General features: G+C 38.9%; 51 protein-coding genes and 1 pseudogene (1 of these 52 only partly in view). 39 read left to right on the forward strand and 13 right to left on the reverse strand.

What is annotated here, in order from left to right; genetic code table 11:
* The 11 genes from xseA to ACOMCU_RS09390 form a co-directional block, all read left to right on the forward strand.
* Positions 1–1276: the 3' portion of an exodeoxyribonuclease VII large subunit gene (gene xseA, locus ACOMCU_RS09340; RefSeq protein ID WP_421050020.1), read on the forward strand. The gene continues 77 nt to the left of window position 1, outside the view; only the last 1276 of its 1353 coding nucleotides appear in the window; its start codon lies beyond the left edge, outside the window; its stop codon occupies positions 1274–1276.
* 2 nt (positions 1277–1278) lie between these two features.
* A complete protein-coding gene (gene xseB, locus ACOMCU_RS09345; protein WP_010859743.1) occupies positions 1279–1512 on the forward strand; it encodes an exodeoxyribonuclease VII small subunit in 234 nt (77 codons plus the stop codon).
* A 3-nt stretch (positions 1513–1515) separates the two neighbouring features.
* Entirely contained in the window at positions 1516–2397 is an 882-nt protein-coding gene (locus ACOMCU_RS09350) for a polyprenyl synthetase family protein (protein WP_010859742.1), read from the forward strand.
* Between the two features lie 164 nt (positions 2398–2561).
* Positions 2562–4463: a 1-deoxy-D-xylulose-5-phosphate synthase gene (gene dxs, locus ACOMCU_RS09355; protein ID WP_010859741.1), complete on the forward strand. Its 1902-nt coding sequence runs from the start codon at positions 2562–2564 to the stop codon at positions 4461–4463.
* The gene (locus tag ACOMCU_RS09360) at positions 4463–5281 is read left to right on the forward strand and encodes a TlyA family RNA methyltransferase (RefSeq protein WP_010859740.1); all 819 of its coding nucleotides are present in this window, start codon (positions 4463–4465) and stop codon (positions 5279–5281) included. The genes dxs and ACOMCU_RS09360 overlap by 1 nt, the downstream gene beginning before the upstream one ends.
* Before the next feature lie 100 nt (positions 5282–5381).
* The gene (gene ahrC, locus ACOMCU_RS09365; RefSeq protein ID WP_010859739.1) at positions 5382–5831 is read left to right on the forward strand and encodes a transcriptional regulator AhrC/ArgR; all 450 of its coding nucleotides are present in this window, start codon (positions 5382–5384) and stop codon (positions 5829–5831) included.
* 153 nt (positions 5832–5984) lie between these two features.
* A complete protein-coding gene (gene recN / locus ACOMCU_RS09370; protein WP_010859738.1) occupies positions 5985–7676 on the forward strand; it encodes a DNA repair protein RecN in 1692 nt (563 codons plus the stop codon).
* Positions 7677–7808: 132 nt separating this feature from the next.
* The gene (locus tag ACOMCU_RS09375) at positions 7809–8759 is read left to right on the forward strand and encodes a SpoIVB peptidase S55 domain-containing protein (RefSeq protein ID WP_010859737.1); all 951 of its coding nucleotides are present in this window, start codon (positions 7809–7811) and stop codon (positions 8757–8759) included.
* 353 nt (positions 8760–9112) lie between these two features.
* Positions 9113–9904 carry a sporulation transcription factor Spo0A gene (gene spo0A / locus ACOMCU_RS09380; RefSeq protein WP_421050021.1) on the forward strand — a complete coding sequence of 264 codons (792 nt, stop codon included), beginning with the start codon at positions 9113–9115 and terminating at the stop codon, positions 9902–9904.
* Positions 9905–10370: 466 nt separating this feature from the next.
* Complete coding sequence (locus ACOMCU_RS09385) at positions 10371–11942, forward strand: DUF342 domain-containing protein (protein WP_010859735.1); 1572 nt, start codon at positions 10371–10373, stop codon at positions 11940–11942.
* Positions 11935–12663 carry a glycerophosphodiester phosphodiesterase gene (locus ACOMCU_RS09390; protein WP_010859734.1) on the forward strand — a complete coding sequence of 243 codons (729 nt, stop codon included), beginning with the start codon at positions 11935–11937 and terminating at the stop codon, positions 12661–12663. Before ACOMCU_RS09385 ends, ACOMCU_RS09390 begins: the two co-directional genes overlap by 8 nt.
* Before the next feature lie 46 nt (positions 12664–12709).
* Here ACOMCU_RS09390 and ACOMCU_RS09395 read toward each other — a convergent pair whose 3' ends face one another.
* Positions 12710–12946: a DUF2627 family protein gene (locus ACOMCU_RS09395; RefSeq protein ID WP_010859733.1), complete on the reverse strand. Its 237-nt coding sequence runs from the start codon at positions 12944–12946 to the stop codon at positions 12710–12712.
* 307 nt (positions 12947–13253) lie between these two features.
* Here ACOMCU_RS09395 and ACOMCU_RS09400 point away from each other — a divergent pair, with 307 nt between their 5' ends.
* The 10 genes from ACOMCU_RS09400 to ACOMCU_RS09445 all read left to right on the forward strand — a co-directional run bounded on the left by ACOMCU_RS09400 (position 13254) and on the right by ACOMCU_RS09445 (position 26455).
* Complete coding sequence (locus tag ACOMCU_RS09400) at positions 13254–14348, forward strand: Leu/Phe/Val dehydrogenase (protein ID WP_010859732.1); 1095 nt, start codon at positions 13254–13256, stop codon at positions 14346–14348.
* A 279-nt stretch (positions 14349–14627) separates the two neighbouring features.
* A complete protein-coding gene (gene lpdA / locus ACOMCU_RS09405) occupies positions 14628–16055 on the forward strand; it encodes a dihydrolipoyl dehydrogenase (RefSeq protein ID WP_421050022.1) in 1428 nt (475 codons plus the stop codon).
* A 76-nt stretch (positions 16056–16131) separates the two neighbouring features.
* Entirely contained in the window at positions 16132–17148 is a 1017-nt protein-coding gene (locus ACOMCU_RS09410; RefSeq protein ID WP_010859730.1) for a thiamine pyrophosphate-dependent dehydrogenase E1 component subunit alpha, read from the forward strand.
* Complete coding sequence (locus ACOMCU_RS09415) at positions 17148–18131, forward strand: alpha-ketoacid dehydrogenase subunit beta (RefSeq protein WP_010859729.1); 984 nt, start codon at positions 17148–17150, stop codon at positions 18129–18131. Before ACOMCU_RS09410 ends, ACOMCU_RS09415 begins: the two co-directional genes overlap by 1 nt.
* A gap of 199 nt (positions 18132–18330) precedes the next feature.
* Positions 18331–19665: a dihydrolipoamide acetyltransferase family protein gene (locus ACOMCU_RS09420; protein ID WP_421050023.1), complete on the forward strand. Its 1335-nt coding sequence runs from the start codon at positions 18331–18333 to the stop codon at positions 19663–19665.
* Between the two features lie 132 nt (positions 19666–19797).
* On the forward strand, positions 19798–21489 hold the full coding sequence (locus tag ACOMCU_RS09425; protein WP_421050024.1) for a methylmalonyl-CoA mutase family protein: 1692 nt from the start codon (positions 19798–19800) through the stop codon (positions 21487–21489).
* The gene (gene scpA / locus ACOMCU_RS09430) at positions 21486–23639 is read left to right on the forward strand and encodes a methylmalonyl-CoA mutase (RefSeq protein ID WP_421050025.1); all 2154 of its coding nucleotides are present in this window, start codon (positions 21486–21488) and stop codon (positions 23637–23639) included. The genes ACOMCU_RS09425 and scpA overlap by 4 nt, the downstream gene beginning before the upstream one ends.
* Complete coding sequence (gene meaB / locus ACOMCU_RS09435) at positions 23639–24736, forward strand: methylmalonyl Co-A mutase-associated GTPase MeaB (protein ID WP_010859725.1); 1098 nt, start codon at positions 23639–23641, stop codon at positions 24734–24736. The genes scpA and meaB overlap by 1 nt, the downstream gene beginning before the upstream one ends.
* 130 nt (positions 24737–24866) lie before the next feature.
* On the forward strand, positions 24867–25307 hold the full coding sequence (locus ACOMCU_RS09440) for a BrxA/BrxB family bacilliredoxin (protein ID WP_010859724.1): 441 nt from the start codon (positions 24867–24869) through the stop codon (positions 25305–25307).
* A 140-nt stretch (positions 25308–25447) separates the two neighbouring features.
* Positions 25448–26455, forward strand: a complete 1008-nt coding sequence (locus ACOMCU_RS09445) for an aromatic acid exporter family protein (protein ID WP_080647670.1) — start codon at positions 25448–25450, stop codon at positions 26453–26455.
* 20 nt (positions 26456–26475) lie between these two features.
* Here ACOMCU_RS09445 and prli42 read toward each other — a convergent pair whose 3' ends face one another.
* Positions 26476–26571: a stressosome-associated protein Prli42 gene (gene prli42, locus ACOMCU_RS09450; RefSeq protein WP_155242458.1), complete on the reverse strand. Its 96-nt coding sequence runs from the start codon at positions 26569–26571 to the stop codon at positions 26476–26478.
* Positions 26572–26696: 125 nt separating this feature from the next.
* Here prli42 and mce point away from each other — a divergent pair, with 125 nt between their 5' ends.
* From mce to ACOMCU_RS09475, 5 genes are all read left to right on the forward strand, one after another.
* Positions 26697–27110: a methylmalonyl-CoA epimerase gene (gene mce, locus ACOMCU_RS09455; RefSeq protein ID WP_010859722.1), complete on the forward strand. Its 414-nt coding sequence runs from the start codon at positions 26697–26699 to the stop codon at positions 27108–27110.
* Between the two features lie 5 nt (positions 27111–27115).
* Positions 27116–28663, forward strand: a complete 1548-nt coding sequence (locus ACOMCU_RS09460) for an acyl-CoA carboxylase subunit beta (RefSeq protein WP_421050026.1) — start codon at positions 27116–27118, stop codon at positions 28661–28663.
* A gap of 210 nt (positions 28664–28873) precedes the next feature.
* Positions 28874–29827, forward strand: coding sequence for a hypothetical protein (locus ACOMCU_RS09465; protein ID WP_010859720.1), 954 nt, complete (start codon positions 28874–28876; stop codon positions 29825–29827).
* A 170-nt stretch (positions 29828–29997) separates the two neighbouring features.
* The gene (locus ACOMCU_RS09470; protein ID WP_010859719.1) at positions 29998–31113 is read left to right on the forward strand and encodes a M20/M25/M40 family metallo-hydrolase; all 1116 of its coding nucleotides are present in this window, start codon (positions 29998–30000) and stop codon (positions 31111–31113) included.
* 24 nt (positions 31114–31137) lie between these two features.
* A complete protein-coding gene (locus ACOMCU_RS09475; protein ID WP_010859718.1) occupies positions 31138–31626 on the forward strand; it encodes a chemotaxis protein CheW in 489 nt (162 codons plus the stop codon).
* Positions 31627–31918: 292 nt separating this feature from the next.
* Here ACOMCU_RS09475 and nspC read toward each other — a convergent pair whose 3' ends face one another.
* The 3 genes from nspC to ACOMCU_RS09490 all read right to left on the reverse strand — a co-directional run bounded on the left by nspC (position 31919) and on the right by ACOMCU_RS09490 (position 34897).
* Entirely contained in the window at positions 31919–33058 is a 1140-nt protein-coding gene (nspC, locus tag ACOMCU_RS09480; protein ID WP_010859717.1) for a carboxynorspermidine decarboxylase, read from the reverse strand.
* Positions 33055–34284: a saccharopine dehydrogenase family protein gene (locus ACOMCU_RS09485; protein ID WP_010859716.1), complete on the reverse strand. Its 1230-nt coding sequence runs from the start codon at positions 34282–34284 to the stop codon at positions 33055–33057. Before ACOMCU_RS09485 ends, nspC begins: the two co-directional genes overlap by 4 nt.
* A 406-nt stretch (positions 34285–34690) precedes the next feature.
* A complete protein-coding gene (locus ACOMCU_RS09490) occupies positions 34691–34897 on the reverse strand; it encodes a hypothetical protein (RefSeq protein WP_010859715.1) in 207 nt (68 codons plus the stop codon).
* Between the two features lie 199 nt (positions 34898–35096).
* Between ACOMCU_RS09490 and ACOMCU_RS09495 the strand changes: the two genes are divergently transcribed.
* The 3 genes from ACOMCU_RS09495 to ACOMCU_RS09505 all read left to right on the forward strand — a co-directional run bounded on the left by ACOMCU_RS09495 (position 35097) and on the right by ACOMCU_RS09505 (position 38701).
* Complete coding sequence (locus tag ACOMCU_RS09495; protein ID WP_421050027.1) at positions 35097–36809, forward strand: methyl-accepting chemotaxis protein; 1713 nt, start codon at positions 35097–35099, stop codon at positions 36807–36809.
* Between the two features lie 105 nt (positions 36810–36914).
* Positions 36915–37655: a hypothetical protein gene (locus ACOMCU_RS09500; protein ID WP_421050028.1), complete on the forward strand. Its 741-nt coding sequence runs from the start codon at positions 36915–36917 to the stop codon at positions 37653–37655.
* 413 nt (positions 37656–38068) lie between these two features.
* Positions 38069–38701 (forward strand): LysE family transporter, encoded by a 633-nt coding sequence (locus ACOMCU_RS09505; RefSeq protein ID WP_421050029.1) that lies wholly within the window; start codon positions 38069–38071, stop codon positions 38699–38701.
* A gap of 132 nt (positions 38702–38833) precedes the next feature.
* Here ACOMCU_RS09505 and ACOMCU_RS09510 read toward each other — a convergent pair.
* From ACOMCU_RS09510 to ACOMCU_RS09520, 3 genes and pseudogenes are all read right to left on the reverse strand, one after another.
* Positions 38834–39081, reverse strand: a pseudogene (locus ACOMCU_RS09510) (transposase); the annotation flags it as partial.
* Between the two features lie 197 nt (positions 39082–39278).
* Entirely contained in the window at positions 39279–40325 is a 1047-nt protein-coding gene (locus ACOMCU_RS09515) for a Cj0069 family protein (protein WP_010859710.1), read from the reverse strand.
* A gap of 191 nt (positions 40326–40516) precedes the next feature.
* A complete protein-coding gene (locus ACOMCU_RS09520) occupies positions 40517–41431 on the reverse strand; it encodes an EamA family transporter (protein ID WP_421050030.1) in 915 nt (304 codons plus the stop codon).
* A gap of 106 nt (positions 41432–41537) precedes the next feature.
* On the opposite strand from ACOMCU_RS09520, the gene ACOMCU_RS09525 reads away from it, so the two are divergent.
* On the forward strand, positions 41538–42434 hold the full coding sequence (locus ACOMCU_RS09525) for an AraC family transcriptional regulator (RefSeq protein ID WP_010859708.1): 897 nt from the start codon (positions 41538–41540) through the stop codon (positions 42432–42434).
* A 229-nt stretch (positions 42435–42663) separates the two neighbouring features.
* Positions 42664–43710: a beta-carotene 15,15'-monooxygenase gene (locus tag ACOMCU_RS09530; RefSeq protein WP_421050031.1), complete on the forward strand. Its 1047-nt coding sequence runs from the start codon at positions 42664–42666 to the stop codon at positions 43708–43710.
* A 103-nt stretch (positions 43711–43813) separates the two neighbouring features.
* On the opposite strand, the gene ACOMCU_RS09535 is transcribed toward ACOMCU_RS09530, so the two are convergent.
* Together ACOMCU_RS09535 and ACOMCU_RS09540 are read right to left on the reverse strand one after the other, a co-directional pair.
* Positions 43814–44338: a hypothetical protein gene (locus ACOMCU_RS09535; RefSeq protein ID WP_421050032.1), complete on the reverse strand. Its 525-nt coding sequence runs from the start codon at positions 44336–44338 to the stop codon at positions 43814–43816.
* Between the two features lie 391 nt (positions 44339–44729).
* Complete coding sequence (locus ACOMCU_RS09540; RefSeq protein ID WP_421050033.1) at positions 44730–45194, reverse strand: hypothetical protein; 465 nt, start codon at positions 45192–45194, stop codon at positions 44730–44732.
* A 422-nt stretch (positions 45195–45616) separates the two neighbouring features.
* Between ACOMCU_RS09540 and bioD the strand changes: the two genes are divergently transcribed.
* From bioD to ACOMCU_RS09565, 5 genes are all read left to right on the forward strand, one after another.
* Positions 45617–46321: a dethiobiotin synthase gene (bioD, locus tag ACOMCU_RS09545; RefSeq protein ID WP_010859704.1), complete on the forward strand. Its 705-nt coding sequence runs from the start codon at positions 45617–45619 to the stop codon at positions 46319–46321.
* A complete protein-coding gene (bioA, locus tag ACOMCU_RS09550; RefSeq protein ID WP_010859703.1) occupies positions 46302–47669 on the forward strand; it encodes an adenosylmethionine--8-amino-7-oxononanoate transaminase in 1368 nt (455 codons plus the stop codon). Before bioD ends, bioA begins: the two co-directional genes overlap by 20 nt.
* A 3-nt stretch (positions 47670–47672) precedes the next feature.
* Positions 47673–48248 carry a biotin transporter BioY gene (locus tag ACOMCU_RS09555; RefSeq protein ID WP_421050034.1) on the forward strand — a complete coding sequence of 192 codons (576 nt, stop codon included), beginning with the start codon at positions 47673–47675 and terminating at the stop codon, positions 48246–48248.
* Positions 48249–48425: 177 nt separating this feature from the next.
* A complete protein-coding gene (gene bioB / locus ACOMCU_RS09560) occupies positions 48426–49421 on the forward strand; it encodes a biotin synthase BioB (protein ID WP_421050035.1) in 996 nt (331 codons plus the stop codon).
* Between the two features lie 410 nt (positions 49422–49831).
* Positions 49832–49954, forward strand: coding sequence for a hypothetical protein (locus ACOMCU_RS09565; protein ID WP_268891036.1), 123 nt, complete (start codon positions 49832–49834; stop codon positions 49952–49954).
* Between the two features lie 235 nt (positions 49955–50189).
* Here the strand turns inward: ACOMCU_RS09565 and ACOMCU_RS09570 are convergent, their stop codons facing one another.
* Positions 50190–50774, reverse strand: a complete 585-nt coding sequence (locus ACOMCU_RS09570; RefSeq protein ID WP_421050036.1) for a LysE family transporter — start codon at positions 50772–50774, stop codon at positions 50190–50192.
* Between the two features lie 113 nt (positions 50775–50887).
* Between ACOMCU_RS09570 and ACOMCU_RS09575 the strand changes: the two genes are divergently transcribed.
* The gene (locus ACOMCU_RS09575; protein ID WP_010859698.1) at positions 50888–51442 is read left to right on the forward strand and encodes a helix-turn-helix domain-containing protein; all 555 of its coding nucleotides are present in this window, start codon (positions 50888–50890) and stop codon (positions 51440–51442) included.
* A 135-nt stretch (positions 51443–51577) separates the two neighbouring features.
* On the opposite strand, the gene ACOMCU_RS09580 is transcribed toward ACOMCU_RS09575, so the two are convergent.
* Positions 51578–52741 (reverse strand): PLP-dependent aminotransferase family protein, encoded by a 1164-nt coding sequence (locus ACOMCU_RS09580; protein WP_010859697.1) that lies wholly within the window; start codon positions 52739–52741, stop codon positions 51578–51580.
* A 132-nt stretch (positions 52742–52873) separates the two neighbouring features.
* Between ACOMCU_RS09580 and ACOMCU_RS09585 the strand changes: the two genes are divergently transcribed.
* Together ACOMCU_RS09585 and ACOMCU_RS09590 are read left to right on the forward strand one after the other, a co-directional pair.
* Positions 52874–54277 carry a PLP-dependent aminotransferase family protein gene (locus tag ACOMCU_RS09585; protein WP_421050037.1) on the forward strand — a complete coding sequence of 468 codons (1404 nt, stop codon included), beginning with the start codon at positions 52874–52876 and terminating at the stop codon, positions 54275–54277.
* Positions 54278–54474: 197 nt separating this feature from the next.
* Positions 54475–55989 (forward strand): class I adenylate-forming enzyme family protein, encoded by a 1515-nt coding sequence (locus tag ACOMCU_RS09590; RefSeq protein ID WP_421050084.1) that lies wholly within the window; start codon positions 54475–54477, stop codon positions 55987–55989.
* A gap of 320 nt (positions 55990–56309) precedes the next feature.
* Here ACOMCU_RS09590 and ACOMCU_RS09595 read toward each other — a convergent pair whose 3' ends face one another.
* On the reverse strand, positions 56310–57245 hold the full coding sequence (locus ACOMCU_RS09595) for a bile acid:sodium symporter family protein (RefSeq protein ID WP_421050038.1): 936 nt from the start codon (positions 57243–57245) through the stop codon (positions 56310–56312).
* Positions 57246–57671 lie beyond the last annotated feature (426 nt).

Raw genomic sequence — 57671 nt, forward strand, 5'->3', positions numbered from 1 at the left:
ACGTGAGGTTTATGTCAAGGGAGAGCTATCAAATGTCAAGGTACATCAATCAGGGCATATTTACTTTACGTTAAAGGATGACGGTGCACGGATAGCGGCAACGATGTTTAAAGCAGCCGCATCGAAACTAGCATTCGAGCCAACGGATGGTATGCAGGTATTTATCCGAGGAGATGTAAACGTTTACGAAGGTTATGGTACATATCAATTATATGTGCAGGAAATGCAGCCGGATGGCATCGGCAGCTTGTTCGTTGCCTTTAACCAACTGAAGGAACAGTTACAAAAGGAAGGACTTTTTAAAGCTGAATGGAAACAGTCGTTACCGAAGTTCCCGGAAAAAATTGGTATCTTAACGTCAACCACGGGAGCGGCGATTCGCGATATTTGCACAACACTAAAACGGCGATATCCGCTTGCTGAAATTTTAATTTATCCAACACTTGTGCAGGGGGTGCAAGCAGCACCAAGCATTGTACAAAGTATTGAACGTGCTAATCGTGATGCAAGTTGTGACGTATTACTTGTTGGTCGTGGTGGAGGGTCCATTGAGGATTTATGGGCATTTAATGAGGAAGTGGTTGCACGTGCAATCTTCGAAAGCCGTATCCCCATCATTAGTGCGGTTGGTCATGAAACCGATACGACTATAGCTGATTATGTCGCAGATTTGCGGGCACCCACACCAACTGCAGCAGCAGAAATGGCCGTGCCAGATCAGCAGGAACTATTCCAGCGTGTACTCGCACAAAAGTCGCAACTTCATCAAATAGTAAGAGCGCAACTTATGGCAGAGCGACAACGTCTAAATAAGCTCCAACAGTCTTATCCACTGTCGATGCCGGAGAGATTATATCGACCATTTACGGAGAGACTCGCACAAATTGAGTCGGGGTTGCAGAAAGCAATGCAGGTAGATTTAATGAAAAAAGCAGCACAACTTCAAAAATTGCACAGTGCTGTGGAGCAACAATCACCGAAAAAAGCATTAGCATTCCATCAAAAAGAGCTGGAAGCACGCATCCATCAGCTAACACGTTCAGCAACACATTTTGTAACGAAGCAAAAGCAACAATTTGAGGCATCTGTGCGAACGCTTGAAGCATTAAATCCACTTGCTATTTTAACAAGGGGCTTTACGGTTGCTTACAAAGATGAAAAAATGTTAAAATCATCCGCTAACTTAAAGCCAAAAGATCAGCTAGTACTTTCCTTCCATGATGGGAAAGTTATTGCTGAAGTGACAAATGTCTTGCCAAATAATGAGGGGGAATAGACATGGCGAAGAACCAACAAACATTCGCAGAAGCAATGACGGCACTTGAAGAAATTGTCCGTCAGTTAGAGCAAGGCGACGTACCATTAGAAAATGCGATTGATTTATATAAGCAAGGCATGGAACTATCACAATTTTGCCATGGTAAGCTTCAACATGCAGAACAACAGTTAATCTCGATTGTCCAAGAGACAGGTGAAACAACAGCATTTGATCCGCTAAAGGGAGAGAACTAATCAATGAACGAGCAATTAAAACATTTTATTGAAAGCAATACACCACAAGTAGAAGCTGAAATGTTCGCACTTGTTGAAAAAATTGACGCACCGGCCGATTTAAAGGAATCGATGCTCTATTCTTTAAAAGCAGGAGGCAAGCGCATTCGTCCGCTTTTCGTATTAGCGGTATTAGAACTGTTTGCTAAAGACAAAAAGGATGGGCTCACTGTAGGTGCGGTTATTGAAATGATTCATACGTATTCATTAATCCATGATGACCTACCAAGTATGGATAATGATGATTTCCGTCGTGGTAAGCCGACGAATCATAAGGTATTTGGTGAGGCGCTAGCAACACTTGCGGGAGATGCATTAAATACATTAGCTTTCGGCATTTTGGCGCGCATGAATGTATCTGCGGAGAAACGAATTGAATTAGTAAATCTCTTAAGTGTGGCAGCTGGCGCAGAAGGCATGGTTGGTGGTCAAGTGCTGGATATGGAAGGTGAGAAACGTCAGTTAAGCCTAACTGAGCTTGAGCATGTTCATATCAATAAAACAGGTGCATTATTACGCTTTAGCATAGAATCAGGCGCAGTATTAGCTGATGTATCTCAAGAAGAACGTGCAGTTTTAAAGGAATACGCACATCATATAGGCCTTGCTTTCCAAATCCAAGACGATATTTTAGATATTGAGGGAACTACAGAGGAACTAGGAAAAACAGCAGGTAAAGATGTAGCGAGCGATAAAAGCACTTATCCGGCATTGTTAACGTTAAATGGAGCAAAAGAAAAACTTGACGAGCATTATCAGCTTGCTATTACAGCACTAAGCAAATTACAAGTAAATGGTAGCTTACTACAAGAGTTTGCATCATATATTGTTCATCGTAAAAACTAAGAGAAAAACAAGGCGTTAAAGGGAACAATTATGCTAGAATAGGTGAGGACGTTTGCCAATGTGTAAACAATAAAGTGTTCGTACTTTTAGCATAATGATAACACTGTTATAATGGTGGAAACACGAATGCGGTGAATAATTTATTGAAAAGGTGTGTGAAAAAGGTGGATTTAAACAAGATCTCTAGTCCATCCTTTTTAAAAAACTTAAATAAGAAGGAGCTCGAACAGCTTGCAAAAGAAATTCGTACCTTCTTAATCGAAAAATGTTCTGTCACAGGTGGTCATATCGGACCAAACCTAGGCGTTGTGGAGCTCACAATTATGCTTCATAAAATGTTTGACAGTCCAAAAGATAAGTTTTTATGGGATGTTGGCCACCAAGCTTACGTGCATAAAATTTTGACAGGTCGCGCGAGTCAATTTGATACATTACGTCAGTTCAAAGGGCTTTGTGGATTTCCAAAGCTTGTGGAGAGTGAACATGATGAATGGGAAACAGGTCATAGCTCGACTTCTTTGTCAGCAGCTATGGGTATGGCAGCAGCACGTGATATTAAAAACGAAAAAAACTTTGTGGTCCCTATTATCGGGGACGGGGCCTTAACAGGCGGTATGGCGCTAGAGGCGTTAAATCATATTGGCCATGCGAAAACAAATATGATTGTCATTTTAAATGATAATGAAATGTCGATTGCACCGAACGTTGGTGCCTTGCATAGTGTACTCGGTCGTCTGCGCACGGCCAAGGAATATTCCAAAGCCAAAGAAGAATTAGAATCATTAATAAATAAAATACCTGTTCTTGGTGGTAAACTTGCATCAACAGCAGAACGTTTAAAAGATAGTTTGAAATATATGGTTGTATCAGGTGTTTTCTTTGAAGAATTGGGCTTTAAATATTTAGGACCAATCGATGGACATGATTTTGACGCACTTGAAACGACGTTATCGTATGCTAAAAAGGTAAATGGCCCTGTCCTTGTTCATGTTATTACGAAAAAGGGTAAAGGTTACAAACCTGCTGAAGATGATACAATTGGTAATTGGCATGGGACAGGTCCTTATAAAATGGAGACTGGCGCATTTGTGAAATCAGAAACAAAAGGTCCTGCTTGGAGCAGTTTAATCGCTGAGACAGTTCGCAAAATTTCACATGAAGATGAGCGTATTGTCACAATTACTCCTGCAATGCCAGTGGGCTCAAAATTACAAGGAATTCAACAAGATTTTCCTAAACGTTTCTTTGATGTTGGGATAGCTGAGCAGCATGCTGCAACGATGGCGGCAGGTCTTGCGACACAGAAAATGAAGCCATTTCTAGCTATTTACTCAACGTTTTTACAACGTGCTTACGATCAGGTCCTTCATGATATTGCACGGCCAAATTTAAATGTCTTTATTGGTATTGACCGTGCCGGTTTAGTTGGAGCAGATGGTGAAACACACCAAGGTGTATTTGACATTGCATTCCTTCGTCATTTGCCAAATATGACCATTATGATGCCTAAGGATGAAAATGAAGGACAGCATATGGTGAAAACAGCGATCGATTATGATGGTGGACCGATTGCGCTTCGCTATCCGCGAGGCAATGGTTTAGGGGTACCGATGGATGATGAACTAATGAGTTTGCCGATTGGTAGCTGGGAAGTATTGCGAGCAGGAAAAGACGCTGCTATTTTAACATTTGGAACGACAATTCCAATGGCTATGGAAGCTGCAAATCTTTTAGCACAACAAGGTATCGACGTAGAAGTGGTCAATGCACGATTCATTAAACCGATGGATGAAGATATGCTACATCGTATTTTAACGAATCATATGCCAGTACTAACGATTGAAGAGGCGATATTACAAGGCGGTTTTGGTAGCGGTGTGCTCGAATTTGCTCATGACCACGGCTATTTAAATGCACTTATCGATCGCATGGGTATCCCAGACCAATTTATCGAGCATGGCAATGTAGACCAATTGCTTGCAGAAATCCATATGACAGCAGAAGATACAGTAGCACGAATGCATGTGTTACTACAACAAAAACAGCAAGTAGGTTTAAACAAATAATGACAAAACAACCGAAAGAACGTGTAGATATTTTACTTGTAGAGCGTGGACTGTGTGAAACACGAGAAAAGGCGAAACGCTCTATTATGGCTGGGCTTGTCTTTTCAAATGAAATTCGCATTGATAAGGCCGGAGAAAAAATTGTTATCGATGCACCACTACAAGTAAAAGGTTCAGATTTAAAGTATGTGAGCCGTGGAGGCTTGAAACTGGAAAAAGCACTACAAATTTTTGATATGTCTGTAGAAGGTAAGCTGATGTTGGACATCGGCTCCTCTACAGGTGGCTTTACAGATTGTGCCCTACAAAATGGTGCAAGACATTGTTATGCATTAGATGTAGGTTCAAATCAGCTTGCATGGAAAATACGATCCGATGAACGTGTAACCGTTATGGAAAAAACAAATTTTCGCTATACGACGGCGGCTGATTTAACAAAGGGATTGCCTGACTTTGCCACAATAGATGTCAGCTTTATTTCATTATCTTTAATTTTACCAGTTTTAAAAACAGTATTAATGCCTGGTGGGGATGTCATGGCTTTAGTAAAGCCACAGTTTGAAGCCGGAAAAGAAAATGTAGGTAAAAAGGGCATTGTTCGTGATAAAAAGGTACACCTTGATGTCTTAGAAAAGACTGCAAAAATGGCCACACAAGTTGGATTTATTGTCAAGGATGCATCTTTTTCGCCAATTACAGGTGGCGAAGGTAATATTGAATTTTTATTCCATTTAGTGAATCCAGTAGATGCGGAAAAAATTCCTGCATATACAACTTTTAATGCACTCGTTGAAGAAGCGCATAGTGCACTAAAATAACACGTGCTCGCTAGTAGAGCCGTGTTTTTTCTTGTGCTTTTATGTTCAAGATGGTAGTGTAAATATACAAATACTTAACTATTTATAAGAGGTGACGGATATGAATAAAAGTCAAAGACATATACGAATTAGGGATATTATTGCAAATCATGAAATTGAAACTCAAGATGATTTAGTCGATTTTTTAAAGGATGCAGGCTATAATGTGACGCAAGCAACAGTCTCACGAGATATTAAAGAATTGCACCTTGTCAAGGTACCATTGCAAGATGGACGTTACAAATATAGCTTACCCGCAGACCAACGATTCAATCCTGTACAAAAATTACACCGTGCATTAGCAGATGCTTTTATTAGTATTGATGGTGCTTCGCATTTTTTAGTCATGAAGGCACTTCCAGGAAATGCGAATGCCATCGCGTCGCTTCTTGACCATTTAGATTGGCCAGAAATTTTAGGAACTATTTCTGGGGACGATACAATTTTAATCATTTGTCGCGACGAAAATGAGCGTGAAAATACAAAAAATCGCTTGTTAGAAATGTTATAAAGTGAAACTTTAATCGTTGGTTCCCTGATTTTTAGTTGAACTAATAGGGGCATAACTTTTCATAGTCTGTATTTTGATGTGAAAGACTTAGTATTTGCACCAGTTAGTAACGGGAAAAATAACAGGGAGAATTTGATACAGAGGTGACATTTTGTGTTAAGAGAGCTTAGTATTCGAAACTTTGCCATCATTGAGGATTTAACAGTTAGCTTTTCAGATGGTTTAACGGTGTTAACGGGAGAAACAGGAGCAGGGAAATCGATTATTATTGATGCCGTGCATTTACTTGCTGGTGGTAGAGGAAATTCAGAATTTATTCGCCATGGCGCTAAAAAAGCAGAGTTAGGTGGATTATTCCAAATTCCAAGTCCTGTACACCTTGTTTACAAAAAATTAGAGGATGCCGGTATAGAAATAGAAGAAGATACCATCATATTGCGTCGTGATTTGAATGACACTGGTAAAAGTATCTGTCGTGTGAATGGCAAACTTGTTCCATTATCCGTATTACGGGATATCGGGGCTAGTCTGATTGACATTCATGGCCAGCATGAAAACCAAGAATTAATGGATGAAAAACAACATATTCATTTACTTGACCAATTTGCTGAGGAACAGCTTACACCCATTCAAGATATATACGGTAAGCAATATGAAGAATATCGAGCGTTGAAGAAAGAATTGGCATCGATTTCTATAGATGAGCAGATAATGGCGCAACGCATTGATTTGTACCAGTTTCAAATGAAAGAATTAGAAGACGCAAATTTAAAACTAGGTGAGGAAGACGAGCTGCTCGATGAACGTCGCCGTCTGATGAACTTCAATAAAATTTTTGAACGATCTAGTGCAGCTTATGAAGCAATCCAAGGAGAAACGAAAGGCTTGGACTGGATTGGTAGTGCCATGGGAGCTTTAGAGGATGCTGCTACCATTGATGAACAATTTAAAGATGCTTCAGAAGCTGTCACAACAGCGTTTTATGCTTTGCAGGATGCAGCCTATCAGGTGAAAAATGTACTAGACGAACTCGAATTTGATCCAGCCCGACTAAACGAAGTCGAGCAACGACTTGCTCTTTTACAAAACATGAAGCGTAAATATGGAGCAACGGTTGAAGATATTTTAACCTATTATGAAAAAATTAAAACAGAGCTGAACGAGTTATTAAATCGTGACGAAATTTTACAAGTGAAAGAACGTAAAGTTCTTGAAATGGAAGAAATTTTGAATGAATTAGCAACAGAACTATCTAATGTCCGGAAAGTAGCTGCTCATGAATTAAGTGAAGCTATTATGGCTGAGTTGCGGGAATTACATATGGAAAAAGCAAAGTTTATCGTGAATTTTGATGCTTTGCCTTATTTCGATGCAAATGGTAAAGATCAGGTCATATTCTATATTTCAACGAATGTCGGAGAACCACCGAAATCTTTACCGAAAATTGCTTCTGGCGGTGAATTATCGCGTATGATGTTAGCGTTAAAGACCATTTTCTCTTCATCGAATGGTGTAACATCCATTATTTTTGATGAGGTTGATACAGGTGTGAGTGGTCGAGTGGCACAAGCAATTGCTGAAAAAATTGCCGCAATTTCTATTAATTCTCAAGTGTTATGTATTTCACATTTACCACAAGTGGCTGCAATGGCAGATCATCATTATTTTATAAAAAAAGAAGTCGAGCATGACCGTACGTTTACGTCATTGGCTGAAATAGATACACATGCGCGCATTGAAGAAGTAAGTAGAATGATGTCAGGTGCTGAAATTACAGACTTAACTTTACAGCACGCAACAGAGCTTTTAAACATGGCCAATGAGCGAAAAAAACGCATGCGTTAACATTATTTTAAAAATATCCAGAAACAATTTCAACTGTTTCTGGGTTTTTTGCATTTTGCGCAAATATTTACCGCTTATAAGAATGATACAAAAACACATAGTAACAAGACTAAAATGAAAAGGAGGTGTCGTATGAATCGTCGTTGGCGTCAATTTGTCATTTTGCCTATGCTCATCGTGTTCTTATGTTTGCCCATTCAAGCTTTTGCGGCCAAAAAGCTTATTCCGATGGGCGAAGCAATTGGGATTCAACTTCAGTTATCTCATGTATTTGTTGCTCATGATGTGTTGTTAGCTTCCAATCAATGGATGAAGGGTGGTGCAGTCATTGAAAAAATAAATGATACCACTGTAAAAACACTTGATGATGCCAAACAAGCTATTGCACAACAGGGTCAACAGACATGGACGATGAAAAGTGAAGGAAAACAAGTAACAGTTGAATTAAAGGACAAAGAAGCAGAACATGTTATTTCTTTTTTGAAAGATGAAACAGATGGAGTAGGGACATTGACATACATTGATCCAGAGACAAAAAATTACGGTGCATTAGGCCATCAAATTGTTGACTCAACCTTACAAGAAGCCCCTGTCTTTCGAGCTGGTTCCATTTTTTTAGCTTCCATCCAACAAATCCGTAAAAGCACACCTGGGCAACCAGGCTACAAAATTTCTTCCATTGAAAAACACCAAGAACGACTAGGTAGTATTGATAAAAATACAGTTTATGGTATTTTTGGACGTTGGGAAGACAGTTATCAACAAAGGTTGCCAAAAGCAATTGAAATTATGCATGAAAAAGATATAAAAACAGGTAAAGCTCAAATCTATACGGCGATTGAGGGCAGTAAGGTGGAAACATTTTCAATAGATATCACAAAAGTTGAAAATGGACGACTTGAGTTTGTCGTGTCTGACCAAAAGCTTATCGAGAAAACAGGTGGCATCCTGCAGGGTATGAGTGGTAGCCCTATCATTCAAGACGGTCGTTTTGTAGGTGCAGTCACACATATGTTTGTGGAGGAACCTAAAAAAGGGGCAGCAATTACAGTTGCAGAAATGTTAAATAAATCACATGAATAAATAACGGGGCTGCCTTTGGTAGCTCCGTTCTCTAAAGTTTATGCAATATATTATCTCATTCACCAAGTATTTCATACCAAAATAAGAGGGATTTATCGATACTTAAAAAAAAGTGTAGTTTTATATGTAATTTTTAACTAAAATAAACCTTATGAGCGCACGATATTTCACTGGGAAATATCGTAAATTGTCGATATAAAAAGAAAGTATCGGACTACATACTCATTTTTGGAAATAGAAAAGGTTTTTAACACAAAAATGTCGAAAATTCCACAGTGTGTCAAAAAGGCATAAAGGGGAAAAAGGTTTAACGCTTTGATAATTCAAAGTGAAGTCCAGAAGGAGGAATTGAAATGACAAAAGTAAAAGTGGCGATAGCAGATGATAATCGTGAGTTATTAAAAACAATGGAACAGTATTTTCAAGGACATCCGGAGATTGAAATAATTGCAACTGCTTCAAATGGTAAAATTTGTCTTCAAATGCTTGAAGAGTTTACACCAGATATTTTATTGCTAGATATTATCATGCCACATCTTGATGGGTTAGCGGTATTAGAGGCCATGTATCAAAATGAACGTATGTCTTCTATACAAGTCATTATGTTAACTGCATTTGGACAAGAGGATGTTATGAAACAAGCAGTAGATTTAGGGGCTTCATACTTTATGTTAAAGCCATTTGAGTTCGATCAGTTGGTTCAGAAGATCTTGCATTGTGCAGGTCAAAAGGCTGCATTACCGAAAAAGACAAGTGTTTTACAACAAACAGCTCCTCAGAAATTAAATCAGCATCAATTAGACAGTACGATTACAGCCATTATTAAAGAAATCGGTGTTCCAGCCCATATTAAAGGTTACTCTTATTTACGTGAGGCGATTCAAATGGTGTATGAAGATATCGAGTTATTAGGTTCTGTGACGAAAATTCTATATCCAGAAATCGCGAAAAAATTCAATACAACGCCGTCACGTGTAGAACGTGCCATTCGTCATGCCATTGAAGTTGCCTGGAATCGTGGCAATTATGAGTCTATTTCGTCGATGTTCGGTTATACGGTGCATCACTTAAAGTCCAAGCCGACAAATAGCGAATTCATCGCTATGATTGCGGACAAGATTCGCATCGATATGATGGCGAGCTAACATAGGTAAGACTGGGGTTTATGTACGATAGCTTAGCGGAGAATAACTAGGTAAATCTATTTTAGATAACGCTGATATAGCGAAATTTATAACGCCTTTTTAGACAGTTTGCGCTGACTGTTTGAGAGGCGTATTTTTTTGCAATTTAGGAGACAAGACCCAATACTAAGTAAATAAAAAATAGTGAGGAAGACATCCCTAGTAGTTAAGTGTAGAAAAAGATAAAATATAGACTGACTTTATTTTACAGAAATTTTGTACAATTATGGCAGTACCAACCTTTTAATGACGTAAATTATGTTTTTGTATAGTATAAATAGGCTATTATTGCCGATGAAAATGCTTGGATTCTATCGTAACATTACTGATAAAGTAGGGGTATTTTCTTTGTGAGTAGTGACAATTGTCTCTAAACAAATGTAAATAGATTGTATATACTTACAGATAGAGGGAAGGAGGAGGTAACGTGATCCTAGTTCGGAATGATAACTTCGAAATATCGGAAGAAAACGGAAAGGTATTTATGCTTACATATAGTGCTGGTTTTCCATTAAAAGAATTTGACGGCATCTTACGTAGTCATCCACGATTAAAACTGTCTAATTTTTCTACATTGAAAACTGTATTAGCGACAGAAGGTACAAGTCCTGTTGAAATTGGACGTTGGCTTCCAAATGTAGAAGCTGAAATTGCACGAGATAAAATGTCTGCCTCTATATTTATATATGAAACAACAGACTACATTCATAAGAATAAAGATAAGTTAACTCAACAAATAGTTGAAACACTAGCAAACGAAGGTATTACACATGGAATTTTAGATTTTGATATTACTAAAATTGAACCAGGGAAAGCATTTTTAATTGCTCAAGGAACATCACCGGTAGCAGGAACAGATGCGCAAATTACATATTTACCAAAACCAGAGAGAAAACCCGTTATTCGTGAAGACGGAAAAGCTGATTACTATGATATGAATTTTATATCAGAAATCTCAGAGGGATCGTGGCTTGGTGAAAAAATTCCTGCAACATTAGGTCAACCAGGTCAAAATGTATGCGGTGACATTTTAGCTGCGGCGCCAGGACGTGATTTCCCTATTCGTTATGACAAAAAATCAGCCTATGAAGTAGAGGAAGATGGCAAAACTGTCATCCGGTCAAAAATAGCTGGTGTTTTAGATGATGTCAAAGGTATGATAGGCGTTAACCGTCATTTACCAATAAATGGAGATGTTGGAGTTGGAACGGGCAACTTAGAATTTAATGGGTCTTTAAGCATTAAAGGGACTGTTACTTCTGGTTATACAGTGATTGCGACAGGCGATATTTCGATTGAAGGAGCAGAAGGCGTAAGTGGAGCGAAACTCATCAAATCCATTGAGGGTGATGTGTATATTCGGGGTGGTATTTTTGGCCTTGGCTCTACGCTTGTGGAAGCGGGCGGCAACATTTTCGTAAAACATGTAAATGAAGCCAATTTAGTAGCAGCTGACAGTATCCATATAGGCTTTTATTCACTTGGCTCGCAACTTTCGGCACATTCTATTTTTGTAGATGAACGCAAGGGTAAAATTATTGGTGGTCAAGCTGTTGCAAAAAGTTCTATTGTTACCGCTATTTCTGGAAATCGTTTAGAGCGTCGAACAGATTTAATCATTGAAAGTGTCAATAAACAGGAGAGCTATTCATTGATGCAGGAAAAAGCAACAATGCTTAAACAACTGCAATCGGAAATCGCTGATCATGAAGCGAAGCTTAAGAGCTTATTACCACTTCTCAATCAAATGACTACACAACAAATTGCTACTTTTGAGCAAACCAAGCAGAGTTTGTCAAAAATGAAGGCCGAGGCAGTGACGGTAGATCGTGAAATTAAGTTAATGATGGATGAAATGCGCCATGCCGGAAAAGAAGAAATTATCGTGAAAAAGGAAGCGCATCCAGGTACGTATATTCAAATCGGCAAAAAATCATCACTATTGACTAAAGTGACAAATGGTAAATTTTTACTCGAATTCGGTGAATTAAATGTCTAACGAATCGTTTGTCCCTGTTTTTGCACATCGGGGAGCTTCGGCTTATGCACTTGAAAATAGTTTTAAAGCTTTTGAAAAAGCACTAGAGCTTGGAGCTGACGGTATTGAAATAGATATTCAGCTGTCAAAAGAAGGGGTACCAGTTGTGTACCATGATCCACAATTATCAAGACTAGTTGGCATCAATAAACTTGTGAATGCATGTACGATAGATGAGCTACAGCGGTTTAAACTTGGAAAGCCGTGGGCACGACTATTTTCATCGTATAAAATTCCAGTGTTTGATGCAGTTTTAGCGTGGGCAAATACACAACAACTCCCACTAAATGTCGAATTAAAATCGACTATCCTTGACAATAAAGGTGCACTTGTCCGTATGCTTCAAGGACTAACATTACCTGAGGGCAGTCATTTTTCATCGTTTCACTATGAGTTATTAGAAATGGTGAAACAATATACGCCACAATATGAGACAGCACTTATCGCCACCAAAAAATTGAAATGGGATTTATTATGTGATTACCAAGCAATTGACAGCGTGCATATGCATAAAAAGTATTATAAACCACGCTATTTAGAGGCATGTGTAGCAAGCGCTAAAGCATGTCGTTTTTATGCGATTGATGGAAATGAAAAATTTTTGACGAATCCACATCCAGCTGTTGTTGGCTGGATTACAGATTTCCCTGATAAGGTGATCGCAATACAACAACGTCAATAAAAATAGCTATCCAGTAAGTCAAAACGACTTATTTGGATAGCTATTTCTATTTTTTTTGGAAGCGCGGAGCCACTTTTCCTTTTTTTCGATCGCGGTGAAGTAAAAAGCCTGCGAAAAAGCCAAAGCCGACAACAAAGAATATGATGCCAACAACAAATTGTAGCCATAAAAATGGGAAAGGTGAGATGAGCTTACCGAATAATGTATCACGCATAAATTTAATGCCACCTGCAGCCATAAGACCAGGAATAAGCATTACAATGAATGCAGCAAAACGAGCCATGCGTATCCCTCCTCATACCTAGTTTAATTGTACCTGTGGATGATGGAATGTCAAGAAAGCCTATGTGCCAGTCATAGTTTGCGAGCGCTGTAGTGAGTTATAGAAAACTAGTGATAGGAACTGAATTTTTAGAAAATTCTTTCTTAATAGAGAAAGTGTAATAATAGTTGCGAAATTGTGAAATTGTCAGTATTGTAAAATTAAATGGTGCAATATTATCCATTACAAAATAGTTTTATTACTATTAATAACTTGATTGGAATGGGCATTTGGGGATGCACTTTTCAAAGCAAAGGGGCGAGTTTTCATGGAAATCTTCAAGTATATGGAAAAGTATGATTATGAACAATTGGTATTTTGCCAAGATGAAGCATCAGGGTTAAAAGCGATTATCGCTATCCATGACACAACACTTGGACCAGCACTAGGCGGTGCACGTATGTGGACATACGCAACAGAAGAAAATGCGATTGAGGACGCATTGCGCTTGGCACGCGGCATGACATATAAAAATGCAGCAGCTGGTCTAAACCTCGGCGGTGGAAAAACGGTCATTATCGGTGACCCATTTACAGATAAAAATGAAGAAATGTTTCGTGCATTAGGACGATTCATTCAAGGACTGAACGGTCGCTATATTACGGCCGAAGATGTTGGTACAACAGTGACAGATATGGATTTAATTCATGAGGAGACAAATTATGTAACAGGAATCTCTCCAGCATTTGGCTCATCAGGAAATCCGTCGCCAGTAACTGCTTATGGTGTATATCGTGGTATGAAAGCCGCAGCAAAGGAAGCGTTTGGTTCGGAAATGCTAGAGGGCCGTACAATTGCTGTACAGGGGCTAGGAAATGTAGCATACAAGCTTTGCGAGTATTTACATAATGAAGGTGCAAAACTTGTTGTAACAGATATTAACCAAGCAGCCATTGACCGTGTTGTGAATGACTTTGGTGCAATAGCAGTGGCACCAGAGGAAATCTACTCACAAGACGCTGATATTTTCTCACCATGTGCACTTGGAGCCATTTTAAATGACGACACGATTCCACAGTTAAAAGCGAAGGTCATTGCTGGTTCGGCAAACAACCAATTACAGGACTCACGCCATGGAGATTACTTACATGAATTAGGTATAGTGTATGCACCTGATTATGTTATTAACGCAGGTGGCGTTATCAATGTTGCAGATGAATTATACGGTTATAATCGTGAACGTGCGATGAAACGTGTGGATGGTATTTACGATAGTATTGAAAGAATCTTTGCCATTTCAAAACGTGATGGTGTGCCAACCTATGTGGCAGCCAATCGTTTAGCAGAAGAACGTATTGCTCGTGTAGCTAAGTCACGTAGTCAATTTTTAAAAAATGAAAAAAATATTTTGCACGGTCGTTAATAAATAATTATCTAGTAGCTAAAAGAAGTCGCTTTGTCGACTTCTTCTATTATAAAGATTAAGAAATATAAGCTTTAAATGATGTCTGAGCTTAAGCTTCATCTTCATCCTTTCTCAAGTGAAGTGAACACTTACTTTCACGTTGGTTTCTCTGACGGGTACGATTGTACTAAATCCTTACAGTGGCTGCGCTTTCAACTGAGCAATCACCACAAGGAGGTCAGCGCTTGTCTTGGGTAAGGGATGCATTAGCACTTTTTTTATAAGGGGGAATATCGAATGGCTCAAAATTATGATGTTGTCATCTTAGGCGGTGGTACAGGTGGCTATGTAGCTGCAATTCGCGCAGCACAACTAGGCTTGAAAACAGCCATTGTTGAACGAGAGCGACTTGGAGGAACATGCTTGCATAAAGGTTGTATCCCTAGTAAAGCGTTACTTCGAAGTGCCGAAGTGTACCGTATGGCCAATAAAACAGCGAGTGAATTTGGTGTAGACATTGAAGGAGTTACATTGCAATTCGATAAGGTACAGGCCAGAAAGCAAGCCGTTGTTGAGCAATTAAGTCAAGGTGTGAATACACTGATGAAAAAAGGCAAAATCGATGTGTATGAAGGAACAGGACGAATTTTGGGTCCGTCTATTTTTTCTCCAATGCCAGGTACCATTTCGGTTGAAATGAACAATGGCGAAGAAAATGAAATGCTTGTACCGACAAATGTTGTTATCGCAACGGGGTCTAAACCTAGAGGTATGGCAGGTCTAACTGTTGACGGAAATTACGTTATGAACTCTGATCATGCGTTGCAAATGGAGAATTTACCAAGGTCGTTACTAATTGTTGGTGGCGGAGTTATCGGTATAGAGTGGGCATCCATGCTTTGTGATTTTGGCGTTTATGTAACGGTTATAGAATACGGCCCATCAATTTTACCTGCGGAAGATGCAGATATCGTCAAAGAAGTAACGAAACAACTTGAAAAAAGAGGCGTCCGCATAGTGACGAACGCTAAGTTAGATACAGCAACCTTTAAAATTGAAAATGATAACGTTTTCATTTCAGCTGCACTTAATGACAAGGAAGAATTATTTGAGGCAGATAAATTATTACTTTGTGTAGGACGTGAAGCAAATACGCAAGGTATCGGTTTAGAAAATACAGAAATTGAAATTGAAAATGGCTTTATCCAAGTACGAAATACTTATCAAACCAAAGAATCACATATGTATGCTATAGGAGATGTTATCGGTGGCTTGCAATTGGCGCATGTAGCTTCTCATGAAGGATTGTCTGCAATTGAACACATTGCCACAGGGACAACAGAAGCACTTGATGTACTGAAGGTACCAAAATGTGTTTATTCCTATCCTGAAGTTGCAAGCATTGGCTTAACAGAAAGTGCTGCACGCGAGCAGGACTATGCCATAAAAGTCGGTAAGTTCCCATTTAAAGCAATCGGTAAGGCACTTGTTAATGGGGAAACGGATGGCTTTGTGAAAATTGTTGCTGATGAGCAGACAAATGATATTTTGGGTATTCATATGGTAGGACCGCACGTGACAGATTTAATAGGAGAGGCTTCTCTTGCTAAGTTACTTGACGCTACGCCGTGGGAAATTAGTCAGGCTATCCATCCACATCCATCACTGAATGAGGTGTTGGTGGAGTCCGCGTTAGCAGTCGATGATCGGGCGCTTCACTTTTAAATGATTAGCTGAAAGCGCATTTTATGTGGGGATTTAAAGCGCTATAGAATTTTTTTAATACGAGAGGGGTGTTCGTATGCAAGATGTTCAAATAAAACATGAAGATTTGGGTTTATCAAATGAAGATGTACTTGCTATGTTCGAAACAATGTTAATGGCTAGAAGACTGGATGAACGTATGTGGCTGTTAAATCGTTCAGGAAAAATTCCATTTGTTATCTCTTGTCAGGGACAGGAGGCAGCACAAGTAGGGGCAGCCTTTGCCTTGAATAAGGAGAAAGATTATATTGCACCTTATTATCGAGATATGGGCGTTGTGTTACATTTTGGTATGACACCAAAAGAGTTAATGTTATCCGCTTTTGCTAAGGCTGAGGATCCAAATTCAGGTGGTCGCCAAATGCCTGGACATTTTGGACAAAAGAAAAATCGTATTTTGACGGGTTCCTCACCAGTTACAACGCAAGTTCCACATGCAGTGGGGGTAGCGCTTGCTGGACGTTTACAAAACGAGGACTTCGTTTCCTTTGTTACCTTAGGTGAAGGATCGTCTAACCAAGGGGACTTCCATGAAGGGGCGAACTTCGCAGGTGTGCATAAACTGCCAGTAATTATTATGGTAGAAAATAATCAATACGCAATCTCAGTACCAGTAGAGCGCCAGTTAGGCTGTGCTAAAGTATCTGATCGTGGCATTGGCTATGGCATGCCAGGTGTAACTGTTGACGGTAAATGTCCATTGCAAGTATATAAAGTTATTAAAGAGGCAGCAGATCGTGCACGTAGTGGTGGTGGTCCAAGTTTAATAGAAACAGTGACTTTCCGATTAACAGCGCACTCTTCGGATGATGATGATCGTCAATATCGAACAGCTGAAGATATTGCAGAAGGAAAGGCCAAGGACCCTATTGTATTATTTGAAAAGTACTTACAAGATGTTGGTGTTATGACAGAAACGCTTCGTGCTGAAATAGAAGACCGTGTCATGGCAGAGGTGAATGAAGCGACAGATTATGCGGAAGCAGCACCTTATGCCAAGCCGGAGGAAGCACTGAAATACGTATATGCACCAGTGGACGGAGGTGACGTGTAATGGCAGTAATGTCTTATATTGATGCGATTACATTAGCGATGAAGGAAGAGATGGAACGCGATGACCGTGTTTTCATTTTAGGAGAAGACGTTGGTCGTAAAGGCGGCGTTTTCAAAGCAACAACTGGTCTTTACGAACAATTTGGTGAGTATCGTGTACTTGATACTCCGCTTGCGGAAAGTGCAATTGCAGGAGTTGGCATTGGTGCAGCCATGTATGGCATGCGCCCAATCGCTGAAATGCAGTTTGCAGACTTCATCATGCCGGCTGTTAACCAAATCGTATCGGAGGCAGCCAAAATCCGTTATCGCTCGAACAACGACTGGACTTGTCCAATTGTAGTACGTGCACCATTTGGTGGTGGGATTCATGGAGCGCTCTATCATTCACAATCAGTAGAATCTCTTTTTGCAGGTACACCAGGTTTAAAGATTGTCATTCCATCAACACCTTATGATGCCAAGGGCTTGTTAAAAGCAGCAATTCGCGACGAAGATCCTGTTTTATTTTTCGAGCATAAGCGTGCGTATCGACTGATAAAAGGTGAGGTCCCATTAGATGACTATACACTCCCAATCGGTAAAGCCGATGTTAAGCGTGAAGGTGACGATGTTACTGTTATTACGTATGGGCTAGCTGTTCATTTTGCTCTACAAGCGGCAGAAAGATTAGCGGCAGATGGTATTTCTGCACATATTCTTGATTTACGTACAGTCTATCCACTAGATAAAGAAGCAATCATTGAAGCAGCGAGTAAAACAGGTAAAGTATTACTTGTCACTGAGGATAATAAAGAGGGAAGCATTATGAGTGAGGTTGCGGCGATTATTGCAGAGCATTGCTTGTTTGACCTTGATGCGCCAATCCAACGATTAGCAGGACCTGATGTACCTGCGATGCCATATGCACCAACAATGGAAAAGTTTTTCATGATCAATCCTGAAAAAGTAGAAAAAGCGATGCGGGAGCTAGCCGCTTTTTAACCATTCAGTTGCAGTCTTCCACCACTATAGATGGTGATAATAATACTAAATAGTTATTCACTATGCAGTGTGTGTAAGGGACGGCGCTTACTGAAAAAGTTAAAGCTTTCGGCGGATGTCACGAATTTTGCATTGCATATGCACAATTCAAAATTCGGACTCAATTATGCCGAGGCGTAATTGATGGGAGGAATAGATGATGGCGATTCAAAATATTACAATGCCACAGCTTGGTGAAAGTGTGACAGAGGGTACGATTGAAAAATGGCTCGTACAACCAGGCGATAAGGTGAAAAAATATGATTCATTAGCAGAAGTTGCAACTGATAAAGTAAATGCAGAAATCCCATCTTCCTTTGAAGGGGTCATTACAGAGCTACTAGCAGAGGAAGGGCAAACTTTACCTGTTGGAGCGGTTGTTTGTTCGATTGAAATAGCGGGTGACAGTGAGTTACCGCCTCCACCTCCAGCGAAAAAATCAGCAGTAAGCACGGCGATTTTAAATGCAGGTGTACAAAAAAAACAAGAGTCGCCTAAAGTAACAACAGCAACTATAACTGCTGAAAAGCCAGTGAAACGTGATAAAGTTCGCTACTCACCAGCCGTACTCCGACTTGCACAGGAACATGATATTGCGCTTGAGCTTGTTACAGGGACTGGTGATGGCGGACGTATCACAAGGAAAGACCTTCAACAATTGATTGAGGCTGGCAATGTGCCAACGACAGAGGTAACGTCTTCTGAGCCAGTAATTGCCACTGCTGTTGCTCAGCCAATAATATCAACTTCAGTACCTCAGGAAAAAGCAGCTATACCACAGGCTATTCAAGCAGGTGATATTGAAATTCCTGTAACAAAGATACGCCGTGCCATTGCAAATAACATGGTGCGTAGTGCACAAGAAGTGCCACATGCATGGATGATGATGGAAGTGGATGTTACAGATTTAGTTGCTTACCGAGACAGCATGAAGACAGAATTTAAACAAAAAGAAGGCTTTAATCTTACGTACTTTGCTTTCTTTGTCAAAGCTGTTGCACAGGCCTTAAAGGAATTCCCTATGATGAATTCCATGTGGGCAGATGACAAAATCATTCAAAAGCATGATATTAATATTTCCATAGCAGTTGCTACAGATGATGCATTATTCGTCCCTGTTATAAAACACGCTGACGAAAAATCAATTAAAGGTATTGCACGAGATATTCATGAACTTGCTTCGAAAGTTCGTGCAGGAAAACTAACTATGGATGATAGTAAAGGTGGCACATTTACGGTTAATAATACGGGTGCTTTCGGTTCTGTACAGTCAATGGGCATCATTAATTATCCGCAGGCAGCCATCCTGCAAGTGGAAAGTATTGTTAAAAAACCAGTAGTCTTACCAGGTGGTATGTTTGCAGCACGTGATATTGTGAATTTATGTTTATCTTTAGACCATCGGGTTTTAGATGGATTAGTTTGTGGTAAATTCCTAAATAGAGTAAAAGAAATACTCGAAAATACAAATTTATCCTCGACGTCAGTCTACTGACGACTTATCGGAAACCTGTTGTATAACGGTTTCCGATTTTTTAATGCTTTTCGAGTCGCAATTTGTCATGTAGAATAACAAATAGAAACTACTAAGGGGGGAAGCTGATTAAGCGTCCGCATGTCAAACAACATGAAAAATATAGAATTTGAAAAGCCGTCTTATTCAGAATGGCAAGATGCAGCAATCAAAGCTTTAAAAGGGAAACCATTCGAGTCTCTTTTAACGAAAACAAGTGAAGGTATTACATTAGATCCTCTTTACACACAAGAAAGTTTAGTAGCAAAACTTGGTGATGAACTTGATAAACAGGTTGCTACAATCCGTTCCCTACAAGATAGTCAAGTTTTTCGTGTGGCACAGCAAGTTTATGCTGACACAAGCGGAGCATTCTTTGCACAACTTGATGATAGCTTAGCTCGTGGTAATGAAATCGTCACAGTTGATAGCCATGTTAGTTTTGAATGGACTGAAGAAATAGTGGCACAATTAGCAACTTATTTCTCAGAATATTCGTTTAAAATTACGGTAAAAAGCGCAAAAGACCCATTATTAGCAGTATTCGACAAAATTGCAGCTGACAAACGTGAAGCTGTAAAAGGTTTCATCGTGTCTCAAAGCCCAATCGTTCTTGCGGACTTCCCTAATATACGCACATATTCGGCAAACACAGTGATTTATCACAATGAAGGTGCCAATGCCGTGCAGGAATTGGCGTATGCGCTTGCAACTGCGGCAAAATATGCAGAGCAAGGAGAAAGCTTTGAAGCATTCGCGAAGAAATTTTATGTTTCATTTGCAGTGGATACACAATTCTTTACTGAAATCGCAAAACTCCGTGCTTTTAAAGTACTTTGGAAAGCGTTCTCATCTGCGTATGGCATAGAAAAAAATGTAAAAATTCCAACGGTAGCAGAAACTTCACTTCGTAGTTTCTCTAAATTAGATGTTTATGTAAACCTACTGCGTGCTGCAAATGAAGCGCTTTCTGGATTAATTGGCGGTGCGGACGTCTTTACAGTTCACCCACACGATGCGTTAACGAAACCGACAGAACAATCTGTTCGTATTGCTCGTAACGTATCATTAGTATTAAAAGAAGAAACAAATGTATTAAAGATAACAGACCCTGCTGGTGGTTCGTACTTCATTGAATCGTTGACAGCAGACTTTGTGAAAGAAGCCTGGGCATTATTCCTAGAAATCGAAGCGGCTGGCGGCATTGACGCATACACAGCATCCGGTAAATTAGCAGAAGAGCTCGAAAAATCTTATCAAGCACGTATTAAAGCAGCACAAACTCGTAAGCAATCATTAATTGGTACGAATATTTATGCGAATCCTGCAGACGTATTTGATCCTGAAACAAATCCACTATTTGCAGAAATTAAACGTATTGCTATACCTTTCGAGCAATTACGCGCTGACATGACTGCTGCTAATGTAAAAACAGGCATTTTAGCTTTAGGCTCACTGAAAAGTTCGAAACCGCGTGCAGATTTCGTTTCTGGTTTCTTAAATACAGTAGGTTTAGTACCGCAAAAAAGCGAGCCTGTTACAACAGCGGAGGAGGCTTTAGCTTGGTTACATGCAACGGAGGCTAAATACGTTGTTATTGCAGCAAATGACGACAATACAAAGGAATTAGTACCAGCAATTTTAGCTGGTAAACCAGCTAATGTGATTGTGGACGTTGCAGGTAAATTTAAAGACGAAGAAGAAGCTTGGTTAGCAAATGGCTTAAACGGCTTTATTTTCGCAGGACAAAACATCATTGAAAAATTAAATTCAGTGTTTGTTAGCATGAAGGAGGTCCAACGATGAGCAAGCCAAATTTTAGTGCAGTTGAAATCGGAAAAGTATTAACAGTTGAAGCACCAGAGGCGTCTGAAGAAAAATTCATGACCAACGAAGGTATTGAAATTAAAGATATTTATACAAAAGAAGATATCAAAGATGCAAAACACTTAAATGACGTTGCAGGGATTGCACCAAATACACGTGGCCCATACCCTACTATGTATGTAGCTCGTCCTTGGACAGTACGTCAATACGCTGGTTTCTCAACTGCTGAGGAATCAAATGCGTTCTATAAACGAAATCTTGCTATGGGTCAAAAAGGTCTTTCCGTTGCCTTCGACCTCGCTACCCACCGTGGCTATGATTCTGACCACCCGCGTGTAACAGGTGACGTTGGTAAAGCAGGCGTAGCGATTGACTCTGTGGAAGATATGAAAATCTTATTCGACCAAATTCCTTTAGATCAAATGTCAGTTTCAATGACAATGAATGGTGCTGTTTTACCAGTGCTAGCATTCTATATCGTTGCGGCTGAAGAGCAAGGCGTTACACCCGAGCAACTGGCTGGCACAATTCAAAACGACATTTTAAAAGAATATATGGTGCGTAACACATATATTTACCCACCAGCAATGTCGATAAAAATTATTGCAGACATTTTTGAATATACAGCGAAATTCATGCCTAAATTCAACTCGATTTCTATTTCTGGTTACCATATTCAAGAAGCTGGCGCAACGAATGACATCGAGCTTGCCTATACACTTGCAGATGGTCTTGAGTATGTTCGTACAGGGCTAAAAGCAGGAATTGATATCGATGCCTTTGCGCCACGCTTATCGTTCTTCTGGGCAATTGGCATGAACTATTACATGGAAGTAGCAAAAATGCGTGCTGCTCGTCGTATTTGGGCGCAAATGATGTCAACGTTCAATCCGAAAAATCCTAAAACATTAGCATTACGTACACATTCACAAACATCGGGTTGGTCTTTAACAGAACAAGATCCATTCAATAACGTGACACGTACATTAATTGAAGCGAATGCGTCGTCAATGGGGCATACACAATCACTTCATACAAACGCACTTGATGAAGCCATTGCTTTACCAACAGACTTCTCTGCACGTATTGCACGTAATACACAGCTATTCTTACAAGAGGAAACTGCTATGACAAAAATAATCGATCCATGGGGTGGTTCATACTACGTTGAGAAATTAACAGATGAAATCACACAATCTGCGTGGGCGTTAATCGAAGAGATTGAAGAGCTTGGCGGCATGGCGAAAGCGATTGAAACAGGTCTTCCAAAAATGAAAGTTGAAGAAGCTGCGGCAAAACGCCAAGCAAAAATCGACTCTAAATCAGAAACAATTGTGGGTGTAAATAAATATCGTTTAGACAAAGAAGAGCCTATCGATATTCTTGACATTGACAATACACTTGTTCGTCAAAAGCAAATTGAGCAATTAGATGCGATGAAGGCCTCTCGTGATGAAGCAGAAGTGCAAAAACATTTAGCTCGTCTAACAAAAGCTGCACAAGATGGTGAAGAGAACTTACTAGCTGTAGCTGTTGACGCAGCACGTGCACGCGCATCGCTAGGTGAAATTTCAGATGCTATTGAGGTTGTATCAGGTCGTCATAAAGCGATTATCCGTTCTATCTCTGGCGTATATTCTGCTAACTTCTCTGACGAAGAGCAAATTACTGAAGTGAAAAATATGACAGACGAATTCCTTGAAAATGAAGGTCGTCGCCCACGTATTCTAGTCGCAAAAATGGGCCAAGATGGCCATGACCGCGGCGCGAAAGTTATCGCAACAGGCTATGCTGACCTAGGATTTGATGTAGATATTTCACCGTTATTCATGACGCCAGAGGAAACTGCACAAATGGCAGTTGAAAATGACGTGCATTGCATTGGCGTGTCCTCTTTAGCAGCAGGTCATAAAACATTGGTACCAGCACTGGTTGCTGAATTGACAAAGTTAGGACGCGAGGACATTATCATTATCGTTGGGGGCGTTATTCCAGCACAAGATTATGAATTCCTTTATGAAGCCGGCGCAGTGGCAATCTTTGGCCCAGGTACAGTTATTCCTGTATCGGCCATCAAAATTATCGAGGAAATCTACAAACGTTTAGGTTATGAGGAAGTGTCTAAATAATGGACAAAAACAATGGGACGCAGGACAGTGCACTATTTGTCATGGGTGGCGTAGAGGCATCTCACGACGGTATGCAATACGGTGTACCGAAAAAATTCCGCAAGAAAAAAGTAGAGAAAATCGACATACAGGAGCTTGCGCGTGAAGTACGTGCAGGCTCTCGTACGCAATTGTCGAGAGCGATTACGCTTATTGAAAGCTCAAATGCAGCCCACAAAGTACAGGCGCAAGAGTTATTACAAGAGCTTCTTGCACATACAGGAAACAGTGTCCGAATTGGTATTACGGGTGTACCTGGTGCAGGAAAAAGTTCGTTCATTGAAGCTTTCGGAACGATGCTATGTGAGATGGGGAAAAAGGTAGCGGTCCTAGCAATAGACCCGAGTTCCTCATTATCAGGGGGCAGTATTCTAGGAGATAAGACGCGTATGGAAGAGCTTGTGAAAAAGCCAAATGCGTTCGTTCGTCCATCACCGTCTGCAGGTACCCTTGGGGGTGTTCATAAAAAGACGCGTGAAACAATGCTTGTCTGCGAGGCAGCAGGCTATGATGTGATTTTAATTGAGACGGTTGGTGTTGGGCAAAGTGAAACGTATGTCCGTGGTATGGTTGACTTCTTCTTACTGTTAGTGTTGACAGGTGCAGGAGATGAGCTGCAAGGCATGAAAAAGGGCATTATGGAATTAGCGGACGCCATTGTTGTGCATAAAGCTGACGGCGATAATGTCCGTCTTGCGAAAAAGACTGTATCCGAGTACAAACAAATTTTGCATTTCCTTCAGCCAGCAACACCAGGTTGGATGTCTACAGCGATGCCAGTTAGTTCGTGGGAAAAACGAGGGCTCGACAAAGTGTGGGATACAATTGGCCAATTTAGAGAGTCTGTTGAAGCAAATCATTACTGGTCCATCAGGCGCCAAAATCAAACAAAAGAATGGTTTCAATCAATGATTACTGACCATTTAATTGATGCATTTTATGGTGATGCGGATCGTAAAGCCCAGGTACAACTTTTGGAGCATCAAATTCTAAATGGACAATTGACGGTAACACAAGGTGTGGATCGTTTGTTTAGCGATGAGCAGTCACAGAAATAATATGTTCTTTTATATGAGCATGTAGGTGCACAAATTCGTCACTAACTGCTATGATAGGAGATGTATTAGCGCAGAAAATCTAAAGTGTCAAAACAGAGGGTGGCGCGAACTTGAAAGGAGCTTTCGCTTTATGAATATGGATTACGATTTATTTATGCAAGAAATTTTAAAAACAGCACGTGCTGAAATTGAGGCTGCAGGTTATGAGCAGCTACGCACACCAGAAGCTGTTGAAGAGGCGTTTGCTCGTCCGGGGACAACGTTAGTAATGGTGAACTCAGTTTGTGGATGTGCAGGAGGCATTGCACGTCCAGCAGCAACACAATGTGTGCATTACGATAAACGTCCAGACCATCTGGTAACTGTCTTTGCAGGTCAAGATAAAGATGCGACGGCAGCAGCTCGTTATCACTTCGGTGAGGACCACTTACCTTCATCTCCATCATTTATTTTGCTAAAAGATGGACAAGTAGTAGCAGAAGTGGGACGCTATGAAATCGAAGGGCATGACCCAATGTCAGTTGTGACAAACTTGCAAGCAAACTTCGAAGAATACTGCGAAGAACTATAAGATTCATATGACTATGACTAGGGTGCCTCGTGCACTTTAGTCATATTCCTTTATGAATTTTTGTAATATTGGCTAAATAATCGTCTTATTCAGACAAATTTAGAAAGATAAGCAGAACTTCTAATGAAGAAAACTTCGTTATGAATGCTGCAAGATGGGAGGCAGTCGACTTGAAAAAGTTTTCAATCGGCTATCGTACATTAAAAACAGCAGCCGGGGCAGCAATGGCTATTGCCATTGCCCAGTACTTTGAATTAGCTTCTTATGCATCAGCTGGTATTCTAACGATATTATGTGTGCAGCCCACTAAGAAAAAATCTCTTCACGCTGCCTATACACGCTTTATTGCAAGTATTATCGCCATGCTCTATGCATTTTTGAGCTTTGAATTATTTACGTATCATCCGCTAACGTTAGCAGGCATGCTTGTGCTGTTTATACCAACAATAGTGTCTTTAAAAGTAGCAGATGGCTTTGTCTCTAGTGCGGTTATCATTATGCATATCTATGCAGCTGGAGGTTTTTCATTATCGCTCGTTTATAATGAGCTGGCTTTAATGGCGATTGGTTACGGGACAGGTATTGCGATTAATATGTATATGCCAGATATTCAAAAAGAATTAAATTATTATCGAGTGAAAATTGAGGAGCTTTACAGTAAGATTTTTTTAGAAATTGCCGAGTATTTAAGAGAAGGCGATACATTGTGGGACGGGCAAGAATTAATTCAAGCGGTCAAAACGTTGAATCGTGCAAAGTCATTAGCCTTTAAAGATGTTGAAAATCATTTCACGAGGCGAGAAAATGACTATTATGTATATTTTGATATGCGCGAACAACAGCTCGAAATAATCGAACGAGTGCTACCAAAAATAACGGCACTTCCTGTTATAGTACAAGAGGCTGCAATTGTGGCAGATTTTTTGCAGGACTTAGGAGAGCATGTTCATTCAGGTAATACGGCAGGTCATTTTAGGGAGAAATTGGAGCATGTGAAACGGGATTTCTCTCAATTACCATTGCCTATAAATCATGAGGAATTTTTAGCACAGGCAGCTCTCTATCAATTAATCGAAGAAATGGATCGTTATTTAGAAATAAAGCAGTCATTTAAAGGACTGAAGGTAAAGAAAGAGCGCCCACAGTAGTGTGGACGCTTAGCATTCCTTTAGACTAGCATTGATAAACCGAATGCAAGAGATGAAATTAACATGATAACTACCATTGCATAGACAACGATTTTTTGAAATTTTTTATTACTCATATGCTCGTTCGCTCCTTCTTTTCTTATAAATAGTTTAGCAAATCTGAAAAATTTCTCAAGTAGTAGAGTTTTGACAAAAAAGTCTGTAAAATAGAGTATGTACCATAACAGAAGGAGATGTCACCATGGAGAAAGTAGACCATATTGGGATTGCAGTGCGCAATCTTGATGAACGCATTACATATTATACAGAAATTTTAGGATTAAAGTTACTGAAAGTTGAAGAAGTTGAATCTCAACAGGTTCGCGTTGCATTCATCGACGCTGGCAACGTGAAAATGGAGTTGTTAGAACCAATGAGTGAGAAAAGTGCAATTCATGGATTCATTGAAAAACGTGGAGAAGGTATTCACCATGTTGCATTCGGTGTAACAGGAATTCGTGAGCGTATGGCAGAACTTCGTGAAAAAGGTGTGCGTCTTTTATCAGATGAGCCAGGCCCAGGTGCTGGTGGTGCAGAGGTTGCTTTTATGCATCCTAAATCATCTTTTGGTGTGTTGTATGAACTATGCGATAAAAGTGGAAAAGGGGATAAGTGATCTATATGGATATGTTCGACAAAATTAATGACTTGTACGATCGTAAGACGGTAATTGAACTTGGTGGTGGCTATGAGCGCATCGAAAAGCAACACGAAAAAGGAAAGTTAACGGCTCGTGAACGTATTGACTTATTACTAGACGAAGGTACATTTTTCGAGATTAACCCATTCATTACACATCGTACAGTAGACTTCGGTATGGACAAAATGGAAGGCCCTGGAGACGGTGTCGTAACTGGTTTCGGTAAAATTAACGGACGTCCAGTATACTTATTCTCTCAAGATTTCACTGTATTCGGTGGAGCACTTGGTGAAATGCACGCGAAAAAAATGGCAACAGTAATGGATCTTGCTGCGAAAAACGGTACGCCATTTATTGGGATTAACGATTCAGGTGGCGCACGTATTCAAGAGGGTGTACTTTCACTTGATGGGTACGGTCATATTTTCTACCGTAATGCAATCTACTCTGGTGTAATTCCACAAATCTCAGTTATTATGGGTCCATGTGCAGGTGGTGCTGTGTATTCTCCCGCAATCACAGACTTTATCCTAATGGTAGATAAAACATCTCAAATGTTCATTACTGGACCAAAAGTTATTGAAACGGTAACAGGTGAAAAAATCTCTGCTGAAGACCTTGGTGGTTCAAAAGTAAATAATGCAATCAGTGGTAATGCTCATTTCCGTGCTCCTTCTGAAGAGGCGGCTGTTGATCAAATTAAACAATTACTAAGCTATTTACCGCAAAACAATAAAGAGAAAGCACCTCGTCAAGCGAAGCCAGAAGGTGAGGACTACCGTCCAGAAATCGTTGATACTGTGCCGATTGAAACAACTCGTCCATACGATGTGCGTAAAGTAGTAGAACAAGTAGTGGACGAAGGTTCATTCATGGAAGTTCACTCTGAATTTGCGAAAAACGTTGTTGTTGGTTTTGCACGTATTGCAGGTGAATCGGTGGGTCTTGTTTGTAACCAACCAAAAGTTTTAGCTGGTGGTCTTGATATCGACTCTTCAGACAAAGCAGCTCGTTTCATCCGTACTTGTGATGCATACAATGTACCAATCATTACATTTGAAGACGTTTCTGGCTTCTTCCCGGGCGTTAAACAAGAACATGGTGGTATCATCCGACATGGTGCAAAAATCCTTTATGCATACTCAGAAGCAACTGTTCCGAAAATTACAGTGATTCTGCGTAAAGCATACGGTGGTGCGTATGTTGCGCTTAACTCTAAATCGATTGGTGCTGACCTTGTATTCTCATGGCCAAACGCTGAGATCGCTGTTATGGGTGCAGCAGGTGCAGCAAACATCATCTTCGCACGTGAAATCGCAAAATCCGATGATCCAGAAGCGACACGTGCAGCAAAAATCGAAGAATACAAAGAAAAATTTGCAAACCCTTACGTTGCAGCATCTCGTGGTATGGTAGACGATGTTATCGATCCTCGTGATACACGTATCAAGTTAATACAAGGATTAGATATGTTAGCCAATAAACACGAAACACGTCCAGACAAAAAACACGGAAATATTCCGCTATAAGTATAGACAAGCCCAGTAGCCTTTTGGTTACTGGGTTTTTCTTGGCAAGGACATGCTGTAAAGATTGTTCCATATGCTCCTATCAGTAGATGATTAGGTAGTTGGTTGCGATAAAAGTGAAGCAGACAAGAAAAAAATGTCGTAAAATGACAGATTATTGAAACATTTTTTGCGTTTATTCGTACAACTATATAAGGGGAGTTGAGATGAATGGAATGGCAACAATTACAAAAAGAGCAAGAAATGCTTCATGCGCAGTTGAGAAATGCTAGCAGGTTAAGTGAACAAAAACTTTTAATTGAAGGGCAAATTGACCATGCACAACAGGAAATATACAATCACTCGACAGCACTCAATCATATTCGTAAAAGACTCGATAAGTTAGAAGGATTTTCGTTTATGAATATGATCCGCACATGGACAGGACAACGTGATGAGCTACGTGCAGAAAAAATTGATAAAGCAGCCATCCTAGAGTTAAAAATAAAAGAAGCAACAAATATGCAACGGGACTTGACGCAAGATCTAGGGCAGGTGAATGTAAAGTTGGCTCAAATCAATGAACAACAACTGCATGCAGCCTTATCACAATTAAATGCAAAAAAGAAAGGCTATCTCCAATTACATGCTCCTGAAAAAGCGCAGAGATTAGAACAATTAGCAAATGAAGAAATGTTAACTAAGCAGCTCATGCTAGAAATAAAAGAAGCTGAAGAAGCAGGAGACGCAGCACTTACTAAGCTTGGACAAGCAGCAGCTTCTTTGCACTCAGCAAGTGGTTATTCGACATGGGATACGTTTTTTGGTGGAGGTCTCATTGCTACACATTTAAAGCATGATTCCCTCGATAAAACCGAAAGCTATCTTCATAATGCCCAAATTGCATTACAGCGTTTTCAAAATGAATTATTAGACGTACAAGATATGTCTACTAAATCTCTACACGTTGAGACGGATGGTTTGGTTAAATTTGCGGATTATTTCTTCGATGATATTTTTTCAGCTTGGTCTGTGCATTCAAAAATATCGACAGCAGGAGAGCAGGTATCTCGTGTACAGGATGATGTACATAATACGATGTGGCGATTGCAGGATAAACATCATAAAGCAGTTGAATATTTAGCAGCATTACAAGAAGAGAAGTCAATTATATTACAACGATAAAGTTAGCTATGGAAAGGGTTACACGCCCCTGTTCACAGGAGCATTTATCTGTTCTTCCCCATAATAGGGAAGATATCTCATGTGAATGATTTCAACTACACAGTGGTTGTGCTAAAATAATACTTATACTATGACGTGGAAAAACACGTAAACTAAGGGAGTCTTACAATATGACAAGTCGTTTAGTAGAAGAGTTTTTTGAACTCGTACAAATCGATTCAGAAACAAAGCATGAACAGGTGATTGCACCGATTTTAATCGACAAATTAACTGCACTTGGCTTTACAGTAGAGCAAGATGATGCACATACACGTAATGGACATGGTGCAGGGAATTTAATCGCTACTTTAAAAGGTACATTAGAGGTAGAACCAATCTATTTCACTTGTCATATGGATACAGTCGTACCAGGGAAAGGCATTAAACCATCCATTCGTGAAGATGGCTATATTGTTTCTGATGGTACAACAATTTTAGGTGCCGATGATAAAGCTGGTCTTGCGGCATTATTTGAAATGGTAAAGCGCTTAAAAGAGCAAAATATTGCACATGGGGATATTGAATTTATCATTACCGCAGGCGAAGAGAGTGGATTAGTGGGAGCAAAAGAATTAGATCCTGCAAAAATAAAAGCAAAGTATGGCTTTGCAGTGGATAGTGATGGCAAGGTTGGCGGTATCGTAACGGCAGCTCCCTTCCAAGCAAAAATTTTCGCAAAGATAATTGGTAAAACAGCTCATGCAGGCGTTGCGCCAGAAAAAGGGATATCAGCAATTACTGTTGCTTCAAAGTGTATAGCACAAATGAAGCTTGGTCGTTTAGACGAAGAAACAACGGCAAATATTGGGCGCTTTGAGGGTGGTCAGGCAACGAATATTGTCTGTGATGAAGTGACGATTTTAGCCGAAGCACGGTCAATTGATCAGGCAAAATTAGATACTCAAACAAATCACATGAAAGAAACTTTTGAGCAAATTGCAGCTTCAATGGGAGCGCGTGCTGAAGTAGAAGTGAAGCTTATGTACCCTGGCTTCCGTGTAACAGAATCTGATAAAGTTGTTCAAGTAGCAATGGCTGCAGCACGTAATATTGATCGTACACCATTGCTTGGTATTTCTGGTGGTGGTTCAGATGCCAATGTCATTGCAGGATTTGGTATTCCTACGGTGAATTTATCTGTTGGCTATGAAGATATTCATACGACAAATGAAAAAATCCCAGTAGAGGAATTAGAGAAATTAGCAGATTTGCTTGTCGAAGTAGTCAAAGAGACAGCGAAAAAATAACACAAAATTGAAGGAAGTGACCGTATGGAAAGTGTAAAGGCAGTGGTTTTTGCTTGTGGAACAGAGGAATATGCAGTGCCAGTTGAACAAGCGATATCCATTGAAAAATTAGAGCATATTACGCCGATTCCTCATTTGCCCAATTATTTACTTGGCTTTACAAGAATCCGTGGAGAACTTGTACCTGTGCTAGATTTTGAGCGTATATTATACAATCGTTCTTCAAATTCACCAACGGCACGTGTCATCGTATTAAATACAGATGTCGTGAACTATGGTTTACTCGTAACAGAGGCTCGTGAAATTCTTGATTTAGAAGAGTCGGTATTAAAGCAGATGGGGCTTGTCAATTATTCAAAAACACGTTACTTTACTGCTGTGGCTAACCTTGAAAATCGTATGATCACATACGTGGACCCTAAAATACTTGTTAACTCATTGGATGGTATCCGTGAAATTATTAATTATTTACACAAAATGCTTGAAAATGAAGAAGAAAACGTAGAGGCCTGAGTCTCTATGTTTTTTCAATTTTATTTTTCCTGGGTGAGCGAGTTTTTTCTCAACCTGAAAATGACATAGTCAATACAACCCATAGTAAATAAAGCAATCGTTGTAGGTTTTAAAACAGGTCCTCTAGTGACAGGCAACGTTTTATCCTCGTTGAAGAGGGGAAAGCCCTTATGAATAAAGAAATACACAGTACTTCCTAAGAGGGGAGGTACTGTATTTTTTTTCCTGTTAATGCCTTTGTCAATATTGAAGAGCCCCTCCAGTCATCTAGTTGGAGGGGCTCTTCGTTTCATTAAGAAAGTCTACCGCTATAATCTTCAAACTTAAATTCACGAATGACTTTAACGCCTTCTTCATCATTATAAGAAACGATAGAAGGAAGGTTCACACCATTAAACATATGGGTTTTCACCATAGAGTAATGTGCCATATCTGTGAAAACAAGACGATCGCCTGGTTGTAATGGTTCTTCAAATGAATAATCACCAATTACATCACCTGCAAGGCATGTAAGCCCTCCTAAGCGATAGGTATAAGCAAGTTCATTTGGCTGACCTGCACCAATAATAACTGGGCGGTAAGGCATTTCTAGTACATCTGGCATATGACATGTTGCAGATGTATCTAAAATTGCTAGGTCCATACCGTTTTTCTGAATATCTAGAACCGTTGCCACTAAGTAGCCTGTGTTTAATGCTACTGCTTCACCAGGTTCTAAATAAACAAGCAGGTCATACTTATCTTGAATGTAATTAATAATGTCTACAAGCTTATCGATATCGTAATCTTCGCGTGTAATATGGTGACCGCCACCGAAGTTTAACCATTTCATTTGGTGTAGAACATCGCCAAATTTCTCTTCGACTACTTTAATAATACGTTCTAACGTATCAGAGTTTTGCTCACACATCGCATGGAAGTGTAAGCCGTCGATACCGTCAAGTTGTGTCTTGTCGAAATTAGCTAATGTTGTACCAAGCCGTGAGTTTGTATAACAAGGGTCATAAAGCGCCGTTTCAATTTCAGAGTACTCAGGATTAACACGAATACCACAATCGATTGATTTACCAGCCGCTTTTACCTTGTTCTTGAACTGTGCCCATTGGTTGAATGAGTTAAAAACGATGTGATCGACATAGCCAAGCAGCTCGTCCATTTCATGCTCTACATAAGCAGGTGCGTAGACGTGAACTTCCTTGCCCATTTTTTCATAGCCAAGACGCGCTTCGTATAGGGAACTTGACGTAATGCCTGCTAGGTATTCACCAACTAAAGGGAATGTCGAATGCATCGAAAATCCTTTTAGGGCAAGCAATATACGACAGCCTGTGCGTTCTTGAATCGATTTTAAAAGCTCAAGATTTTTGGTTAATAATCGTTCATCCACAACGTAAGAAGGGGATGGAACTTTTGTGAAATCGATTGGTTTCATCGGCTTAATTCCTTTGCATCTAAATCAAGGGCAAGTAATTCTGGGTTGTGGCTTTCTTGCCATGGTAGACCCCATTTATTTAGTGCATCCATGAATGGATCTGGATTGAAATCTTCTACGTTCCACACACCTGGTTTGCGCCATTGACCGTTCATGACAAGCATTGCACCAATCATTGCTGGTACACCAGTTGTGTATGAAATCGCTTGTGAACCAACCTCGTTGTAACAAGCTTCGTGATCGCATACATTATACACGTAGTAAGTTTTCTCTTTGCCATCTTTTAGTCCACGGATGATACAACCGATATTTGTTTTTCCTTTAGTGCGTGGTCCAAGTGATGCAGGATCCGGTAATATTGCTTTAAGGAAGTGAATTGGTTGAATCATTTGTCCTTCAAATTCGATTGGCTCAATCGATGTCATGCCAACGTTCTCTAATACTTTTAAGTGTGTTAAGTATTTTTCAGAGAATGTCATCCAGAAGCGAATTTGCTTTAAACCTTTAATGTTTTTCGCAAGTGATTCTAATTCTTCATGGTATAACAGGTAAATATCTTTTGGACCGATTTCTGGTAAGTTATACACTTCTTTTTTCTCAAGTGGCGCTGTTTCAATCCACTCGCCATCTTTCCAGTAACGACCATTTGCCGTAATTTCGCGAATATTGATTTCTGGATTGAAGTTTGTTGCGAAATGATAACCGTGATCACCAGCATTGGCATCGACAATATCAATGTAGTGAATTTCGTCAAATTCATGTTTTTGTGCATGAGCAGTGAAAACGCCCGTTACACCTGGGTCAAAACCGCTACCAAGTAATGCTGTTAAACCAGCTTTCTCGAACTTTTCTTTGTAAGCCCATTGCCATTTATATTCAAATTTTGCCGTTTCAGGTGGCTCGTAGTTTGCAGTATCCACATAGTGCACACCTGTCGCTAAGCAAGCATCCATAATCGTTAAGTCTTGATAAGGTAGTGCAACGTTAATCACAACGTCTGGTCCAAAGGCTTTAATAAGCTCAATAACCTCGTCTGTATTATCGGCATCTACCTGTGCAGTATGAATCTTTGTTTTTCCGCCGTCTAGTTTCTCTTTTAGAGCGTCACATTTTGAAACAGTTCTACTTGCGATACAAATTTCCTCAAATACGTCCGAATTTTGAACACACTTGTGTACCACAACACTGGCTACTCCGCCAGCTCCTATAATCAATGCTTTACCCAATTGTCTACCCCCAAGTTCATATAAAGTATTGTCAAACAAGCTGATTATACAGAAAATTGATATACTACTCAATCATTGTTTTTTAATTTTCCACAAAAAATTTTATTTTTCTACAATCATCAGCCATTTTCAGCGGTGAATACTCCGAAAATAGAAAGAAATTGCGTAAAAAAGGACAGAGAATATTTAAAAGTTTTTTTCGTCTATTTTGTGTCTAGAGAACATGAAAACGATTTTGCTACAACCGCATAAGAATGTTGTGATATTTTTAAAGATAGCTAATTGGTGGAGATATTGCGGCGATTGCTATTTGAGCAAAAGGGGAGAAAGCTATTATCATCTTACTAGTTTAACAATTGATAAAGATTGTAGCATTGGCATTTACTACAATCTTTACTCATTTCCTCTATTTGAAAAAACGGTTTGATACATGTGGTTTCTCATTCCCCCATAAATAAAAAATAAAAATTAGTAGCGTACTTAAATATCCCATCACGAGGCCGTAGGTGCTGAGGGCGACCTGTACTTGGCTTTGTATGGCATAAATAAAAATGGCTCCAAGTGTTAATAAATTTCCCATAATAAGAGTCAAAAAATGAAAACGGCTATTCATAGCAAGCCCCCCTAAAATGTATTAATGCCTCTCAGATAAAGTAAATATACTTCAATTATCTCATAATTCCGAAAAACAACCAAGGTATTTGCGAAAGTTTAAGTTTAAAAGATGCTTTTTAAATACATGTTATTATAGTATGATGATTGATAAAGTCGAATTTTCATAGATTTTTACAAGAAAGGGGAGAGTATGAATCGTGAATTTACGAAATTCATTAACTTTTCAACTAGGGACGATTATTGCAGGCATCCTTGTGGTGATGCTAGGTATTACTTCGGTTGCTACATACATAACAGCTTACAACAAATTATATGATGCTGCTGGCGTCGAGGCATATGGTTGTGCCAATATTACGACAGGATTAATAGGTTCAGCAGAAATTGAAAAAGCACTTACTGGGGATAAACAAGCAATGGAACGCATCGGCAATGATTTAAATTGGACAACCAATCATAAAGATATATTTCAAACCCAGTACATTTTAACATTAGATGGGACAATACTTGCTCTTGATGAGCACTTAGCGAATAAAGGATTTGCGCCAGGAGATGATTTTTATATCGATGAAGATGCGATTGCAATGCTACTGGACATGAAGCACCCAACTTATTCTGAAGCGTATTCATTTGGTGGGATGAACCGTCTGTCTGGTTATGCTCCCATTTTTAAGGATCATGATCCTAGTAAAGAAATTATTGCCATTAGTGTTATCGATTTTGATGCCAATATCGTGAAAGAACGAACGTGGGATGTTGTACGCAATGGTATTTTAATAAGCATCATTCCCATGCTATTAGCTTCAATCATTACAGGCTTCTTAATCCGTCGAAAAGTAAGACCGATTAGCCTTTTAATTGAACAGGCGAAACAAATTGCGGATGGCAACTTAGCTGTAAAGGGGACGGATGTTAAAAGTCATGATGAGGTAGGCGATTTAGCCAATACTTTAAATCGTATGACAAAGAGTTTACAAAATATGATTGTAACAATGCGGTCCACATCGGATGCATTAACCGCCAATGCAGTTGAAACGTCTAATACACTTAACGGCATGACCGATACTGTTCAAATTGTTGCGAATAATATTGGTGAGGTATCGACGGCGGTGACAGAAGGTATGCATCATGCAGAAAATGCTACAGGAGCACTTACGTCATTAGCAGATGATTTACAAAATATGAAAGTGAAGGCTGATTATAGCGTTGAAATTTCAAATGACACGATGAAAATTGCAAGCGAGGGCGAGCAACGTGCAAAAGACATAAATAATGATATGGCGTTAATTCGTCAAGGTTCTGATGAAGTCAGTCATACAGTTCAAAATTTAGTAGTATCCGCAACAAAGGTCCAAGATATTACGAATACAATTGCTGGCATCGCTACACAAACAAACCTTTTAGCACTAAATGCATCTATAGAAGCGGCAAGAGCCGGTGAACATGGTAAAGGCTTTGCAGTTGTTGCAGAGGAAGTACGCAAACTTGCCGAACAATCAAATCAAGAAGTATTAGAAGTGGACAAGCTTGTCCAAGACATTATGGAACGTATTCAGCATGTTATATCTTCCACAAACGACAATACGACATATATAGAAAAAGGTACTGACACTGTAAGTTTAACAGTACAGTCGTTAAGTGAGATTTCAACAGCAGTTGCAGAAACAGTAGAGCAAATCACAGGTATTTCTAATGTATTGACTCTCGAAACAGAGAAGTCCGATCATGTCGTACAAATGATTCAACAGTTAACAGAGGCTATACGCGAAATAGAAGAGACGATGAATAATATTAAAGCAGCTGCGCAACAAACAACGGCAAGTATTGACGAAGTGACAAATGGATCCTATGAAACAAGTCAACTGGCAAAAGAACTGAATAAATATGTAGAGGCGTTTAAATTGAAAGACTAGTAATCATTGTTTGGCAGTGGCTTTTACGATAATAGCTACTTTTCTTTCTAAAGATGGTAAACTACCTATAAGACTTTTTCTTTGGTGAAGGTGAGGAATTTAATAGTGATAAAACAATTTGAGGAGCAAGTACAACACATAAATGAATTGTTTGTAAATGGTAGAGTTAAAGACAGCTATACTTTAGCAAAAGCATTAATAGCTAATGAATTGTTTGCAGGGGATGCTTCATTCTCAACAGTTCAGCAACATGTCGCGCTTTTAGAGGCCAATGGCTATGCCAATATGCCAAACCCTACGAATGAAAAGGTGAAACAAAGTGTCGAACGTACAGATGGATCGTATCCAGAGCGTGATGTACTTGCGAGCTATTTAGGAAGTCAGGATCATGAACAATTCAGTAACGTAGTAGATGAGTTACTGGCAGGACCAATCGAGGCTCAGGCCAATGCTTACTATACAATGGCTGAATATTTTGCACTTGCGAAAGAGTATGATAAGGCGATGGTACAATACGCAGAAGCCATTAAATTACAGCCAAATACAGCACTATATTGGGGTGCATTTGCGCAATTTGTAAATCGAGTTGAAGCGAGTCCTTTTTTAGCACTTCGTCTTATTGAAGAAGCCATTTTGTTAGATGATATGAACCCTCGCTGGTACTTCATACAAGGGAATATTTTTTTACAGCTTGTCTCAACAACAAAGAATTTAAGCTATTTACCTGCTTTAGAAGAAGCATGGATGAAGGCTGAAAAACGTTGTACCGAGAAGCAAGTGGCTTTAAAAATAGAAATCGCAAAGTTAAAAGATGTCGTTACACAATGGAAGAAGCAAATGCTATAAAAAAAGAAGGCATGTCAGTAAGGTAGGATGACTCAGCCTGTTGACAAACTCGAGTTTATCAACAGGCTTTTTTTTTATACAAGCGAGAAGTAATAATCAGATGCTGAACTAGCCATCTGCTTTCCACGGACGAACCATCTAGCCTCCTCCTTTAGCACGCTTCATGCAAGAGTAGCTGGCTCATTTCCTTTCATTAACATAAGTCATTGTTCTATCAGGGATTTAAACTTTTTCTTGTTTTCCATATTTCTACATATCAAAAAGAGCAGTCATTTTGGCAATAGTTAATTGTCAATTGAGCTCAATAAAATGAATAATTATAAAAAATACAAGATATTACCGTATTTTTATGCTAGAATTATCGTATAAACGGACGTATGAAACTTATTTTATTGCATGAAAGAAGTGTTTCTTTGAGTTTGTATGTAGCGTATGTCATGGTAGGGCTGGCAATTGCTATGCCAGTAGGTGCCATTACGGTGGAAATGACGAAGCAAGGATTAAAAAACGGTTTTATGCATGGCTGGGCTGTAGGGCTTGGTGGCATGACTATCGACATTGCATTGATTTTCGCTTTGTATATGGGGCTTGCTTCAATATTAGCAATGCCGATGATTCACCTGCCAATGTGGATTATTGGGGCAGGGTTCTTATTGTTATTAGGAATTGATTCTATCAAAAATGCCGACCATGATATTACATTGGCTGGTGAAAAGGTGACGAAGTCTTTTTTTAAATCATATCGAAATGGTTTGCTCGTAGCGATATCACCAGGAAATCTAGTTTTTTGGGTTAATGTTTTTGGGGTCGTGCTAGCAAAGTCTTATGATCAGGCTGAGTCGACAAGCTTTTTAGTAATCGCTGCAGGAGTACTTAGCGGTATTTTACTGCATGATATGGGTCTGATGACCATTGTTTCTGTGACGCGTAGGGCGATGAGTCGTAAGATGATTAAAACACTTACAATGTTATCAGGCATCTTATTGATTGGATTTGCAGGTTATTTTATTTATGAATTTATTCAGGGCATAAAGGTTTATCTGTAAAAAAAAGTGCGACGGAAACGTCGAACTTTCAGATTAACGACAAAAGGTATTCGGAATGTGATCATTCCGAATACCTTTTGTCATTTTATCAGAAATAGTAGTTATAAATAGCCCCTATTAACGAGAATAGTACAAGGTTGTCCAACGCATACCATGCTTTTCTTTCGCATCCGCAATTACACGTTTAATCATTTCTTTTCGAAGTGCATAGATTTGTTTCATGTCACTAAATGATCGACTTCTTCCACATTTACGCTCAAATATGAATAATTTTCCGATGATCCTTACTCGTCGTACATTGAGTCAATAACGGACAAACTTGCGCATAGAAGTGGATTGAATTTATATTGTCTTCTGCCTTCTTTCATTGTCGTTGAATAAAAGAATAGCATGAGCTGAAGGCCCCGCAGGAGCGTAGCGACGAGGAGATTGAAGCCGTGCCCGCGAAAAGCGTCCGCCGTAGCGCAAAGCAACGGGTTCATATAGATACTTCTATATTTAAAAGAAAAGAGGCCGTAAACAAACTCAATTTTTTGAGTTTGTTTACGGCCTGAAAGTGCGACGGAATGTTTTATTTTTACGCTGAAATTTCTGTTTGCTCTTTAATGCAGGCTAAAATTTCTTCAGCCACTTGGTGAGCCAATGTGAGTTCAGACGTAAAGCCCACACATGAGCAGTTCATTTCTCCTAAAATATAGCAGTCCTCTCCAGCGCCATTTGTATCTAGCATGAAATCGGCTGTCCAAATTAGTGGCAAATCATAGTTGCCCAATATGCTTGTGACAAGAGGTAATTGGATTAAAAAGTTTTGTACAAGTTCAGCCCATTCTTCAGGTGCATCATAGCGGTATTGGGCGCCTGAGAACAGTGTCGCACTAAAGGCATCCTCGGAATCTGCTGGTTTTTTATGTACGACGTGAACTGGTTTATCACGCAACATAAATAAGCGGATTTCGCCTTCGGTAATACGAGGTAGGAAGCGCATATCGATTAACATACCATTTGTACCAGTAATGTACTGTTCACAAAAAGTCATGAATTCACCTAGCTTCCAATATTCTACGTGATTATCCTTGGCTTCTGTACATTTAATTTCTGCATCAAGTGGCACTTCTGTAACTCCTTTAGCAAGTGGATTGACTAATTTCACACGCCAAATGCCTTCACCTGTTGAACCTCGATTTTGCTTTAATACCCGTTCATTTATGGCAAGTGAAGTGGGAAACTGAGTTTTAAAAGCTTCAATCGTGTAATAGGCAAACGTATCATCCGGCACTAAGTTAGTGGCAGTCAGCTTCGATAACACATCTTTAGAACCGTAGCCAATCATTGCATCAGGGTGAGGCATACCAATAACGCCTACTGCACTCAACTCACGCAACATCTCAAAATATTCTGTTTCATGCTGTAAGTTGCCGGGATTGATGCGTGATACGTAGGCGATGCCTTGCTCTTTTACATAATTAAAAATATTATCTTTTTTTGTTACATCAAAGAAAATGACTTCAGCATCTTGACCTCGTTGTTTAAGTGCATGAACCATCGGCATGGTGTCTTTTCGATAGCCATCGGGTCCTTTGTCATTACCGCCCTGTACTTCGAAGAATATTACTTTTCTATCCATATAATTACCTCCTTAATATGATGATAATTTCAGTATAATAGACAAATAAGGAGAAAAGATATATGAAATATGTAAATTTTATGTATAAATTCTCGGTTTATTATTTCTAATATAGGAATTTATAACCATTATTTATTTGAATTATCTGAATTAACTACAAAATTACTATATACTTATATTTTGTTACAATTTTATGCGTTTTTTTGAAAAACAGTAAGATATAAAATCATACATAGAATGAGTAAAGTCCCGATTACTTGGTGGCTTCCAAAGGAAATTTGTAGCCAAAGTACGCTTGTGATGACAGCAGTTAATGGTTCGAGGCTACCAAGTAAACTTGTTTCCTTAGGCGATAAATATTGCAGACTTTCAATATAAAACCAAAATGCTAACATTGTCCCAAAAATAACGATAAAGAAAAAATAAGCTGTAGTTGAAAAAGCCCAGTTTGAAATATCGATGTGCCATGGTTGATAAAATAAAGACATAACTGAACCACCAATAAGCATTGACCAGCCTACAACAAGTAACGAATGAAAATGTTGTAAAAGCGGAACAGCATATAATGTATAAAAGGCGACCGAAAGACCAGATAATACACCCCAAAACACTGCCATTGCTGGAACTGAAAGTGTAGAGAGAGAACCATTAGTAAGCAAAAAAAATGTTCCGATGAGTGTGAGTGACACGGCTATACCATCCTGTTTTGTCAATTGGCTGTGTTTCGTGATCAAATAATAGGCCATGATAAAAAGAGGCGCTAAGTATTGCAACAATGTTGCTACTGCAGAATTCCCTAAAGCAATGGACATCATATAAGTATATTGCACAGCAAGCATGCCGAGTAAGCTAAATAAAATTTGTCTAAAAGCATTATACTTTGTACGCCAAATCACAAAAAGAGATTCTTTACGATGTGTAATTTTATAAACGATAAGTAGTAACAAGCCCGCTAAAAGAAGACGACTGGATACAAGCCAGCCAACCTCAATATTTTCTTGCTGAAAGAGCTTTTGCGCGACTGTACCCCCAATCCCCCAAAAACTTGCGCCAAGAATAACAAGGATAAAACCCATTGTACGATTTTTCGTTACGTGTTGATTCATACTGCAACATCTCCTAAACTATCAATATAAAGCAATTATAAAGGGTGCTTATCAGAAGAAATATCGAATTATATGGTTATTAATATCAATATATTGAGGTGAAATAGTGGCGTTATCACATATTAAAGTAGCAAAGGATTTACAAGAATTAACGCTGCATGGCACGAAGGCGTTTCCTGTAGCATTGTATGAAACAATACTGCGACTAGATCGCATGGATTTTTTACCGTTACATTGGCATAAGGAGATTCAATTTGTCTATGTCAAAGAAGGAAGTGTGCAGTATCGTGTAGGGGCGGATGAAATTGTGCTTAAACAGGGGGAGGGTGTCTTTGTCAATGCATCTTGCTTACATGAAGCGAAACCTTCTGACAAAGAGCAAGCGAAGATTTACTGTGTCAATGTTGATCCTAAGTTATTAGGGGGGCATGAGGGGAGTATTATGGCGACAAAATATGTTCTCCCCTATGTTACGACTAATAGGCTACCCTTTGTTAAGTTTTCTGGGGAGTTGGCACAAGCGGTTGAAAGTGCCGCCGTTTTATTGAAAGAGCGCGAACTATTTTTTGAGATGAAAGTATGGCGAGAACTGTTACTCATTTGGGAAACAATTTTGACACAATCTTTGCTAACAGAAGAACGAATGACTCCATCGGTAATTGTGCAGCATGAACGTGCTAAGGAGATGCTGGATTATTTACATAGCCATTATCAGGAGAAAATTACCCTTGAAAATTTAGCCGCCCACGTTTTTTTAAGTCGCGCTGAATGTAGTCGCTTTTTTAAGAAAATAGTGGGCATGACGCCTTTCACATACATTTTGCATTACCGCCTTCGTAAAAGTATGGAACTGTTGCGCGATAGTGAGCAATCCGTAACCACTATTGCAGTCAGCACAGGATTTAGCACGGTCAGTTATTATATCGAAAGATTTAAGGACTATACTGGCTACTCTCCTCATGTTTATCGCAAGAAATTTTTGACAAAGGATGAAACTTTTTAACTGTATAAACAAATAGTGAAAGATTAATGACAAATACAGTTAAAAGAATGGAATTTCATTTGTTGGATATTGATAAATAATTCCAATTATAATAAAATTTTATAAATAATGAGGCTATTATTAAGCTTCTGACTGGATGAAGGAATTCATGAAAAGAACATGGATAAAAGGTTCATTTAAGCAAGTATTATGTTATCCAAAGTAATGAGATGAAAAGGAGCAATGCGTAATGAGCGCTTTAAAAAAGAGGCAAAATATATGGTTAGCATTTTTATTAGTAGTATTAGCTAGTAATTACACGCTTTATAATACGGGCCTTGGAATGTCGATTTTACCGGCAGAATCAAATGGAGTGGTCATTGGCTCATTAATTGATTTTCTCATCGTCATACCCGTGTTATTTATGCTCTATAAACGTAAATTTTCTGTAAAGCAAGTGATTATTTTAGCAGCTACTGGCTGCATTGTTGCTCGCTTTATCATTCCACTTGAGCATTTACAGCCATTTGTAGCGGTAACGTGGGTAGGATTTGCGATTGAAGGGACAATCATTCTATTTGAAATACTATTAGTTGCGTCTCTCGTACGTTATATGCCAAAAATTTTAACAGATGTAAGGGGAAGTGTATTACCTGATTTGTTTTCTTTCCCTAAAGCGGTTGAAAGGCATACGTCAAAGCAACCAATTATTCAAATGCTGTGTACAGATTTTTTAGTTCTTTACTACGCTTGCGCAAGTTGGAAGAGGACAGCACGAATTGGATTAACCTTGCATAAAAACTCTAGCTATATCGCCTTTCAAATGATGCTTATCCATGCAATTGTTATTGAAACGATTGGAATTCATTGGTGGCTTCATGAGAAATCTATGATACTTTCCATACTATTACTTCTTGTGAATGTGTATTCTGTTGTATATTTTATAGCGGATGTGCAGGCGGTTCGTTTAAATCCTGTCTATGCAACTCATGATAAGCTTTATTTATCTTTAGGTTTAATGAAACGTACGGAATTTAACTTTGAAAATATTGAAGAACTTGTTGAAGATAAAGAACTTTTACAAGGAAAATTGAGCAAAGATACCATTGATTTTATTGCGCGTGATTTTGGTGAGGCCTATCCGCAATTTATTTTGAAGATGAAAGAACCAATTGATGTGACATTTATGCTAGGCATTACAAAGAAGTATACAAAAGTCGCTATTAAAGCCGATCAAGTGCAAGAATTTAGAGAAATGCTTGTACAAGGAATGGAAAGTAATAAAATAAATATGTAATCGGTTGAGTCGGTAGTTAAATCGTCATAAAACGCGATACAACTAGGTGCTGAAAACTAAGCAGGCACCTAGTTGTTTTTTGATTCTATAAAAAATAGGAAGTCTATTTTATACTAGGGAAAATGACATAAGAAAAACTTATAACAGCGTCTATAGCTAAAACGATTCCCCATACTTTCATTACCTGAACTAAGGAAGATGTATCAGTATTCGAACCAATAAATAGTGTCATGGCATACAATAAGCCAGCGCCAATAATGTAGGCTACAATATGGCGACCAAGCATGGTCATTTCATGTTTGGCTTTCGCCATTCCGCTTAATTTTTCTTTTTGAATGAGGACCTTTAAAAACCACTGCTGGAATTTAATATCCGCCCAAGCAATCATGGTCTTGCCATAAGCAATGGAAACACCTATATAAATAGCAGCGACACCGTGTGCTGTTGATGCGGGTGTACCTGCCTTTAAATCTATTACTGTAAGAAGCACAAGCAGTAAATCAATAACAGGTGTAAGTGCAAAAAAGAACAAACTAAGTTTAGGTTTTTTAAAGACATATCTACAAATTAATCCTACTATAATGACAATCCAAAAAGCGATCTCTGCCGTAATAATCCAAGCAATCATAAATTCTCTCCTTTTATCCCGCTATAACGATCAGTAAGCCGACTCGAGGTGTTCAAACAACTAGACCGTAAAAGCCCGATTGGTTCAACTAACCATCAGTGTGGAAACAGCCCCTACTGAATGAAGTATCACTGTAGTTAGTACACTTGTATAAAATAAAAATACCATAGGTCTTAAAATAATAATATAGCTTGTAAGCTACGAAATGGGGGAATCTACAGAAGATTATTTTGCAAGGGAAGCACAAGATTTTTGCTTATTTACTGTAGGGAAATATACACGAAAGTGAAGAAAGTTGTCCAAAATGAAATCGATCACTTACACCCGTTTATCAATGGGCTTTGTGCAGATGAAACTCTATTTAAAACTAAATGCCATAGCCCACCGAGTGTTAGTCTAGGTGGGCTATGGCATTTAGTATGTCTTCACTGACTGCATCCCAAAATTGCTGTTGTACGGAGTCGCAATAAGTATAGAGTTCTTTATTTTGTACATGGTCATATATCTCAGCAACTGTTTCTTTGTAAAAATGAAGTCGATGATTTAAGGATTCACGCTCATCTTCGATACAAAAATATTTATATATATCGGCAAGGCGCGCCAGCTTTGTACACTTTTGTTTTGTCGCCTCATACTGTGTTTGATGAAAGCGTCCAATCGCACTATGCATGGAGCTTTTCATCCGATGTTCCGCCTGCAATGCTCGAAATTCCTCCTGGCGAATGGACACACGGTACCAAAATTCATAGCGTATCGGTAAGTCCTTGAGTTCATAAGTGAGCAATGATTTAAGAATAAAACCAACATGCTCATATATATCGATGACCTTTTCAGATTCCTTAAAAATTCCAAACATACAGCCACCCCCATGTATTTAAATACTACAGAAGAACAACAAAATCCTTTCAATTGCAGATGAAAATCTTCTCTAAATAGCGAAATCAGTATCGGTAAGTCCATAGTATCGAGTTTAAACTTTATTCAACATCGCCTTTAAATATAAGAATCGCTGATAGGAAGGCAGAAATCGCTGATAGGAAGGCAAGAATCGCTGATAAACCGAGAAATGCGCGAACAGGCTTCACCCACAGTGGGGATTTCCTAATATTTATTTAACTTGATTATAAAGGAGTGTTAATAATTATCTAAAAATTCACTATATTTCGCGAAGAAATGAAGTGTTTTTGTAGAAAAAAAGAAAGAGCATTTACAAAGTGAAAATAAATGTGTTAACTTAATTTGTGTAGTTAGTTAACTCAAAAGAGGGGGAGGTTAACGTTGCAACATTTTTGGGTTGTTGGAACAGATACTGAAGTTGGTAAAACGTGTGTTACCACATTATTAATGCGCCAATTACAGCAGCAGGGTTTTCGTGTTACACCATACAAACCTGTACAAACGGGTGAAGTGTACAGGGATGGCGAATCCTATTACCACGATACAGAAATGTATGAAAAGTATTCTTTGCAAATGCTTGATTTAGATAATTTGAATGGTTATTCGTTTAAAGAGGCGGCATCACCTCATTTTGCGGCTCAACTGGAGGGGCAGCAAATAAATACCCAGCATTTATTAAAGCAATTGCAGATGTTACAGCAATCATACGATGTCGTTATTTGTGAAGGTGCCGGAGGGCTTTTTGTCCCTTTAGACATTATTGGAGAAATGACACTCCTTGATGTCATTGTTCAGAGCAAACTACCTGTTGTAGTCGTTACACGTACAACACTCGGAACGATCAATCATACGCTTTTGACATTAGAGTCATTACAGTCCCGAGATATAGAAGTACTTGGCATCGTATTCAATGGTGACACCGGTAGCCCGATCGAGCAAAGCAATATAGAAACGATATTACAATATCATGCATTACCATATGCGACCATTCCGCAGTTCCAAAATATTTCGGAGATTGTTGAATATGCCATTACAGACACAACATTGTTCGAAAGGCTGTACAGACATGAAATATGCATTAACTGAATTACAGGCAAGAGATATGCAACATGTATGGCACCCATGTTCGCAAATGAAAGACTATGAGCAGTTTCCGCCAATTGTTATTAAAAAAGGTCAGGGTGTTTGGCTTTATGATGAACATGATCATCGCTATTTGGATGCTGTGTCTTCTTGGTGGGTTAATTTATTTGGGCATGCCAACCCCCGTATTAGTCAGGCTTTAAGTGAGCAAGCGTTTACATTAGAGCATGCAATCTTTGCGAATTTTTCACATGAGCCGGCTATTAAATTAGCGGAGAAGTTAGTAGCTTTAACGCCAGAAGGTTTAAATAAAGTATTTTTTGCAGATAACGGTTCGTCAGCAATAGAAATCGCATTAAAAATGAGTTTTCAATATCATATGCAAACGGGGAAAACATCGAAAAAACGTTTTCTAGCATTAACGGATGCGTATCATGGTGAAACACTAGGTGCTTTATCGGTAGGTGGAGTAGATCTTTATAACGAGGTGTATCAGCCACTTTTACTGGATACAGTACGTGCGCAGGGGCCTGATTGCTATCGTTGTCCTTTTAAAACTCACCCGGATACATGCCAAGCCCAGTGTATTGACTTTGTAGAACAACAACTCGTAATACACCATGCAGAAATTACAGCTGTTATTATTGAACCACTTATCCAAGCGGCGGCAGGCATGAAAATGTATCCACCTATTTATTTAAAGCAATTACGCGTGTTGTGTACAAAGTATAATGTTCATTTAATTGCCGATGAAATTGCTGTTGGTTTTGGTCGTACTGGAACGATGTTCGCCTGTGAACAAGCGGCAATTACCCCAGATTTTATGTGTTTATCGAAAGGACTTACTGGTGGTTATTTGCCACTTTCTGTTGTTCTGACGTCGGACGAGGTATACAACGCTTTTTACGATGATTACGGGACAATGAAAGCATTTTTACATTCACACAGTTATACCGGCAATACATTGGCTTGTCGCGTTGCATTAGAGGTATTAACAATGTTTGAAGAGGAACATTATATCGACATTGTGCAACAAAAAGGTAAACGCATGTATAAGCTTGCAATGGAGGCATTTAATCAGCTGCCATATGTGGGTGAATATCGGCAGGTAGGGCTCGTCGGGGCAATCGAACTTGTCGCGAATCCTGTGACGAAGGAGCCGTTGCCAAGTGCAGAACGCATCGGCTATCAAATATATAAAAGCGCTTTAGCAAAAGGGTTACTTATTCGTCCACTTGGAAATATATTGTACTTCATGCCACCGTATGTCATAACGGATGACGAAATGCGTTTCATGATAGATACAGCGAAAGAAACAATCGTGCAATTTTTTGCGGAACGGGAGGGATGAGGTGTGCTACAACGTCATTCAACACTGTCATTTGTCATGATTGCGATGTTTGCTGCTTTAACAGCCATTGGTGCATTTATTAAAGTACCGCTACCAGTTGTGCCATTTACATTACAAATTGTCTTTGTCTTTTTGGCTGGATGTTTGCTGGGAAGTCGTAATGGCTTTCAAAGTCAAATAGTCTATATTGGAATTGGTTTAGTTGGTTTACCCGTTTTTACACAAGGAGGAGGCATCACCTATGTGTTGCAACCAACTTTTGGTTACCTAATTGGTTTTGCACTTGCTGCCCTTGTCATTGGTTTAATGATTGACAGAATAGAGAGTCCGACGACAAAGCATTTTATCGGCGCAAATATCGTAGGGCTCATCGTTATTTATGCGGTGGCAGTACCGTATTTATATGTATCATTGAACTTCTGGCTACATATGAAAACGAGCTGGTCTCATATTTTTCTAGTTGGTTTTCTGAATAGCATTGTTGCAGACTTGTGCATAGCCATTGCGTCGGCACTTTTAGCGGAACGGCTTTATAAAGTATTTCAATCAGCAAGGTCCATCAATTATGCCTCGGCTTAATGGTCTTTGTTTCTTTGTTATCAGTACAGAAGCATCTAGCAATGACTCGATTCAGGCGAGGTGTAAACGCAACAGAATTGAAGGCATTTAGCAACGCTCTTGTTACGAATAAGAAATAGAAGGCTACTTTCGCCGAATAAAGCTCACAATAGAACAAGTAGAAAAGGAGAATGTATAGTGGATTGGTTACAACTAGCAGATGAAGTCATTGCGGGAAAAATTATTAGCAATGAAGAGGCATTGGCCCTTTTAAATAGTGACGATGATGACCTATTAAAGCTAATGGATGGGGCCTTTGCTATTCGTAAACATTTTTATGGTAAAAAAGTGAAATTAAATATGATTATGAATGCCAAGAGTGGGTATTGCCCAGAGGATTGTGGGTATTGCTCGCAGTCGTCCAAATCAACTGCGCCAATTGATAAATATCCGTTCATTACAAAAGAAGAAATTTTAGCAGGTGCGAAACGAGCATTTGAAAATAAAATAGGTACATATTGCATCGTCGCGAGTGGTCGAGGTCCAACGCGTAAGGATGTCAATGTCGTCAGTGAAGCGGTCGAAGAAATTAAAGAAAAATACGGCTTAAAAGTTTGTGCCTGTCTTGGCTTATTGAAAGAAGAACAGGCGCAACAGTTAAAAGAAGCGGGGGTAGATCGGTACAATCATAACTTAAATACTTCTGAGCGCCACCACTCATACATCACAACCTCCCATACGTATGAGGATCGTGTGAATACGGTGGAAATTGCTAAGAAACATGGGATTTCCCCATGCTCGGGTGCCATTATTGGCATGAAAGAAACGAAAGATGATGTGGTGGATATTGCACGTGCACTGCACCAATTAGATGCAGATTCGATACCAGTCAATTTTTTAAATGCCATTGATGGCACGAAGCTAGAGGGCACAAAAGAATTGAACCCTCGTTATTGTTTAAAAGTATTAGCATTATTCCGCTATATAAATCCAACAAAGGAAATTCGCATTTCTGGTGGTCGTGAGGTTAATCTTGGGTCACTTCAGCCACTAGGTATGTATGCTGCCAATAGCATTTTTGTTGGAGATTACCTAACTACTGAAGGACAAGAAGCGAATCGTGATTATCGTATGCTCGAAGATTTAGGTTTTGAAATTGAGTTAACACAAAAGCAGGAAGAAGTATTGTGCTGAGCAAAATGACCAACCTTAATGAAAAATTATTACTGCTACAACTAATTTAATTATCATCAACATGGAAAGGCCGTATGTGCGTCGTGGAAAAGGGGTGCATATGGTCTTTTATGATGGCAGACGGATAAAAACGAGTAAATGACGGATAGAATCTCCAAAGTGACGGATAGAAAAGAGGCATAGTCCTGGCGATGAAACATAAACACGTTATGCCTAAAAAAAGCTGATTTTCACAATTTGTTCAATGAAAGCGTTTTGAATTTGAACAGTTTGTGAAGGGCTTCACATACCTATTTCTTTTTGAGGAAATCGGCGTAGAATAGGAATTAAGCAAGATAAGACAGTTTGATTGAAGCATCATATTTTTAGATGATTTATATGAAAAAACAATTTTGAAGGGAGATTTTACAATGTGGGTTATTACAGTCTTTGAGAAAAAGGAAGTTCGTATTTTTGAATATACAGATAAAGTTGAAGCAACGAAAGCATTAGCTAAATTTAAGAAAAACGCCGTTTTAACGTATACAAAATAACTCATCATTGGATGTTTCGATTGGGAATGTCCTATGACAATAAGGTAAACAGAATATGCTAAACAACTATATTCTGCTAGATTTCCGAGGTAAGCAGCAAACCCCTTCAGAGCTTGAGCATCTGTAGAAGTTTCCTGTTCACGCCCCCGTCGGAAAACTGGCAGATTTTTTTAAATCGAAAACTATCGTGCTGCGATAGTATTGCCACAATATCCCCTTGTTTTTCTTCTTCCTTCTAGTTCATCAGTATCGAAAAGGCACTGTACACTAGTAAGATGGCCATAACGATATTAAATTGTCGTCTATATTGCAATAGCAGTTTTTGAAATGCGGAACCAAATAGACCCCAGCTATATGTACTCATCATACCGACCATTCCTAAAAATAATGAAAAAAGAAAGTAGCTTAAGTAAGAAGAATAATAGGGAAGGATGAAGGTTGCTACTACAGTAATACCAAATAAAATGCCCTTCGGATTAACAAACTGTAGCAGCATAGCCATTAGCAGTAAATTGTTAGTAATTTCAGTGTTTTCGTTGCCGCTGTCTTTGCTAGCAAGGATTTTATAAGCTAGGTATAGCATATAACCTACCCCAAAAATTGTTAAAGGACGTTCAATAATAGGCATAACATTTGTTAAGGCAATATTAAAAAGACTACATAGTAGTGTAATGACGAAAAATCCTATGCCTACACCTAGACAAAATGGCAAGGTTTTCTTTAATCCATGTTTATTTGCATACGCCATTGCCATGATATTGTTGGGACCTGGAGTAAAACTCGTGATAAAAACAAATAATAAAAATGAAAATAAAGGCATATTTGACCCTCCTTTTACTTTGTATGCTATAATGTCCGAAAAGAACGGTATAGCGTCGGTCTTTTTATTATACATAAAGACCGTTATATTGTACAAATTATAGGAGTGAGTTTATGGAAGAAATTCATCTTATTCTTGCAAGAAATTTAAAAGCGATTAGAGAGCAAGAGAAATTAAGTTTGGAAAAAGTTTCTCAATTAAGTGGAGTAAGTAAAACGATGATAGGACAAATTGAACGAGGAGAGTCAAGCCCAACTCTTACAACGATATGGAAAATAGCGAATGGACTAAAGATCTCTTTTACGGCCCTAATAAATAATCCACAGCCTGATACGAAAGTTATTCTAAGGGATGATGTTCAAGTATTATCTGAAGACAATGGAAGATATAAAGTTTATCCTTATTTTCCTTTCCAAGAAGATAGTCGCTTTGAAATTTACACTATCGAAATTGAAAAGAACGGAAAATTAAGTGCAGATGCCCATAGAGAAGGTACTGAGGAATTCATCACAGTTTTTGATGGTGAGGTAACTATTCGTGTCAATGAAAGCGCTTATAAATTAAAAAGTGGGGACTCCATTAGATTTAAAGCCGATCGACCCCACACATATTGTAATCCTGGGGAAACATTGACCCGATTAAGCATGACCATTTATTATCCAAGCTAACTGTCATGTACTGTTATTAACGGTGATTTAGGATGAAAAGAATTCATTTAAGCAAGCATTTTTTTCTATTAAAAATTAATATCATGGAAAAAAACCGTATAAGCGTTGTCAGCGCTCATACGGTTGATTACTTGTTTATAAAATACTACCTAATCGTTTAATACCTTCGCGGATGACTTCCGGTGTTGCATTCGTATAATTAAGACGCATTGTATTAACATTTGTTTTAGAAGTGTAGAATGGGTCGCCAGGAACGAAGGCAACCTTTTGTTCCATCGCTTTTTGGAATACGTCTAAAGATGAAGCACCATTATTCATTGTAGCCCAGATGAACATCCCGCCATCTGGTCGTGTGTAATCAACGTGTGCAGGGAAGAACTCCTGAATGGCCTCTAGCATAGCATCTGATTGGTTTTTATATAATGAAATAATTTTTTTTACGTGTTCAGTATAGTCATTATTTGCTAAATAATCATAAATGACATATTGTGAGAAAATATTTGTGTGTAGGTCAGTTGCTTGCTTTGCTGTTTCAATATGTTGCATCAACTCTTTATTCTTCGTAATGATGAAGCCTAGGCGCATACCCGGTGTGACCGTTTTAGAGAAAGAACCTAATAAAATACTATTATCTAATTTACCAGCACCAATGTAAGGAAGTGGTTCGCCTTGGAATCGTAATTCTCCATACGGATCATCCTCGATTAAAGCTACGTCATATTTTGATACAATCTCGCAAATTTGCTCACGTTTTTCTTTTGAATATGTCAGTCCCGTTGGATTTTGGAAGTTGGGTACAGTATAGACGAATTTTACGTTTGGTTGTTGTAAGGCAGTCTCTAATTCTTCTAAGTTAAGACCATCATTTTCAAGAGTTACACCATAGAAAGTGGGCTCACTTAATGTGAATGCTTGAATAGCGCCTAAGTAGCCAGGTTCCTCGATGACAATGCCATCACCTTTGTTAATGAGTACTTTCCCAATGAGTTCAAGTGCTTGCTGTGAACCAGTTGTAATGAATACATCATCTGCGTTGATATCTAAGTCGTGCAGACGTTGGTATTTGGCAGCGATATATTCGCGAAGTGGTGCATAGCCTTGAGTAGATGAATATTGGAACAGTTTACTACCATTTTCGCTAATTGCATGGTCAACAGATGCCCTTAAAGCATCGATTGGGAATGAGATTGGGTTTGGAAGTCCGCCCGCAAAGGAAATGACATCCACTGCATCGGTTACTTTCAAAATGTTTCGGATGAATGATGATGGTGTTTTTAAAATTCTTTCTGAATATTGCATAATTTATCGTTCCTTTTTTCTGATTTTTTAAAAATTATATCATTGTAATCATTTGCATACAATATTATGATTGTATGCAAGACAATTATAATATTGTATGCAAATGCACGAAGAGAAAGAAGGAGCTTGAATATGCCAGTTAATTCATTTGAGGAATATCCAATGAGCTGGAAGCCAGATATAAGCAATATTTCAGCGCCGTTATATATAGCAATAGCCGAGCAGCTTGAACAAGATATTAAAGATGGGCAATTATCACCAGGGACGAAACTACCGCCACAACGAGAGTTAGCCGATTTTTTAGATGTGAACTTAAGCACGATTACTCGAGCGTTTAAACTTTGTGGGCAGAAGGGGCTTATATATGCTTCTATTGGGAGTGGAACGTTCGTTTCATCAGATGCAGCAACGAATAAAATTTTATTACCGACAAGTAATTCATCGCACATTATTGAGATGGGCTCCGTGTTGCCAGAAAATCATGCGAATGAGGAAATTACGCGTTACATGAAAAAAATGCTGAATGATCCTAATTTCAGCAAGTTATTCCAGTACGGACGACCAGAGGGTAATGCCTGGCAAACCGAGGCAGCAACGAAACTACTAGAAAAGGTCGGCTATCAAATCGATCAACCTGTATTACTTGCAGCGGGAGGTCAAAATGCCATCGTTGGTACATTAGCTGCATTATTTCAGCCAGGGGACCGAATCGGCACAGATCCAATTACATATGCGGGTATAAAAACAGCGGCCAATATGCTCGGCATCCAACTTGTAGCGATTCAACAAAGAAATGGAGAAATGACCAGAGAAGGACTATTGTATGCTTGCAAAAATGAGCATATAAAGGGTCTTTATGTCATTCCAGATTTTCATAATCCAACAACTCATACGATGACTATGGCAACAAGAAAAATGATCGCGGAAGTAGCGAAGCAAACAGGTTTAATCGTCATTGAGGATGCCATCTATAGTTTTTTAAAAGAACAACCACTTGCACCGATTGCTACTTATGCACCTGATAAGGTAATTTATATTGCCAGTGTATCAAAGACCATTTCTCCTGGGCTAAGGCTATCCTTTATTGTCACACCTACAGCCCTTAGGAAGAAAATTATGGAGACGCTTTATAATATCAATATTTCCGTATCTCCTGTTATGGTGGAACTTACAGCACGGCTGATTCAAGATGGCGTTGCACAAACGATATTAGAGAAACATCGTTTGTATGCACAGCAACAAAATGCGCTTGTTAATCAGTATTTACATGGTTACACAGTTTTAGGGGATGGGGAATGTATATTTAGATGGCTTTTGCTACCCAAAAAATTTACTGGTGTACAGTTTGAGTTGCTCGCATCGAAGGCAGGGGTACAAGTTTATGCGGCGGAACGCTTTGCTGTAGGAAATGCAAAACCGGTAAATGCAGTTCGCTTAGCGATAACAGCGCCAGAAAATAGCGCGCAGCTAGAACAAGCCTTAACAATATTAAAGGATTTACTCGACAGTGATGGAGACTATGCGTTTGTTGATTGAAACGCGCCTAGCTAAGTTCGTGAAATATGTATTACACCAAAATGGACATGACCATTATAAAACGAAGTATGGTATACGCTCTTATACCTTTTGGTCAACACAGTGAACGTTCGGTAATTCTACTTAATATTTATTGTTTTCTGCTTTGTGTGTTAATTTTAATTTATTAATAGTTTTTGTGAGGAGGGGTAAGAGTGATGAAAGATAAAACGGTTATAACAAGTCGTTCAAATTTTGTTACGGATATTTTGAAAAGTCATGGAGTGCAGACGCCGCAAGCAACGGCACTTGTTTTTGAAGGTCATGAAACTAGCTATGAGACATTGTATACAAATGTCCAAAAAATCGCAGGGTACTTACAGCAAAAAGGTTTTGAAAAAGGTGATGTCATCGGTTTAATGTTATTAAATTCAGATCTTTTTATGACAGTATATTATGGCGTGCAATTGGCTGGCTTTACGGTTCTACCGATCAATACAAAACTAGCACCTGCTGAGTTAGCGTATATTTTTAATCATTCAGAAATTAAAGGTTTGTTCTATGATGAAAGATTAAATGAAACAGGTAAGCAAATCGATTATGATTTTGCATTGAAATTGAATCGTCAACAACTTCGAGAAATTATTGATGGACCAAATACATTTACTCCTATAGAACTTAATCCACAAGATACTGCTGTCATCTTATATACATCAGGAACGACAGGCAATCCTAAGGGAGTAATGTTATCACATGCCAATATTGTAAACGCAGCAGAAATTTGGCATGATGCCCTTCAATATCGACCTACAGATCGCGTATATATCTCTATTCCTTTATTCCATTGTGCGGGTTTACATGTCATTGGTGTTGGGACAATGTGTGGTGGGGCAGCGCTTGTTATTGACGAAACTTTCTCGCCAGATCGAACATTACAGAGCATCACTAAAGAACGAGTGACAATCTTCACAGGTGTACCAACAATGTATGCCATCCTGTTAGGAAAAAAGGATATGGCAAATTATCAGTTTGAGCATGTGAGAAAATTTGCGTATGGCTCGGCACCGATGCCACAGGAAATTATTAAACAATTAAAAGAATCATTTCCTAACGTTGAAATTCAAAACCTATATGGACAGACAGAAAGTACCCCGGGAGGCACTTCATTAACGGATGATGCAGCATTAGAACGAGTAGGATCTGTTGGTAGAGCATTGGCAAGGACGCAGATAAAAATAGTAGATAATGATGGACAAGAATTACCTTCAGAACAGGTAGGGGAAATTTGTATTAAAGGGCCACAAATTATGAAAGGTTATTTGAAGAACGAAGAAGAAACAAAAAAAGTAATTATAGATGGCTGGCTATATACGGGAGATTTAGGACGTTTAGATGACGATGGGTATTTGTATATTGTCGATCGAAAAAAAGATATGATTATTCGTGGTGGTGAAAACATTTATCCAATCGAGGTGGAAAATGTACTGTATCAAATACCACAAGTGCTAGATGCAGCAGTTATTGGTATACCGCATGAAGTATATGGGGAGGTCCCGAAAGCGATTATTGCACTTGTAGATGACGGGGCAATCACAGAACAAGATGTTATCGATTTTGCGAAAACTAAATTGGCTAAATATAAGATACCTCATATGGTAGAATTCGTAAAAGACTTACCTCGAAACCCATCTGGTAAAGTATTAAAGCACGTATTACGAGAACAACAAATATAATTTTGTTAATATACTTGTTTTTTTATAAAATTCCATCTAAGTATTTGTGGCTAACATTACGTTGGACGCAAATACTTTTTCTTTTTGTCAATGAAAGAGTGAAGCTGATAATTGACAAGCATGTAGTGAGATTTGTTGTCGTTTTACAAAAAAAGCACTCAGACGAATCGAGATGAGAGGATTCCCCGTCAACTCGCTAAAACAATCGTCTGAGCACACATAGTTTATTAGTTTTTCGGTGAGTAATACTCTTTCCCCGTAAAGCCAAAGTTTCTAGAGTTTCTAAATATTTACATGCTGCGTGCGGAGTCTTAATTAATTCACGTATTCTTATCTTTCATACGACTAAAAACGGTTGCTAATATAGGACCTGATATATTGTGCCATACACTGAAAATTGCGCTTGGTACTGCTGCTAATGGAGAGAAATGTGCAACGGCTAAAGACGCACCTAGGCCCGAATTTTGCATTCCTACTTCAATGGCAATAGCTTTCTTTTTCGCTAAGTTCATACCGAACATTTTTCCAAATAAATACCCGATTAAGTATCCTAAACTATTGTGTAATACAACAACAGCGAAGATAGTCAAACCAGTTTCAGCAATCTTTTGTTGATTGCCTGCAACAACAGCAGCCACAATGGCAACGATAGCTACTACAGAAACAAGCGGCATCACCTTCACACTTGCTTTGGCTTGCTTGTTAAAGAGCTTCTGTACAATGAAGCCTAATGCAATCGGAATTATAATTACTTTGACAATCGACATAAAGAGTGCGCTAGGTGCGACATCAATGTACTCACTTGCAAATAAATAAATAAGCCCAGGTGTCACAATCGGGGCTAATAAAGTTGTGATGGATGTAATTGTCACAGATAATGCTACATCACCTTTGGAGAGGAATGTCATAACATTTGATGATGTACCCCCTGGGCAACAACCTACCAAAATAACACCGATTGCAATTTCTGGTGGAAGGTTAAATATTTTTACCAATAAAAAGGCTAAACTTGGCATAATCAGAAATTGACCAACTATACCAACCGCCACATCTTTTGGTCTGGTTAATACTTCTTTAAAGTCTGCGACCGTTATTGTTAATCCCATACCAAACATAACAATACCTAGTAATATCGTGATATACGCTGCAATCCAAGAAAAACCGCTTGGAACAAAAAAGGAAAATGCTGCAAAAAGAAGCACCCAAATAGCAAATGTTTTGCTAACAAACTCACTAAAACGTTCTAAAGCTTTCATCCTACACCTCTATGTAATATTTTACTAACATAGTAAATTATATATTGAATACAGAATTTAATCGATAATCAGAATAATGAAAATACATCTTGATTTACAATAAACTCCTATGTGTATGAAAGCTTATAATAAGATGGAGAACAATAAAGTAAGGTTTGCTTCAATTCAAAAGCAACAACCCCAATTGAAAGATTGTGTCTATCAATGGGGGCTTTTCAGTTGAGGTTTGCTGTTCGTATAAACACAGCAATGGACTATATAAATAGACGAGTTAGATCTTTAACAATCCGTTATAATTCAAGTTTAAATAATTTGTGCATGAAATTGGACTGAAGGATACAAAGTATGGTTTGCTGAACAGCATTCTTTTGGCGCGTCTCTCTATAAATAGAAGTTGCCTTTATTCGATGAAAAAACACTAACCTT

The organism is Lysinibacillus sp. UGB7 (assembly GCF_049058285.1).
Classification (GTDB): Bacteria; Bacillota; Bacilli; order Bacillales_A; family Planococcaceae; genus Lysinibacillus; species Lysinibacillus sphaericus_B.

Excerpts from the sequence above, each read along its gene's own strand:
- xseB (WP_010859743.1), top strand. The coding sequence starts at position 1,279 with ATGGCGAAGAACCAACAAACATTCGCAGAAGCAATGACGGCACTTGAA.
- ACOMCU_RS09350 (WP_010859742.1), top strand. The coding sequence starts at position 1,516 with ATGAACGAGCAATTAAAACATTTTATTGAAAGCAATACACCACAAGTA.
- ACOMCU_RS09360 (WP_010859740.1), top strand. The coding sequence starts at position 4,463 with ATGACAAAACAACCGAAAGAACGTGTAGATATTTTACTTGTAGAGCGT.
- ahrC (WP_010859739.1), top strand. The coding sequence starts at position 5,382 with ATGAATAAAAGTCAAAGACATATACGAATTAGGGATATTATTGCAAAT.
- ACOMCU_RS09375 (WP_010859737.1), top strand. The coding sequence starts at position 7,809 with ATGAATCGTCGTTGGCGTCAATTTGTCATTTTGCCTATGCTCATCGTG.
- spo0A (WP_421050021.1), top strand. The coding sequence starts at position 9,113 with ATGACAAAAGTAAAAGTGGCGATAGCAGATGATAATCGTGAGTTATTA.
- ACOMCU_RS09390 (WP_010859734.1), top strand. The coding sequence starts at position 11,935 with ATGTCTAACGAATCGTTTGTCCCTGTTTTTGCACATCGGGGAGCTTCG.
- ACOMCU_RS09395 (WP_010859733.1), bottom strand. The coding sequence starts at position 12,946 with ATGGCTCGTTTTGCTGCATTCATTGTAATGCTTATTCCTGGTCTTATG.
- ACOMCU_RS09400 (WP_010859732.1), top strand. The coding sequence starts at position 13,254 with ATGGAAATCTTCAAGTATATGGAAAAGTATGATTATGAACAATTGGTA.
- lpdA (WP_421050022.1), top strand. The coding sequence starts at position 14,628 with ATGGCTCAAAATTATGATGTTGTCATCTTAGGCGGTGGTACAGGTGGC.
- ACOMCU_RS09410 (WP_010859730.1), top strand. The coding sequence starts at position 16,132 with ATGCAAGATGTTCAAATAAAACATGAAGATTTGGGTTTATCAAATGAA.
- ACOMCU_RS09415 (WP_010859729.1), top strand. The coding sequence starts at position 17,148 with ATGGCAGTAATGTCTTATATTGATGCGATTACATTAGCGATGAAGGAA.
- ACOMCU_RS09420 (WP_421050023.1), top strand. The coding sequence starts at position 18,331 with ATGGCGATTCAAAATATTACAATGCCACAGCTTGGTGAAAGTGTGACA.
- ACOMCU_RS09425 (WP_421050024.1), top strand. The coding sequence starts at position 19,798 with ATGAAAAATATAGAATTTGAAAAGCCGTCTTATTCAGAATGGCAAGAT.
- scpA (WP_421050025.1), top strand. The coding sequence starts at position 21,486 with ATGAGCAAGCCAAATTTTAGTGCAGTTGAAATCGGAAAAGTATTAACA.
- meaB (WP_010859725.1), top strand. The coding sequence starts at position 23,639 with ATGGACAAAAACAATGGGACGCAGGACAGTGCACTATTTGTCATGGGT.
- ACOMCU_RS09440 (WP_010859724.1), top strand. The coding sequence starts at position 24,867 with ATGAATATGGATTACGATTTATTTATGCAAGAAATTTTAAAAACAGCA.
- ACOMCU_RS09445 (WP_080647670.1), top strand. The coding sequence starts at position 25,448 with ATGAATGCTGCAAGATGGGAGGCAGTCGACTTGAAAAAGTTTTCAATC.
- prli42 (WP_155242458.1), bottom strand. The coding sequence starts at position 26,571 with ATGAGTAATAAAAAATTTCAAAAAATCGTTGTCTATGCAATGGTAGTT.
- mce (WP_010859722.1), top strand. The coding sequence starts at position 26,697 with ATGGAGAAAGTAGACCATATTGGGATTGCAGTGCGCAATCTTGATGAA.
- ACOMCU_RS09460 (WP_421050026.1), top strand. The coding sequence starts at position 27,116 with ATGGATATGTTCGACAAAATTAATGACTTGTACGATCGTAAGACGGTA.
- ACOMCU_RS09465 (WP_010859720.1), top strand. The coding sequence starts at position 28,874 with ATGGAATGGCAACAATTACAAAAAGAGCAAGAAATGCTTCATGCGCAG.
- ACOMCU_RS09470 (WP_010859719.1), top strand. The coding sequence starts at position 29,998 with ATGACAAGTCGTTTAGTAGAAGAGTTTTTTGAACTCGTACAAATCGAT.
- ACOMCU_RS09475 (WP_010859718.1), top strand. The coding sequence starts at position 31,138 with ATGGAAAGTGTAAAGGCAGTGGTTTTTGCTTGTGGAACAGAGGAATAT.
- nspC (WP_010859717.1), bottom strand. The coding sequence starts at position 33,058 with ATGAAACCAATCGATTTCACAAAAGTTCCATCCCCTTCTTACGTTGTG.
- ACOMCU_RS09490 (WP_010859715.1), bottom strand. The coding sequence starts at position 34,897 with ATGAATAGCCGTTTTCATTTTTTGACTCTTATTATGGGAAATTTATTA.
- ACOMCU_RS09515 (WP_010859710.1), bottom strand. The coding sequence starts at position 40,325 with ATGGATAGAAAAGTAATATTCTTCGAAGTACAGGGCGGTAATGACAAA.
- ACOMCU_RS09520 (WP_421050030.1), bottom strand. The coding sequence starts at position 41,431 with ATGAATCAACACGTAACGAAAAATCGTACAATGGGTTTTATCCTTGTT.
- ACOMCU_RS09530 (WP_421050031.1), top strand. The coding sequence starts at position 42,664 with ATGAGCGCTTTAAAAAAGAGGCAAAATATATGGTTAGCATTTTTATTA.
- ACOMCU_RS09535 (WP_421050032.1), bottom strand. The coding sequence starts at position 44,338 with ATGATTGCTTGGATTATTACGGCAGAGATCGCTTTTTGGATTGTCATT.
- ACOMCU_RS09540 (WP_421050033.1), bottom strand. The coding sequence starts at position 45,194 with ATGTTTGGAATTTTTAAGGAATCTGAAAAGGTCATCGATATATATGAG.
- bioA (WP_010859703.1), top strand. The coding sequence starts at position 46,302 with ATGAAATATGCATTAACTGAATTACAGGCAAGAGATATGCAACATGTA.
- ACOMCU_RS09565 (WP_268891036.1), top strand. The coding sequence starts at position 49,832 with ATGTGGGTTATTACAGTCTTTGAGAAAAAGGAAGTTCGTATTTTTGAA.
- ACOMCU_RS09570 (WP_421050036.1), bottom strand. The coding sequence starts at position 50,774 with ATGCCTTTATTTTCATTTTTATTATTTGTTTTTATCACGAGTTTTACT.
- ACOMCU_RS09575 (WP_010859698.1), top strand. The coding sequence starts at position 50,888 with ATGGAAGAAATTCATCTTATTCTTGCAAGAAATTTAAAAGCGATTAGA.
- ACOMCU_RS09580 (WP_010859697.1), bottom strand. The coding sequence starts at position 52,741 with ATGCAATATTCAGAAAGAATTTTAAAAACACCATCATCATTCATCCGA.
- ACOMCU_RS09585 (WP_421050037.1), top strand. The coding sequence starts at position 52,874 with ATGCCAGTTAATTCATTTGAGGAATATCCAATGAGCTGGAAGCCAGAT.
- ACOMCU_RS09590 (WP_421050084.1), top strand. The coding sequence starts at position 54,475 with ATGAAAGATAAAACGGTTATAACAAGTCGTTCAAATTTTGTTACGGAT.
- ACOMCU_RS09595 (WP_421050038.1), bottom strand. The coding sequence starts at position 57,245 with ATGAAAGCTTTAGAACGTTTTAGTGAGTTTGTTAGCAAAACATTTGCT.